The organism is Saccharospirillum salsuginis, from assembly GCF_014651855.1.
Lineage (GTDB): Bacteria > Pseudomonadota > Gammaproteobacteria > Pseudomonadales > Natronospirillaceae > Saccharospirillum > Saccharospirillum salsuginis.
On record NZ_BMXR01000013.1, the window covers coordinates 55983 to 113653 of the forward strand.

Below are 57671 nucleotides of genomic sequence, written 5' to 3' on the forward strand. Positions count from 1 at the left end.
TCCCCGCTTACAGGCCGGGATCGCCGAACCCCACCCGGGGTCGCGTGGTTTTCCCCGCCCAAATAGTATAAACTCGCGACCCCATTTTTAGCCGAGTGTTAGCTTCTGTGAGCAGCGATCTCTCCCATATTCGCAACTTTTCCATCATCGCCCACATCGACCATGGTAAATCCACACTGGCGGACCGGTTCATCCAGGTTTGCGGCGGGTTGACGGACCGCGAGATGGCCGAACAGGTTCTCGACTCGATGGACCTGGAGCGGGAGCGTGGCATCACCATCAAGGCCCAAAGCGTGACGCTCGACTACAAGGCGCGGGATGGCAAGGTGTACCAGTTGAATTTCATCGACACCCCGGGCCATGTCGACTTTTCCTACGAGGTGTCCCGTTCGCTGTACGCGTGCGAAGGGGCCTTGCTGGTTGTGGACGCCGGTCAGGGCGTCGAAGCCCAGTCCGTCGCCAACTGTTATACGGCGATCGAACAGGGCCTCGAAGTCCTGCCGGTGCTGAACAAGATGGACCTGCCCCAGGCCGAACCGGACCGGGTGATTCAGGAAATCGAGGAAATCATCGGTCTGGAGGCGCACGACGCCGTGCGGGCTTCGGCCAAGAGCGGTCTGGGTATCGAGGACATCCTCGAGCAGTTGATAGAGCGCATCCCGCCGCCGGAAGGCGATCTCGAGGCCGACCTGCAGGCGCTGATCATCGATTCCTGGTTCGACAACTACCTGGGTGTGGTCTCGCTGGTCCGCGTCCGTCAGGGCACGTTGAACAAGGGCGACAAGATTCTGATCAAGAGCACCGGTCGTCAGCACGTGGTCGACCGGCTGGGGATTTTCAACCCCAAGATGACCGACAAGACCGTGCTGAAGGCGGGCGAGGTCGGCTTCATCTGCGCCTCGATCAAGGAAATCCGAGGAGCCCCGGTAGGCGATACCATTACCCTGGCCACGACGCCGGACGTGCCCATGGTTCCCGGCTTCCAGAAGGTCAAACCTCAGGTGTACGCCGGTTTGTTCCCGGTCTCGGCCGACGACTACGGCGATTTCCGCGACGCCCTGGACAAGCTCAGCCTGAACGATGCGTCCCTGTTCTACGAACCGGAGAGCTCGGATGCGCTGGGTTTCGGTTTCCGTTGCGGCTTTTTGGGCATGCTGCACATGGAAATCGTGCAGGAGCGCCTGGAGCGCGAGTACGACCTGGACCTGATCACCACAGCCCCGACCGTGGTCTACGAGATCATGAAGACGGACGGCGAAGTGGTCATGGTGGACAACCCGTCCAAGCTGCCGGCCATCAATAACATCGAGGAATTCCGCGAGCCGATTGTGCATGCCACCATCCTGGTGCCCCAGGAACACGTCGGCAATGTCATCACCCTGTGCGTCGAGAAGCGTGGCGTGCAGAAAGACATGCAGTTCACCGGCGGTCAGGTCTCGCTGGTCTACGAACTGCCGATGGCGGAGATCGTCATGGACTTTTTCGATCGGTTGAAATCCGCCTCGCGCGGCTTCGCCTCGCTGGATTTCGCCTTCGACCGCTTCGAGGCGTCCAACCTGACCCGCCTGGACATCCTGGTCAACGGCGACCGGGTCGACGCCTTGGCGGTGATCATGCACCGCGACCATGTCCAGCGCCGCGGACGCCTGCTGTGTGAAAAAATGAAAGAACTGATCCCCCGCCAACAGTTCGATGTGGCCGTTCAGGCGGCTATCGGCAATCAGGTGGTGGCCCGCACGACCGTTAAGGCCTTGCGCAAGAACGTGACCGCCAAGTGCTACGGCGGTGATGTCAGCCGTAAGAAAAAGCTGTTGCAGCGTCAGAAAGAGGGCAAGAAGCGCATGAAACAGGTGGGATCGGTATCGATTCCCCAGGATGCCTTCCTCGCCATCTTGAAAGTGGATAGTTAAAAGGAATTCCGACGGATGAATGTGATTGTAATCTTCTGGGCCTGCCTGGCACTGACCGCTGCCTTGGCGATGCTGATTTTCGCCCGCGAGCACAAGCGCCTGTCAACGGCGGCCGACCAGGCCGAGTGGGACGAGTCCCAGTTGCAGGCTCTGTTCTCGCCCAGCATTCAGGAACGCGGCCTGGGGTACGTTCTGCTGGCGATGCTGGCGTTGTTGATCTGGCAGACCATCCGTCAGAGTTTCGATTTCGCGCTTCTGCTGGTGGTCGCCACCGGGGTCACCGGCCTGATCTATCTGGCCGATGTCCTGGTGCTGCGGCCCTATCGCCAGCGAGTGCTCAAGGCGGCCCAGGGCAGCATCGACAACTTCGAGGAAACCGCCGCCCAACTGAACACCGAGCCGGGTCTGATCGAAAACAGCCGGTCTTTCTTCCCGGTGTTGTTGCTGGTGTTCGTGCTGCGCAGCTTTCTGTTCGAGCCGTTCCAGATCCCCTCCGGGTCGATGAAGCCGACGCTCGAAATCGGCGATTTCATTCTGGTCAACCGGTTCACCTACGGCATCCGTATGCCGGTAACCAATGATGTCGTCATTCCGGTCAATCAGCCGGAGCGGGGCGATATCATCGTTTTTCGGCCACCGCATGAACCCGACAAGAACTTCATCAAGCGTGTAATCGGCCTGCCCGGCGATCGCATCCAGTACGACTATGGTCGGCGCATCCTGCGCATCAACGGCGAAGTGGTCGAGCATGAGTTCGAAGGCCGGGTGTCGGACGAAGAGGGCAATTACCTGCGCTACACCGAGCACCTGAACAGCCTCGACCATTCGATCTACCTGAACCAGACCGGCCCCAATCGGCATCCGCATGAATGGCTGCCGCCGGCGGGCGTGGTCGTGCCGCAGGGGCATTATTTCGTCATGGGCGACAACCGTGATTCGAGCCACGACTCCCGTTACTGGGAGGGCCAGCGCCGCATCCAGCAGGGCGACTACGGCAACAACGGCGAGAACGCCTGGGGGTTCGTCGATGAAAACGCCATTCTGGGCGAAGCTGTCGGCATCTGGATGCACTGGGAGGGCTGGTATCCCAGCTTCTCGCGCCTGGGTGGGATTGAGTAACGCCGCCGCAGTGGGCAAAATGGCCTGATGTTTTGTCTGTAAACCCGGTGATAGCCCGACAGCGTCGGGTATCACCTTGCCGAATAGGATGAAAATCGATGCGCACACCCGGTCGCGAACGCGGCATGTCGCTGTGGAGTCTGGCTTTTTTACTCTTTCTGGTCGTTTTCTTCGGCTTGCTGGTGGTTAAACTGGCCGGCCCCTACTACGACCAGTTCACACTCGATCAGATGATCGATCGTGCCGTTACCGATATGGCGGGTTCCGAATTTTCCGAGTCCGAGTTTCGGGATCGGCTCAACAAGAACCTGAACATCAACAATATCGAGTTGGACTTGCGCAAGGATTTGTCCTTCGAGACACGTTCGAACGACCCCAAGGTGGTGCTGGACTATGAAAAACGCATTCACATCTTCGGCAATGTGGATGTCGTGCTGAGCTTTCACGAAGAGTACGGATTGTAATCAGTGTCATTAGCCATCGATCGCCTCTACGGGCGTCTGGGTTACCGGTTCTCCAATGAAGAACTGCTGATCCAGGCGCTGACGCATCGCAGTCATTCGCGACGCAACAACGAACGCCTGGAATTCCTGGGCGATGCCATCTTGAACTGCACCATCGCCCAGCAGCTGTTCTCCCGTTTCCCCAAGGCACGGGAAGGGCAGTTGTCCCGGTTGCGGGCCCATCTGGTCAAGGGCGAGACCCTGGCCGAGCTGGCGCGCGAGTTCGAGCTGGGCGAATGCCTGCGACTGGGCAGCGGCGAGTTGAAAAGCGGCGGTTTCCGGCGCGACAGCATTCTCGCCGATGCCGTCGAGGCGGTTATTGGCGCCATCAGCCTGGACAGCTCCATGGCGGACGCGCAGAACGTCATCATCCGTTGGTACGAACCGCGCCTGTCCGACATCAACCTGAGCGACAACATCAAGGATTCCAAGACCCGGCTGCAGGAATTTCTGCAGTCGCGCAAAGCGCCCTTGCCGGTGTACAACGTACGCGAAGTCAACGGCGAGGCACACGACCAGAACTTCATCGTGGATTGCGAGGTCGCCGGCCTCGATCAAGCCACCGTCGGCGAAGGCAACAGCCGACGCATTGCCGAGCAGGAAGCGGCCCGCGCCGCCCTCAAAGCTCTCGGAGAGAAACTCAAGTGAATCAGCACTACGACATCAACACCCATTGTGGCTTCGTCGCCATCGTCGGGCGCCCCAATGTGGGCAAATCGACCCTGATGAACCACATCCTGGGGCAAAAGATATCCATCACCTCGCGCAAACCGCAAACCACGCGGCATCAGGTGATGGGCATTCATACCGAAGGGGACAACCAGATCGTCTTCGTCGACACGCCCGGCATGCATCGTCAGGAAGAGCGGGCCATCAACCGCCACATGAACCGTGCCGCCGATTCGGCCCTGTCCGACGTCGACGCCGTCATTCTGGTGGTCGACCGCACCGTCTGGACCGATGAGGACCAGTGGGTGCTGGACAAGATCAAGAAAGTGAAAGCGCCGGTCATCCTGGCGATCAACAAGGTCGACCAGTTGGACGACAAGAACGCCCTGCTGCCGCACATCGACACCCTCGCCAAGCAATTCGCCTTCGCCGAGGTCGTGCCCATGTCCGCGTTGCGCGGTAAAAACCTGGACGCTCTCACCCAGAGCATCGTCAGTCGCCTGCCGGTCAGCCCCTTCCACTTCCCGGAAGAGCAGATCACCGACCGCACCGAACGCTTCATGGCGGCCGAGTTGATCCGCGAGAAACTGATGCGCCAGTTGGGCGCGGAATTGCCGTATTCAATGGCCGTCGAGATCGAACAATTCCAGTTCGAAGACGGTGTTCTGCACATTCACGGTCTGATACTGGTCGAACGCCAGGGGCAGAAGAAAATTGTCATCGGCGACAAGGGCACCCGCATCAAGAAAGTCGGCCACGACGCCCGGGTCGACATGGAAAGCCTGTTCGACGCCCGCGTCATGCTCAATCTCTGGGTCAAGGTCAAAGGCGGCTGGGCCGACGACGAACGCGCACTGAAAAGCCTGGGCTACCTCGACGAATCATGAAGCCCCATCGCGCGCCGGTCTTGCCCGCCTTCGTGCTGCACGCCCGGCCGTTTCGCGAACATCACTGGTTGCTCGAACTGCTCACCCCGACCGAAGGACGTTTCACCGCCATCGGTCGGGACCCCAAGCCTGAAACCTTTCGCTTGCTTAAAATCCGCCATTCCGGTCGCTCCGAGCTCAAACGGCTCGACGACTGGCGCTACACCGAGCCCGCCCAGCTGAAAGAGGGACAGGCCCTGCTGCTTGGCCTCCACCTCAACGAACTCATTGTCCGCCTGCTGCCGCGCCACCAGAGTGACGAACCCTTTTTCGGCGCCTACGCCAGCACTCTGCTGTCCCTGACCGACCCCGCGCGCCGCACCGCCGCCCTGCGCTTCTTCGAACGGCGCTTGCTCGAGAGTTGTGGCTTCGGTATCGATTACCGCCAGGCCATGGACAGTGGCGACTGGATCCAGCCCGGTCAAAGCTACCGCTTCGACCCCGCACTCGGCTTCTGCAGCCTGGGTCGGGACCGCGATATAGAGGGAGCGTCTATTCTTGCTATGGCGGAGAATGATTGGCAGGCAACGGATGCATTAAAATGGGGAGAGCGGGTGCATAGGGCGCGAATTGAACATTTGTTGGAAGGGCGGCGCTTGGTGAGTCGGGATTGGGTGTTTTAGGAACTTCGTGAGACACCGGACAAACAACGAAACTCAACCGTTAGAGGAGTAGGGCGAATGGCCCAGGGGATTGGAACGGACATTGTCGAGATCGAACGGATTGCCCGGGTACTCGAGCGTCAGGGTGACCGCTTTTTGAACCGGATATTGACCCCGGCCGAACGCGATGAATATCAACGCCGCAACCGCCCCGTCAAATTTCTTGCCAATCGGTTCGCCGGCAAGGAGGCTGTGGCCAAGGCGCTGGGATGCGGCATCGCCGACGGCGTCACCTTCCATTGCATCGAAATTCTGCCCAATGCCCAGGGCGCACCCGAGGTCGTATTGACCGACCGGGCCGAGGAGCGGCTGGGCATGGCCGGCGCTCAGAAAGTATTGTTGAGTCTGGCCGACGAACACCACTACGTCGTCGCCTTCGCATTGATCTCATAGAATGCGTATGTAGGCTGTGAAAGTATGGTTGTTCCTCCCGAAGCGTCGGACCGCCCAGAGGGAGAAGGAGCTGGTTCTTGGTGCGATATCAAGCCCCTGGGGCGGGGGTAGCCCTCCCAGGGGATGTGGGCCGCCAGGATGGCGGCCGTCAAGCCCCCATGGACGGGTTGAGTGGGCGGCATCCCGCGCGACCCCAGGGAGGGTTACCCCCGCCTCAGGGGCGAACCCAGCCACGGTGTCCACCCTGCATCACCCCGTCGTCACCTTCTTCCCGGACTTCTGCTGCACCTGATAGGCATACACCTTCACCGCCTGATCAAACGCCTGGTCCCGGTCGTTCTCTTCGTGCCAGCGAACCACCTCGGTGATCTCCTCATTCAACAGGAAGAGGGCGTCCTCGAGTACCGCATAGTGCCCCTGTTTCAATAGGGATTCCGTATGACGGGCGGTCTGCTGGATGCGCGGTACGCCGCAGTAATGGGTAGCGCCGTGGAGTCGATGCACCTGCTCCAGCAATGCCTTGTAGTCGCCTTGCTGATAGAGCGCGTTGATCTGACTCTGGTCGTTTTCCAGGGTGTCCATCAACATGGCGAACATGTCGCGTGCCAGTCCGAGCTTGCCGCTGGCCTTTTCCAGGCCTGAGACCAGATCCACCACCGGCAAGCGTTGCAGGTCCTCGATGTCCAGCGTATCCGGAGTTTCCTCGTGCGCGAACGCCGCTTCCGGCGATTGCCCGTCTTGCTGCAGGGTGGCGCCGGTCCACTTGAACAGGGTGCGCTGCAACTGGTCTTCATCCACCGGCTTGGTCAAGTAGTCGTCCATGCCGCTGTCGAGCATCGACTGGCGTTCCTCGGCCAGGGCGTGTGCGGTCAGCGCGATGATCGGCATGCGTTGATGCGCCGGTTCCAGGCGGCGCATGCGCTGGGTCGCTTCGATGCCGTCCATACCCGGCATCTGGATGTCCATGAATACCAGGTCGTAGCGGGTCTGCTGAATGGCGGTGATCGCATCCTCGCCACTGGGTACACCATCGACCAGAACGCCCATGGACTCCAACAAGGTCACAATCAGTTTCAGGTTGGCGGCATTGTCGTCCACCGCCAGTACCCGTATGGCATTACGGACCGAACCGAGCATCAGGGGGGCGTCTTCGGGACTGGTGCCACCGCTGTACGGATTCAGCATCGATACCAGAGTCTGGTACAACTGCTGGGTACGCACCGGTTTGGACAGGTAGTGTTGGGCCCCCTGTTCTAGCAGCTTGTAACTGATGTCGTCCTCGTGCGTCGAGGCCAATACCAGGGTGGGGCAATTCAATTCGCGCTCGATCTTGAGAATCTTGCGATACAACTGCTCGTCGTCGGCGAATCCGGCCACATCGATCAGCGCGAGATCGACGCGCTCGGCTTCCGGGTCCTGCAAATGGGACAGCAGTTCGTCCAGATCCTGTTGTTCCAGGCAGTGAATGCCCCAGTTTTCGGCCTGGTGGCGCAGCGCCAGGCGGGACATCTCCCGCGGCTCGACCACGGCCATTGTATGACCCTGCAGATCGGTCCGCTTGGGCGGTTGTTGGATCGCCGGCGCGATCTCGGCCTTGACGTTGAACCAGAAGGTCGAGCCCTCGTTTTTAACGCTCTCCAGCCCGATGTCGCCGCCCATCTGCTCGACCAAGCGCTTGGATATTACCAGACCCAGGCCGGTGCCGCCGAATTCGCGCGCCGTGGAGGAATCCGCCTGCGAGAAGGCGTGGAACAGGGCTTTCTGCTCGGCTTTGGACAGGCCGATGCCGGTGTCGGTGACGCTGATGCGAACCATCACCTTGTTGCCCTGGGCCTGCTCGATCATGGTTCGCACCACGATGCTGCCCTCGGGGGTGAACTTGATGGCGTTGTTGACCAGATTGGTCAGCACCTGCTTCAGCCGAAGCGGATCCGTGATCAACTGCTCCGGTACATCGGAGTAGTACAGCGACACCACCTCCAGGTTCTTCGCCTGGGACGCCGGCGCCAGCATGACCAGGACATCCTCGATGGTCTCGCGCAGGTTGGTGCTGCGGTTGTCGAGCATCAGTTTGCCGGCTTCGATCTTACAGAAATCGAGCACGTCGTTGATGATGGTCAGCAGACCCTGGGAGGACGACAGAATGGTGGCGACATAGTCTTCCTGCTTGCGCGTTAGGTTCGATTTATCAAGCAGCCGCGCGAAACCGATGATGCCGTTCAGGGGGGTGCGAATCTCGTGGCTCATGTTGGCCAGGAACTCGGTCTTCACCTGGTTGGCCTGCTGCGCTTCGCGCCGGGCCATATCCAGTTCGATGTTCTGGATCTCGATCGTCTCCAATGTTTCGCGCAAATCCTGGGTGGCCTGCTCGACGCTGTTCTGCATGTCCTCGTAGGCTTCCTTCAGCGTCTCCGCCATGGAATTGATGCCCACCTCCAAGTCGTGCAACTCACCGCTGGCCTTGAGATCGACCCGGGCATCCAGATTGCCCTCGCGAATGGCGTCGACGGTCTCGATCATGTTGCGTACCGGCTGGCTGATCTCCCGGCTTAGCCAGACCGCAAGCCCGGCCACGGCGAGCATCCCCAGCACCAGCATCAGGCTGTTGATCAGGATGGTGCGATAATGCGCGACCTGGGTGTTGGCGTAATCGAATTCGACCTCGAGCCACCCCGAAGGCGGCGACGTGCTCATGCGCAATTGCAGGTCGGAAGGCGGATAGATCGGAATGAGGTAGCGGTACGTCTCGCCCGACTCGTACAGCGTCAGGCGCGTCGTGTCCTGAATGGCGTGCGGATAGGCCGGCCCGACCATGGTCGGCCCCGAATGCAGCCACTCGCTGCCGAACGGATCGAACAACCGGACCGACCGCGCATCCCGCTCACCCAGGGCACGACGCAGCAGGGCCTGAACCAGTTCGGTGTCGCCCTCCTGCAGCGGCATCGCCAGACCATCGGCCAACCGTTGCACAGCGGTCTGGGTGCGCCCGGAGAACGCCTGATTCTGCTGCGACAGATCCTGGTAGGTGTACCAGGCCGTAAACACGAGACCGAACACCAGTACCGGTGCCAAAGCGATGAAAATGATGCGATTTTGCAGGCCTGAGGAATTCATAGATCTTGCCGGAAATGTCGTAAAGGAACTGTAATCGCGCCGCTCGGCACGGTCAATTGGAAACCGGGCTTCGTACTCTTCAGCTTTCTCGAATTCATCGAACGAAGTTTACGGATGGCTAGCGACGGATGCCGGGTATGCCTATTCGGGGATGTCGGCCGCCTGGATGGCGGCCGTCAAGCCCCCATGGATGGGTTCACGGCGACCCCGAATAGGCATACCCGGCAGCCGGCGCGGGTTTTGGCACCCAGCAACTCGACTTCTATAGTCAAAAACCGGGGCATTAATCGAACTGGTTATTACGTTTCGAGCTACTAAACCACTATCATAGGGGGTTCATCAATTCGGAGATCCAGCATGCCGTCTTTCCCCACGATCGAAGACTGCGTCGGCAACACGCCCCTGGTGCGCCTGCAGCGTATGGGCGCGGGCAGCAGCAACACCATTTTGCTCAAGCTGGAAGGCAACAACCCCGCCGGTTCGGTCAAGGACCGGCCGGCGCTGAGCATGATTCAGCATGCCGAACAGCGTGGCGAGATCAAGCCCGGTGATACACTGATCGAAGCCACCAGTGGCAACACCGGCATCGCACTCGCCATGGCCGCCGCCATCAAGGGCTACAAGATGATCCTGATCATGCCCGCCAACCTCAGTGAAGAGCGCCGCGCCAGTATGCGCGCCTATGGCGCAGAGATCATCAGCGTTACCCAGGAACAGGGCATGGAGTACGCACGCGACCTGGCACTTCGCATGCAAAGCGAAGGCAAGGGCCGGGTGCTCGATCAGTTCGCCAACCCCGACAATCCACTGGCGCACTACGAGACCACGGGCCCGGAGATCTGGCGGGATACCGAAGGCACGGTGACCCATTTTGTTTCATCCATGGGCACCACCGGCACCATTATGGGCGTTTCCCGGTACCTGAAGGAGCAAAACCCGGCCGTCCAGATCGTTGGACTGCAACCGACCGAAGGCTCGCAGATCCCCGGCATCCGCCGCTGGCCGGAAGCCTACCTGCCCGAGATCTTCGATGTCAGCCGGGTCGATCGCGTGATCGATATGGAGCAGGACGAAGCCGAGCGCACGATGCGACAACTGGCGAAAGAGGAAGGCATCTTCGCCGGTGTCTCTTCGGGTGGTGCCGTCGCCGGGGCTCTGCGTTTGAGCCAGGAGGTTGAAAACGCCGTGATTGTCGCAATTGTCTGTGACCGCGGCGACCGCTACCTGTCGACCGGTGTTTTCCCCGGCTGAACCAGGCAAGCTGAACTATCCTTTTCGGACTTGCGAATCCGGAGCCGGCTGGCTATGTTGCCGCATTGTTTCAGAGTCACCCTGTTCAGCGGCCAATTAACCGCGACATAACAGTGTCGGGTGGCGGGGGTGGTCTGGAGGGATGTCCGAGCCAGGACGTCGAGACCAAGCCTACATGGATGTATACACGGCGACCCTCCGGACCACCCCCGCCATCCGACACGGGTTCCTGGCACCTTGAGTATCCCTGGCAGGATCTTTGGCGCCAGAATAAAAAGAGAAGTGCATGGTAAAGGTACGGGAAGATCAACCGGTATTCAGCGACGGCACCGTCGACCTTGAATCCTGGTTGGGTCGAATCGAATACAAGGTTCCCCTCATCGACCGCGAAGAGCTGGTGCATGCCTGTCGCATCGCCCGCGTCGCCGAGGCTGAGGCCGAGCACCCCAAGAACCACTGGGGCGAAGGTGAGTCCGCCTATCGCACCGGCCTTGAGATGGCCGAAATCCTCGCCGATCTGAAACTCGACCAGGAAGCCATCATTGCCGCCATCCTCTATCGCACCGTGCGCGAGGAAGAACTGCCGCTGGATACCGTTCGCGACCAGTTCGGCCCCCAGGTGGCCAACCTGATCGAAGGCGTGCTGCGCATGGCCGCCATTCACACCAAACACAAGTCCACCCGGACCTCCGTACTGGGCCAGAACGAAACCCAGGGCGAAGCCGTGCGTAAAATGCTGGTGAGCATGATCGACGACGTGCGTGTCGCCCTGATCAAACTGGCCGAACGGACCATCGCCATCCGGGCGGTCAAGAACGCCCCGGCCGCGCGCAAATACAAGGTCGCGCGCGAAGTGTCGGACATTTACGCCCCGCTCGCCCACCGGTTGGGTGTCGGCCAGTTGAAATGGGAACTGGAAGACCTGTCCTTCCGCTACCTGGAACCGCAGGACTACAAAAAAATCGCCAAACTGCTGGATGAGCGACGTCTCGACCGGCAGCACTACATCGAAAATGTCCAGAACATCCTCCAGGAAGAGGTCAACAAGGCCGGCATCAAGGCCGAGATTCAGGGGCGGGCCAAACACATCTACTCGATCTGGCGGAAGATGAAGCGCAAGAGCATCAGCTTCAGCCAGGTCTATGACATCCGCGCCTTTCGGGTGCTGGTGCCTGACGTGCGCGACTGCTACACCGTGCTCGGTATCGTGCATTCGCTGTGGCGCCACATACCGCGTGAATTCGACGACTACATCGCCTCACCCAAGCCGAACGGTTATCGCTCCCTGCACACCGCCGTGATCGGTCCGGAAGGCAAGGTGGTTGAGGTGCAGATCCGCACTCACACCATGCACGAAGACGCCGAGCTCGGCGTCTGCGCCCACTGGGTGTACAAAGGCACCGACGCCAAGGGCAATACCCACTCGCGCGGCTACGAAGAAAAGGTCAACTGGTTGCGCCAGGTGCTCGAATGGCACGACGAACTCGGTGGCATCGACGAAATGGTCGAGGAACTGGGGGCGGATGTCGCCAGCGACCGCATCTATGTACTGACACCCGAAGGCCATGTCGTCGACCTGGCCAAGGGTGCCACGCCGATCGATTTCGCCTACAAGATCCACACCGACATCGGTCATCGCTGCCGGGGCGCCAAGGTCAACGGACGCATTGTGCCGTTGAACCACCAGTTGAAGATCGGCGACCAGGTGTCGGTTCTGACTGGCCGTGAACCCAGCCCGAGTCGGGACTGGTTGAATCCCGATCTCGGCTATGTCCACAGTTCCCGGGCCCGGGCAAAGATCCGCCACTGGTTCAAATCGCTGGACCGGACCGAAAACGTCGCCGAGGGAAAATCCCTGTTGATGCGGGAACTGCAGCGCTTCAATCTGCCCAAACTGGACATGAACGAACTGGCCCAGCGGGTCAATTTCACCCAGGCCGACGACATGTACGCGGCCATCGGCGCCGGCGATCTGCGCCTGATGCAGGTGGTGCACTCGGCCGAGGCCATGATCAACCCCCAGCAACCGGACGAGATTCAGGTTTCCGAAGCGACCGAACACAAGCCGAGCAGCACCGAGCTGGTGATTCATGGCGTGGGCAACATGATGACAACCATCGCCAACTGCTGTAAGCCGGTGCCGGGCGATCCGGTGGTCGGTTTCATCACCATTGGCCGGGGCGTGTCCATTCACCGCCAGGATTGCGTCAACCTGCTGCAATTGAAGAGCAAGGAGCCGGAACGCATCATCGAAGTCAGTTGGGGCGGCCAGACCCGCCGCACCTACCCGGTCGATCTCAACATCCTGGCCTACGACCGGACCGGATTGTTGCGCGACATTATGATGATCATGGCCAACAGCAACATCAACGTGACCTCGGTGAACACCTTGTCGAACAAGGACGAGAGTCAGGCCGATATGCGCCTGACCATCGAGATTGAAGACATCGACTCCCTGGGCAAGGTGATGGCCCAGCTGTCGAAAATTTCCAACGTGGCCGACGTGCGTCGGGTGCATCATCGCGCCCAATGAACGGACACCGGCCCCGTCCTGCCCGGAAGACAGACTGTGAGCGAACGACGTTACGGCTTTGACGACCTGAAGACGCTGATGCAACGCCTGCGCGACCCCGAAACCGGTTGCCCCTGGGACATCAAGCAAAGTTACGACAGCATTGTGCCGCACACCCTGGAAGAGGTGTACGAGGTCATCGACACCATCGAGCGCGGCGACTACGAGCATCTGCGTGAGGAACTGGGTGATCTGGTGTTTCAGGTGGTCTTCTACGCCCAGATCGCACATGAGGAAGCCCGATTCGATCTGGACGACGTGGTTCACGACCTGGTCGCCAAACTGCTCTACCGCCACCCCCATGTTTTCCCCGACGGTACCCTGGACAGCCGGGTCGACCCGGAGCGTCGCCCCGAGACCGATGCCGTCAATCGTCAGTGGGACCAGTTGAAAGACCGGGAAAAGGCCGACAAGGACAAAGCCAGCCACTTACTGGACGATGTGCCGAAGACGCTGCCCGGACTGTTGCGCGCGGGCAAACTGCAAAAACGCGCCGCGCGGGTCGGCTTCGACTGGCCGGACACCGACGGTATTTTCGAAAAAATCGAGGAAGAGCTCGGCGAACTGCGTGAAGCCGTCGAATCCGCCGATGCCGACCACATCGAAGAGGAACTGGGCGACCTGCTGTTCGTCATGGCCAACCTGTCCCGACGACTGAAAGTGGACCCGGAACAGGCCTTGCGCGGCGCCGCCCGAAAATTCGAGCGACGCTTCGGTCTGGTCGAGGGGCGGGTGAACGAGGCCGGTGGCGACTGGGAGCGGTTCTCCCTGGACGAACTCGATGCCTTCTGGAACGAGGCCAAGCAACGGGGTCACTGATTCAGGCTGCCGTTTGGCTGCGTTCCGGTAAACAATTCAAAGCCGCCAGTGACTGTTCCAGCGCCTGGTGCAGAGGGGTGTGCGGTTCCTCACCGAGAAAAGCCACCAATTCGGAGTTGTCCAGCTTCAGGCTGTTGTCCCACAGATATCGCATCTCCACCAATTCCCGAAACAACTCGTTGAACGGCCCCAGGGCACGGATCATCCACCATGGAAACGCTTTGAGCGAAGCCTGGGGTTCGCCGGCGACCCGACGGATAGCGTCGGCTATCTCGACCCCCGGTGCCAGATAGTGACCGCCGAAGTGAAAACGCGCGAATGCGGGCAGCTCATCGCGTCGATCGGCCAGGCGGGCGAAGGTCTCGGCCAGATCCGGCAGGTAGGCCCAGCAATGCCCGGCATCGTAACGACCGGGGTAGGTGACCGAACGCAGGCGTCGGCCCGGCTTGACCAGGGCATTGTCGAACCAGGAACTGCCGGCGCCGGGGCCGAAGAAGTCGCCTGCCCTTAGCAAGATACTGCGGCAGCCTTCCCGGGCGGCCTCTTCCAGTAGTGCTTCCATCTCCACCCGAACCTGGCCTTTGCGACTGATCGGATGCTGCGGGGCGTCTTCTTTCACAACGGGCCAAGCGTCCGGTCCGAAATTGTAGACATTGCCCGGCAACATGATAGTGGCGCTGCTGGCTTTGGCTGCGGCGATGCTGTTCCGCAGCATGGGTAGGGCCAGACCGCGCCAGTTGCGGTAACCCGGTGGGTTCACGGCATGCAGCAACAGGTCGCAACCATCGGCGGCGGCCGTGATGTCCGCGGCACTCATGGCGTCACCGCGCCGCCAATCGACGTCGCCAAGCCCGGACAGCGTTGGCTTGACGGAGTCGGGATCGCGGTGCAGGGCGCGCAAATGCCAGCCGTGTTGTTTCAGTGCCCAGGCTGTGGCCTGTCCCACGCTGCCGGTTATGCCGAGAATCAGAGCGGTACCTGTCATCTTCTTTACTCCTCTGTGCATTGAGTGCCTTCGATGTCGTACAGGATGTGCTATTATTTTTTTAATGGAAATTGCCTAAATCTGCATGGTTAGTATTCAAAAAAGTATGGATTCGTCTCACACCTGGGATTTGTACCGCTCATTGCTGGCTGTGGTACGCGAAGGCAGCCTGTCGGCCGCCGCCCGACGGATCGGTCTGACCCAGCCGACTGTCGGCCGACACATTGATGCGTTGGAGTCCGCTCTTGGGACCGCTCTGTTCAGCCGCCACCGCAACGGACTGACGCCAACCGAAGCCGCCCTGGCCCTGGTGCCGCACGCCGAGGCCATGGAGACGGCCGCCGCGGCTTTGGTCAGAGAAGCCTCGGGCACGAGCCAAATACCGGAAGGGACGGTGCGGATCACGGCCAGCGAAGTGGTGGGCAGCGAGATCGTCCCGGGGTTGTTGGTGCCGTTTCGACAATCCTATCCGGGCATCACGGTGGAACTGGCCACCTCGGACCAGGTGAACAATCTGCTGGTGCGCGAGGCCGACATCGCGATCCGGATGGTTCGACCGGTACAGGAAGCCCTGGTGGCCAAGCGCATCGGCCAGGTACCGGTCGGGCTGTTCGCGCACCGGCATTATCTGGCCCGGATGGGCGAGCCGTGCACCATGGAGGACTTACGCCGCCATACCCTGATCGGCTTCGATCGGGATGAAACCGCCTACCGCGCGATTCGTTCGCTCGGCATTCCGCTTGACCGCGACGTGTTTTCCTTTCGTTCGGACAGCAATGCGGCGCAGATGGCGGCTGTTCGGGCCGGACTGGGGATCGGTGGTATGCAGAGCCGGATCGCCCGACAGACTCCGGACCTGTGCCCGGTACTGTCGGAAGCGTTTCATTTCGATCTGGAAATGTGGTTGGTGATGCATGAAGACCTGAGATCCGTGCATCGTGTTCGGCTGTTGTACGATCACTTGGCCGAGAGCCTGAAACCCTGGGTCAGCTAGCCAGGCATGCCTCCAGCAGGTCCTCGACCGAGCGCGGCTCTATACCCAGCGATTCAAAGCCCCGGGCATCGTCGCCAACCCGATTGTCCTGTTCCATCAGGATAACCTGGTCCCGCGTCAGGGGCGCCCCGGGCAACAGCGACGCCAGGCTCGCCAGACCACGCCAGACCAGGAAGGGTACCGGTACCAGGAGCCGGCGCCGGCCATGATGGCGCAACACCATCCGCACCAGTTCCCGGTATCGGTACAGTGTTCCACCGCCCAGTTCGAATATCTGCCCTCGGGCATCATCCCGAGCCATGGCCTGGTGGACGGCCCGGGCCACATCCTCGACGTAGACAGGTTGGAGGCGTGTATTGCCGGCGCCGAACAGCGGAATGACAGGCATCAGGGTGATGCGGGACAATGCGGTGAGCAAGGCGTCCTCCGGTCCGAACAACACACTGGGTCGCAGAATTGTCGCCTGAGGAAAAACCGCCCAGACCCGGTTTTCCCCCCGCGCCCGGGCACGGACATAGGTCGAATCGGATTCGGTATCGACGCCGATGCCGGATATGTGTACCAGACGTTCAATGCCGCGCTCCCGTGCCGTCTCGGCCAGCCGTTCCGCGCCGTCCACATGTACCGCTTCGAAGGTGTTTCGGCCACCGGATTCAACGTAGAGGCTGACCGCGTTGACGACACCCCGGGCATCGTCCAGTGCCTTCCCGACTGAAGCCGCATCGTGCAGATCCGCCCGAACCCACTCGACCGAAACCGCGCGATCGTCGATACCTGGCGGTGGAGTCGGGTGCCGGGCGGCGATGCGTACAGGATAGCCGGCATCCAGCAGCGCGCGTACGATTCGACGTCCCAGAAAACCGGTGCCGCCGAAGACAGTGATCCATTGAGGTTTCATACGCGTTTAAAGCGGAGCAAATTCCGAGAACAACCCCGAGGCTTCCGGGACCTGCGCGATCGGGATGTAATCGCAGACTTCGGCGTAGTCCCGCCACATTTGCTGTATCACCGGGTTGTTGTGTGCGCGGTCGATGTCCTCCCGGGAACGCCACTCGAAGACTTCGACAACCGTGCCGTCTTCGGCTCGCATAAGAATGGAATCCCGGTCAGTGACCAACTGCTCGGCCTTGAGAATGCTCAGGTGGGTTTTGGCCAGAGCTTGCAACTCGGCCGACTTTCCGGGTTTCGGCCGGTAAGCTACGATGACGATTCTGCCCATGACGGTATCCTTTTGTTAACGTTTCGCCACTACACTTGGACTGCAACGTAGTTGATTGACGCCCAAAGTAAATCGGAATGCCCATGTTCACGAGATTAATCACCATCGCCCGGTGTGTGCTGGTCGCCGCAGGCGGATGGGTCGCGACCGCGAATGCGGATCCATATGTCAGTCTGTCTTACGGCAATGCCCTTAATGCCACCGAGACCATCACCATCGAGCCGGACGAGGATGCTCATTACGAGCCCATCACCTTCGAGGCCGATTTCGAAAGCCGCGGACTGAAGCTGCCTCCGTTCTATTCCTTCAAGCTGGGTTGGAGCTATGAGCCCCGTCAATGGCGATGGGAAGTCGAGTTGCTGCATCAGAAACTGCATGTTCCGGACGAAGATCTGCCGCCCCAACTGGAACACTTCGAGGTCACCCACGGATTCAATCTGTTTCTGTTCAATCTGAGCCATCCACTGCCGAACCACGACCTGCGGGCCCGGTTGGGGGTGGGCACCATCCTGGCTCACCCCGACATCTACATTTATGACGAAAACGGCGATCCCCAACTGGCCGACCCCGACAAGTTCGGCGAGATACCGGGTTTTCTGGACGACCGTTATTTTTTCGGCGGTTATGCCTTGCAAGGGGCGGTGCAAAAGCACTGGGCGCTGAGCCCGCGTAATGGCCTGGTCGCCGAGCTCAAGCTGATGCACGCCAAAACCCGGCTGCCGGTCTATCGCGGTGAGGTGGATGTGCCCAATACGGCCATAGCCTTTCTCCTGGGTTACGAGTTCGGGGGGTAGTGCCCTTTGGCAATCCGGTTTTGAACGTCTAGTCTGGCGCTACACCAATAGATCACGGGAGGGAATCGATATGACCGCGACCCTGATCGCCCAACAAGCTGATATCACCACCCTCGACGTCGATGCCATCGTCAACGCCGCCAACACCTCGCTGCTTGGGGGCGGTGGCGTCGACGGGGCCATTCACCGGGCCGCCGGCCCCGAACTGTTGAAGGAATGTCGCACCCTGAACGGCTGCGATACCGGCGATGCCAAGGTCACCCAAGGCTATCAACTGCCCGCCCGTTGGGTTATCCACACCGTTGGACCGGTCTGGCACGGTGGGGATCGGGGCGAAGCCGAGCAATTGGCGGCCTGCTATCGCCGATCGATGGAGGAAGTGGAACGGGTTGGCGCGGCCAGCATCGCCTTTCCCGGCATCAGCACCGGCGTCTACGGCTATCCGGCCGATCAGGCGGCCCGCATCGCGATCGACACCGTGCGCAAGATGCTCAGTGCGTGCCCCTCCATCGAGCGGGCGGTCTTTTGTTGCTTTTCCGAGCAGGACCTGGCGCTATACCAGGATATCCTGAACCAGGCGGAACACTGATAACCACTGGCCCGGCGGACGCGGACTCCCGGGTCGACTCAGCCGGGCCGGACCCGAGAATAACAATGAGAGGCTCTCTATGAGCGAAGAACGTTTTACCCGCTTTGCCGACTTCTATCCGTATTATCTGGCCGAGCACAGGCATCCGCTGTGTCGGGCGATGCATTACATCGGCAGCACCGGTGTGCTGGCCCTATTGGCGATCGCCTGGATAACGGGGCAGTGGCTCTGGCTGCTGGGGGTGCCCGTCATGGGGTATGGGTTCGCCTGGATCGGCCACTTCTTCATCGAGAAGAATCGCCCGGCCACCTTTACCTATCCATTTTACAGTCTGGCCGGGGACTGGGTGATGTACTTTGAATTCCTCACCGGTCGATTGAAAGCCCGCCTGAGGCAGCCTGGGTCAACCGACCGTTAACTGCGCTCCAGCAATGGCTTGAGGTAGTGCCCGGTGACCGAGGCCGGATTATCGGCGATTGTCCGGGGCGTGCCCTCGGCGATGATCTGACCGCCCCGGCTGCCGCCTTCCGGACCCAGATCGATGATCCAGTCCGCCGTTTTGATGACGTCGAGGTTGTGTTCGATCACCACCACGGAATTGCCGTGATCGCGCAAGCGATGCAGCACCGCCAGCAATTGCTTGATGTCTTGGAAGTGCAGACCGGTGGTCGGCTCGTCCAATATGTAAAGCGTGCTGCCTGTGTCGCGCTTGGACAGCTCTCGCGCCAGCTTGACCCGCTGCGCCTCACCGCCGGACAGGGTGGTGGCGCTCTGGCCGAGCTTGACGTAGGTCAGGCCGACATCGATCAGTGTCTGCAGCTTTCGCGCCAGTGCCGGAATCGCATCGAAGAATTCGCGCGCCTCTTCGATGGTCATTTCCAGCACTTCGTGAATGTTCTTGCCCTTGTAGCGGACTTCCAGCGTTTCCCGGTTGTAGCGTTTGCCCTGGCAGACATCACAGGACACATAAATATCCGCCAGGAAGTGCATCTCGACCTTGATCAAACCGTCGCCCTGGCAGGCCTCGCAGCGCCCGCCCTTGACGTTGAAGCTGAATCGACCGGGCTGGTAACCGCGTGAGCGGGCTTCCGGAGTCCCGGCGAACAGGTCACGCACCGCGGTAAAGATACCGGTGTAGGTGGCCGGATTGGAGCGCGGCGTACGGCCGATTGGGCTCTGGTCGATGTCGACCACCTTGTCCAGATGCTCCAGACCGTGAATCTCGTCGTGTGCCGCCGGCGACAGGGCCGTGGCTTTGTTCAGACGGGTGGCCGCGAGCGGGTAGAGTGTCTGGTTGATCAAGGTGGACTTGCCCGACCCGGAGACGCCGGTTACACAGGTCAGCAGGCCCAACGGCAGGTTCAGCGTCACCGATTGCAGATTGTTGCCAGTCGCGCCGGTCAGGACCAGTTGTTTCTCCGGGTTGCGTTCGGTGGGTTGCTTCGGCACCTCGATTCGCTGCTTGCCGCTCAGGTACTGGCCGGTCAGCGAATTCTTGTTGTTCATGATCTGGCGCGGGGTGCCCGAGGCCACGACTTCGCCGCCGTGGATGCCGGCGCCCGGGCCGATGTCGAGCACGAAATCGGCGGCGCGGATGGCGTCCTCGTCGTGTTCGACCACCAATACCGTGTTACCCATGTCGCGCAGGTTGGTCAGCGTCTGCAGCAATCGGTCGTTGTCGCGCTGGTGCAGGCCGATCGACGGTTCGTCCAGAATGTACATTACGCCGACCAGTCCGGCACCGATCTGGCTGGCCAGACGGATACGCTGGGTTTCTCCGCCGGACAGGGTGTCCGCGCTGCGATCGAGCGTCAGGTAGTCGAGGCCGACGTTGACCAGGAAACTGAGCCGCTGAATGATTTCGCGCAGGATCTTCTCGGCGATCTGGGCACGGGCACCGGTCAGGGTCAGGCCGTCGAAATAGCTCAACGCATCGCCGATCGACATATGGGTCACTTCGGGCAGGTTGATGCCCTTGACGAACACATGCCGGGCGCTTTCCTTCAGTCGGCTGCCGTGGCAATTCGGGCAGGGCTGTTCGGTCAGGTTTTTGGACAGTTCCTCGCGCACCATCTGGCTGTCGGTTTCGCGGTAGCGCCGCTCCATGTTGGGCAGCACGCCCTCGAAGACATGTTTGCGACTGTAGACAGAGCCCCGGCTGTTGACGTACGAGAACTCGATTTCGGTATCGCCGCTGCCTTCCAGCACAGTGCGCTGAAACCGTTTGGGTAGCTTGCCAAAGGGCCGGTCGATATCGACCCCGTAGTGCTCGCCCAGCGCCTGTAATTGGCTGAAATAGTAGACCGCGCGCCGGTCCCAGCCGGCGATGGCGCCTTCGGCCAGCGAGCGGGTCGGGTCGCGTACCACCTTGGCGTTGTCGAAATACTGTTTCACACCCAGGCCATCGCAGCCTTCACAGGCGCCGGCCGGATTGTTGAATGAGAACATGCGCGGCTCGAGTTCGGCGATGGAATAGCCGCAGACCGGGCAGGCGAAACGGTTCGAGAACAGCATGTCTTCGCCGTCTCCGTCCATCCAGACAATCCGGGTAATGCCACCGGAGAGCGTCAGACAGGTCTCGAACGACTCGGCCAGGCGCAATTTCAGGTCCTCGCGAACCTTAAAACGGTCAACGACCGCCTCGATGCTGTGCTTGCGCTTCTTGTCGAGTGCCGGCACCTCGTCCAGGTCCATCACCGTGCCGTCCACCCGCACGCGCACAAAACCCTGGGCGCGCAGTTCATTGAACACATGCAGGTGCTCCCCTTTACGGTCGCTGATCAGCGGCGCCAGCATCATCAGCTTGCTGCCTTCGGGCAGGGCGACGACCTGGTCGACCATCTGACTGATGGTCTGGGCTTCGAGCGGCTCATCGTGCTCGGGGCAACGCGGCTCGCCGACACGGGCGTAGAGCAGTCGCAGGTAATCGTAGATTTCGGTGGTGGTGCCGACGGTGGACCGGGGGTTGTGGCTGGTGGTCTTCTGTTCAATGGAGATGGCCGGAGACAAGCCTTCTATGTGGTCGACGTCGGGTTTCTCCATCATCGACAGGAATTGCCGGGCATAGGTGGAGAGGGATTCCACATAGCGACGCTGGCCTTCGGCATACAGCGTATCGAAAGCCAGCGACGATTTGCCGGAGCCGGACAGGCCGGTGATGACGACCAGTTTGTCGCGGGGGATGTCGACGTTGATGTTCTTCAGGTTGTGGGTGCGGGCACCCTGGACGGAGATCTTGTCCATGCAATCCTCATGTTCCGGCTGCGGCTGGGAAACCTCGTTCGACCCGTTTCACAGGTCATTGGCAGCCGCACAGTTTACTGTATAAATGTACAGAACCCAAGTGGGTGGGTTGAGTGCCGGGAACCCGCGATGGCTGCCCGGTACGCTCTTCCGGGGTCGCCGTGAATACATCCATGTAGGCTTGACCGCAGCATCCATGCTGCGCACATCCCCGGCTGAGCGCACCGGGCATCCACCGCTAGTCAGCGTTGCCTGCACCACACCTCATTCTAAGCTGCTATTGAAGCATGTGTTCTACTTTGGACTAGCGCTGGTTGGTCGGTGTACCTATTCGGGGATGTCGGCCGCCTGGATGGCGGCCGTCAAGCCCCCATGGATGGGTTCACGGCGACCCCGAATAGGTATACCGACCAACCAGTGCGGGTTTTGGCAACCAAGCCATAAATACCGCTTAGAGTGACGCCCACCACGATAGATTTCTGGTACCATGCGCAGCTTTCAGCGGGCGGACTCGCCTGCGGCTACTGGAATACGAACGACGTCGAGATATGGCTTTCAACGCATTGGAAAAAAAGGCCCTGACCGGGCTGTCCCTGCTGTATGCATCCCGGATGTTGGGTCTCTTTATGGTACTGCCGGTCCTGACGCTTTATGGGCAGGATCTGGACGGTGCTACGACTCAGTTGCTGGGTCTGGCGCTGGGTATCTATGGGATTACCCAGGCGGTGTTGCAGCTACCGCTGGGCATGCTGTCGGACCGGGTCGGGCGCAAACCGGTTATTCTGGCCGGTCTGGGTGTGTTTCTGGCCGGGTCGGTGCTGGCGGCGCTGGCGGATCATGTCCTGTGGCTGGTCGTCGGCCGTGCGCTTCAGGGCGCCGGGGCGATCGCGAGTGTGGTATTGGCATTGCTGGCGGATTACACCCGTGAGTCGGAACGGACCAAGGCGATGGCGATCGTTGGAGCCATCATCGGCGCGTCCTTTGTACTGGCGGTCATTGTCGGGCCGATCCTGGCGGATGCCTTCGATTTGAGCGGCGTGTTCTGGTCGACGGCGCTGCTGGCGCTGCTCGGGATGGCGGTATTGGCCTGGTTGCCGCACCCGCCCCAGGCCCGTGTGCATGAAGAGCGGCAATTGCATTTGCGGCAGCTGGGCGCAGTGCTCGGCGATCGGCGGCTGTCGCCGCTGAGCCTCGGGATCTTCAGCCTTCACCTGACCATGACGGCGTTGTTCGTGGGGCTGCCCGTAGTGTTGACCCGTCAGGGCATTGGCGGCGATCAGTTGGGTTGGGTCTACGCACCGGTCATGGTGCTGTCTTTCGTCGCCATGGTCCCCATGATTATGGTGGCCGAGCGGCGCAAGGCGCATGTGCCGGTGCTGCGCTGGGCGGCCGTATTATTGGCACTGGCCGTATTGGGGTTGGGTTTCAGTGAGAGCGCGGCCCTGAGCATCGGCCTGATCTGGCTGTTTTTCGTGGGCTTCAACTTCATGGAAGCGACCCTGCCTTCACTCATCAGCCGACGGGCGCCGGTCACGGCGCGCGGAACGGCGATGGGCGTGTTTTCCACCAGCCAGTTCCTGGGCGCCGCCTGCGGTGGCCTGGTGGGTGGTTGGGCTTTCAGCACCTTCGATATGACCGGCATTGCTGCGATCTCGCTCGCAGTCATATTGCTTTGGTTGGTGATAGTATGGTGGGCTGAACGACGCGATGAGAAGTGGGCGTATTGAGCTGGACAGCCGGCTCACAATGAGATCGAATCACGGGTGGATGTGGGTTGAACCGACTCGGGTAGGGCGACATTCATCACGGAAAGTACAGACTGATACAGGATAAAAGACTATGGCACGTGGAACGGTAAACAAGGTGATCATTCTGGGGCGTCTGGGTCAGGACCCGGACGTGCGGGCGACGGCTTCGGGAACCCAGGTGGTCAATCTGAATGTGGCGACCAACGAACTCGGGCCGCGCGATGAGCAGGGCAATCGTCAGGATTCCACCGAATGGCACCGGATTGTGCTCTTCGGCCGCATGGCGGAAAACGCCGCCAGCTACCTGCGTAAGGGCTCACAGGTCTATATCGAAGGCCGGTTGCAGACCCGTAAATGGCAGGATCAGAACGGCAACGATCGCTATTCCACCGAGATCGTCGGTAACGAAATGCAGTTCATTGGCGGACGTGGTGACAATCAGGGTCAGGGCCAGGGCGGCGGATTTGCCGGTCAGAACCAGGGCTTCGGTGGTCAACCTCAGCCCCAGAGTGGCTTTGGCGGCCAGCCTCAGGGCGGTCAGCCGCAACAAGGGGGCTACGGCGGTGGTCAGCCGAATCGTCCGGCGCCCAGTCAACCGGCACCGCAGCCGAGCAATCAGCCTTCCAATAACTTCGACGATTTCGACGACGACATCCCGTTCTAAGGCAGGTCTGGCGTGAAAATCCTGGTTCTCGGGGCCCATGGACAGGTGGGGACCGCACTGTGTCGATTGTTGACGGCGCGTGAATTCCCGCACCTGGGCTGCGGATCGGACACACTCGATATCACCGATTTCCGTTCGGTCGAGGAACAACTCGACCGTTTTAAGCCGGATTGCGTGATCAATTGCGAGCTCGTCGGCGACATCGACAGCGCCGAGCGTGACCGCGAGCGCAGCGATAAGGTGCATCGCGAGGGCGTGGAGAATCTCGCCCGACTTTGCCATGAACGGGACATCGTCCTGTTTCAACTGTCGACCGACCAGGTCTTCGACGGCACCAAGACCACCGCTTACAGCGAGTCCGATACGCCCAATCCGGTCAATGCCTTTGGCCGCAGCCTTTGGGAAGGGGAAGAGGCCATTCGCCGGCTCTGGCACAAGCACATCATCCTGCGCACGGCATGGGTGTTCGGTCCGGATGGCGACAACGTGCTCAAACGCATCCTGCGCCAGGCTTCGGAACTGGACGTGGTCCGGGTTCCCAGTGGCCAGAAAGGGTGTCCGACGCCGGCACTGGATGTCGCGCGGGTCATTATTGCCATATTGGAACAGGTCGGTTGCGACGTGGACCCTCCCTTGTGGGGGACCTATCACTACGTCGGCAGCGATGTGACCGACTGGCCCACCTTCGCCGAAACGGTGATCAAGGCGGCGAAGTCCTTTATCGATGTCGAAGCGGAACAGGTCGAAGCGGTGGATCCCGCTACTTTGGGCGAAACCACTTCCCGGCCCGCGAACACCGAGCTGAGTACGCGCAAGATTCTGTCGACCTTCGGCATCAAGCAACAAGCCTGGCGCCGGGGCGTTCAGGATACGTTGAAGGCGCTGTACGAACCGGCCACGGGAACGGGAGAACCGGTTCGGTGAAATGGCTGGTGCGGCTGTTACTGGTTCTGATGTGCCTGACGGGGTTGCTGGCCGGCGGGTTCTGGTGGGCCACGGTACCGGACAGTCAGGTCCCGCGAACCATCATTCCGTTTTCCGATCTGCGAAAATACCGCCAGTGGATGGAACAGTATCATCCGGCCCGACTCGAGAGCGGTGAGGTCTACGAACTGGCGCTCAGAGAAGACGATGTTCAGAAGCTGGCCATACTGTTGGCGTCCACGCAGCCGGCACTGGCGCACTCCCAGTTTCGCGCCGACATTCAACCCGACGCCTTGACGCTCGAGCTGTGGTGGCCCACCCGGGTCTTCGAGCGTTTCCTGCCGGTTTCCCTGGTCTGGCAGCCCGAGGAGCCGTTCCGGGCTCAGTCCTTGACTGTGGCCGGGTTCGGACTGCCCGCATCCTGGGTGGATGCGCTCAACGACCGCCTCAACGCCCAGCGACCGGTCGCCGATGCGCGGGCCGTCTGGCAGCAACTGTCGCCGCGAGTGGATTTGCGCGATGGCTCCATGACCGTGTCCGTCGAGTGGGGCGATCCGGAGCTGCAGGGCTGGCTCGGTGATTTCGCGCCTTTCTGGGCCGACGGTCGGCAGCGTGAGCGGTTGCAAGCCGAGGTGCTCTGGCTGGGTGATTGGTTGTCCGATCAGGAAGCCTTTCGCATCCCGCTGCGCCAGGTTCTCAGTGTCATGGTTACCCGGCCGGATTTCGACTGGGACCAGGACGCGCCGGTCATGCTCGGTGCTTTGACCTACGCCTCCCTGGGCGAGGTGTCCGGGTTGAAACCCGGTGAAGACCTGCCCGAACTTCCCTTCAAGCGTTTTACCCTCCACGGCCGTTACGATCTGGCGCGTCATTTTCTGCTCGCCATGTGGCTGGGCACCCAGATGAGTCCGGACTCGGTGCTGGAGCTGGCCGTCTACAAGGAATGGTCCGACGCCCTGACCCGCCGTTCCGGGTTCAGCGCCGAAGACATGGTCGCCAACGTGGCCGGACTGGAATTGCTGCTATGGTTACAGAACAACGGAACCGATTTTCGTAAAGATTTTCTACCGGCGACCGATGATACTCTTATGCCTCCGGCCGAATTCTGGGCCGACTGGCAGCAGGACGACCGCGGCGAACTGACCGAACGCCAAATCCGCGAATTGGTTCGCGACACCCGGTCCTGGCTCCGGAACAGCCCGTTGTATAGTCCCTGACGACGGCACCGGGAGCGAAGAAGCCACAATCATCATGCACGTGTCCGCCCGGTCCAGGTGCGGGCGCCAACGAAAAGGTGTCTGGCCATGGCCAGTGTTGAATTCAGCAAGTTGCGTCTTCCCGTCGGCTTCAACCTGAAGCTGGAAGTGGAAGGTGACGAAGGTAAACGCTACAACAGCCATCTCCTCGGCTACATTCCCGGCCGTTCCGTTATGGTCACCACGCCCATGTTGAGCGAAAACCGGCCTTTGCTGATTCGCAAGGAACAGGCGCTGGTCGTACGATTTTTCTCCAACAAGAGCGCCTGCGCCTTTCGCAGCCAGGTCACGCACCTGTGCACTTACCCGATCCATTACCTGCATCTGCAATGGCCGGGCCGGGTGGAAGCCGGCGAGGTCCGCAATGCCGAGCGGGTGCTGGCCAACCTGCAGGTGTCCATCGTCAATCAGTCCGATTCGGACATCGAACGCGGTTTCGGCGCCATTGTCGACCTCTCCACCACCGGTGCCCGACTGGAAACCCTTCAGCCGATGGGACAACCCGGGGATGTGCTGCTGCTGAACGGCAAGGTCACGGTCGGACACGTCACCCGGGTCATTTCCATCGAAGCCCAGATCCGAGCGGAATTGGATCGCTTCGAACTCAACAATTCCATCGCCGCCTACGGCATCGAATTCAAATTCGTCTCCGACATCGATTTTCTAGCGCTCCAGGCTTACGTCAACGCTCAAATTGCCCGGGGTGCTGAGAGGTAGATTCGGTGGTTGGTTTTACTCGACCCGGTTATATTTCGTGCCAGGAACCCGCGAGGCGAAGGTGGGGTATGCTCTTCCGGGGACCGCCGTGAATACATCCCTGTATCAGTCGGCGCGGGTTCCTGGCGAGGAAGATTAACGAACTACGGTACTAACTGTCCCGGGCCACTGCCAGCCCCGTCAGGGCACTTAAGGCGGCCTTGTAGTCGGAGTCGGGGAAGGTGTCCAGTTGGGCCAGGGCCAGGTTGGCGTGTTCGAGCGCCTTGTCCCGGACATAATCGATGGAGCCGCAGCGATGCACGATGTCGACGATGGCTTCGAGCTCGTCCAGGCCGCCCTTGCGAACCGCTTTGCGAATCAGCTTGGCGTCTTCGGCCGGAGCGGTGGCCATGGCGTGAATCAGCGGCAGGGTGGGCTTGCCTTCGGCCAGGTCGTCGCCGACGTTCTTGCCCAGTTTCGAAGAATCGCCGTCGTAATCCAGCACGTCGTCAATCAACTGGAACGCCAGACCCAGGTTCAAGCCGTATTCCGCCAGTTTCCCGGCCTGCGCCGGGTCGGCACCCGAGAGCAGGGCCGCCGTCTCGCTGGATGCCTGGAACAACACCGCGGTCTTGCCCTTGATCACATCCATGTACTGCGCCTCGGTCGCACCCGGGTTGCGCACGTTCATCAACTGCATCACCTCGCCCTCGGCGATGGTGCGGGTGGCGACGGCGAGACGGTTCATGACCGGCATCTGACCGATGTCGACCAACAGCTCGAAGGCGCGGGCGTATAGGAAGTCACCGACCAGGACGCTCGGAGCATTACCCCATTTGGCGTTGGCCGTGGGGCGGCCGCGACGCAAGTCCGACGTATCGACCACGTCGTCGTGGAGCAGGGTGGCGGTGTGGAGGAACTCGATGACCGTGGCCAGCTTGTGATGGCGCTCGTCGATCGAACCGCACAGACCGCCGCTGAGCAGCGCCAGCAGCGGGCGTAGGCGCTTGCCGCCGCTGCTGATGATGTAGTCGGCGATTTTTTCGACCAGGGGAACCCGGGATTCGAGTTGGTCGAGTATGGTGCGATTGACGGCCGCGAAATCATCGGCAACGGTGGCAAAAACGGCTTTCTGGTCCATTCGGGCTGGCTTTCTGGGAAACGTCAGCGGGGGATGCTAGGTAGCGCCCCACCCCGTGTCAAGGCAAGGTGACCAGGGGCTTGCGCGCAAAGCGGTAAATCCGTAGAATTGCGCGCCCTGACCGATCCGCTTCATTCCCTGTTATAGGGTGCTCCCAGCGTAGGCGTTGCCTTTAGAGGCAGGTTAAGTAATGAAACCGTGCGGGTCGACCAAGCCAACTTGATGGAATAGAGACATTATGTACGCTGTAATCGTAAGTGGCGGTAAGCAATACCGCGTCAGCGAAGGCGACAAGCTGAAGCTCGAAAAAATTGAAGCCGAAACCGGTGCCAGCATCGATTTCGACAAAGTCCTGCTGGTCGTTGACGGTGAGAAGGTCAACGTCGGTGCTCCGGAAGTGAAAGGCGCCAAGGTCACCGCCGAGGTGGTCACTCACGGTCGTCACAAGAAAGTGAAGATCCTGAAGTTCAAGCGTCGTAAGCACCACATGAAGCAGATGGGCCACCGTCAGTGGTTCACCGAAGTTAAGATCACTGGCATTTCTGCCTGATTACGAACATTTACAGGATTAACGGAGACTCACCATGGCTCACAAAAAAGCAGGCGGTAGTACTCGCAACGGTCGCGATTCGGAAAGTAAACGCTTAGGCGTCAAGGCCTTCGGTGGCCAAGCCGTTTCCGCCGGCAGCATCATCGTTCGCCAGCGTGGCACTCGCTTCCACCCGGGACTGAACGTCGGCATCGGCAAGGACCACACCTTGTTCGCCAAGTCCGACGGTAAAGTGGAATTTGTCACCAAGGGCGACAAGAACCGCAAGTTTGTGAACATCGTAGCCTGATCGGCTCTTTGACATAAACTTTCGAAAAGCCCTGCTCTGCAGGGCTTTTTTGTATAATCAGCATACCAAGATCGCTGAAGCGTGGTGCCAGAAGCCCGCACCGGCTGCCGGGTATGCTCCTCCAGGGTCGGCGTTAACCCATCCATGGGGCCTGGACCGCAGCATCCCTGCTGCGAACCACCCTGGATGAGCATACCCGGCAGCCGGCGCTAACCGCCGAGCAAAGCTCAACCTTGTTCATTGCCATCCAGAGGCCATCCCCATGAAGTTTGTAGACGAAGCCACCATTAGCATAGAAGCCGGTAAAGGCGGTAATGGCTGCGTCAGTTTCCATCGCGAGAAATTCGTTGAAAAGGGCGGTCCGGATGGCGGTGACGGCGGTCACGGCGGCAGTGTCTGGGTCAAGGCGGACGAGAACGTCAACACCCTGATCGACTACCGGTACACCCGCCGCTATAAAGCCGAAAACGGCGAACCCGGCAAAGGCCGTGACATGACCGGCAAAGGCGGCAAAGACATCACCCTCGTTGTCCCCGTCGGGACTACCGTGATCGACGAAGACACCGAGGAAGTCCTGGCCGACCTGCGCCAGCACGGCGACCAGGTCAAGATCGCCCAGGGCGGTCGTCGCGGTGTCGGCAACACCCGTTTCAAATCCAGCACCAACCGGGCACCTCGTCAGTTCACCAAAGGCACGCCCGGCGAAAGCCGCAACCTGCGCCTGGAACTCAAGGTCCTGGCCGACGTCGGCCTGCTCGGTTTGCCTAACGCCGGTAAATCGACCCTGATCCGCGCCGTCAGCGCCGCAAAACCCAAGGTGGCCGACTACCCCTTCACCACCATGGTACCCAACCTGGGCGTGGTACGTGTCGACAGCCTGCGTTCCTTCGTCATGGCCGACATACCGGGCCTGATCGAAGGCGCTTCCGATGGCGCCGGTCTCGGCATCCGCTTCCTAAAGCACCTGGTCCGCACCCGGGTTCTGTTGCACGTCGTCGATCTATACCCGTTCGATGAGACTAGCCCGGCCGACAACGCCCTGGCCATCGCCAACGAATTGGAACAATTCAGTCCGGCGCTGGCCCAGCGCGAGCGCTGGCTGGTGCTGAACAAGATCGACATGGTGCCTGAAGAAGAACGCCAGGAGCGCATCGACAGCGTGATCCAGGCCCTCGAATGGGAAGGCCCGGTCTATGTCGTCTCCGCCCTGGCGAATGAAGGCACATCGAAACTGGTCCAGGACCTGATGACCTGGCTGGAAGAATCGAAAGCGGCCCTGGCCGAGGACGAAGCCTTGCTGGAGGCCGATGCGGCCCATCGCGACCAGGTGGAGCAGGAAGCCCGCGAACGCATTCGTACGCTGTCGGAACGTCGCAAACACGCACGCAAAGTCGAGCGTGATGACGATAATGACGACGACGATGATCACGACGTAGAGATCGTTTACGCGCCTTAGAGGCTTCAGTTGGGTTTTGCTGGGCTGGCGGTGGTGCCGGGAATCCGCGAGAGGTGGTGGGGTTCCCCGCCGGGGTCGCCGTTTATACATCCATGTAGGCTAGGCCGCAGCATCCCTGCTGCGGACTTCCCCGGAGGGGAGCCCCACCACCCCTCGCTAGTCAACGGTGCCAATTCCGTCCGTCAGTAAGACAAGCATTGTGCACTTTGTGGTTGTGATTAGGGCGGTGGCGATGATAGCTAGCCACAGGTGTTCGGGTGCCCTCCGACGGACGTCGGCCCGCAGGGATGCGGGCCGTCGAGCTTACATGGAAGTACTTGCAGCGGTCCGTCTGAGGGCATCCGGGCGCCTGGGGCGGGTTAAAACCCCAAAGTAGTACCGTGACTCGACCAACCACCGAACCATGAGAGAATAGAAGGAAAGTAGAGTGTCCGAGGCCGTTAGACATACCGCCCTGACCGAGGGGAAACGTTGGGTTGTGAAGATAGGGTCGGCCCTGTTGACCAATGACGGCAAAGGGTTGGACCTGATGCGGATTCATCAGTGGGTCAGCCAGATCGCCGCGCTGAGAGAACAGGGCGTCGAAGTCGTCCTCGTCTCTTCCGGCGCCGTCGCCGCGGGTTTGAGCCGCCTCGGCTGGACCACACGTCCCGAATCCATGGAATTACTCCAGGCCGCCGCCGCCGTCGGACAGACCAAACTCGTCCAGACCTACGAAGACCTCTTCCAGCAATACGACTGCCACACCGCCCAGATCCTGCTGACCCACGAAGACCTGTCCGACCGGCGCCGCTACCTCAACGCCCGCAGCACCCTGCGAACCCTGCTGACGCTGCCCGTCATCCCCATCGTCAACGAAAACGACACCGTCGTCACCGACGAAATCCGCTTCGGCGACAACGACACCCTCGGCGCCCTCGTCGCCAACCTGGTCGAAGCCGATGCCCTCATCCTGCTCACCGACCAGGACGGCCTCTTCAACGCCGACCCGCGCAGCAATCCCGACGCCCAACTCATTCGCCAGGCCAAAGCCACCGACCCCGACATCAAAGCCGTCGCCGGTGGCGGTGGTGCTCTCGGACGTGGTGGCATGGCCACCAAAGTCCGCGCTGCCAGCCTCGCCTCGCGCAGCGGCGCCGTCACCGTCATCGCCGGAGGGCGCAACGACCACGTCCTCACCCGACTGCGCGCTGGCGAACAGCTCGGCACCGAACTCGTTCCCGACCTCGAACCGCTCGCCGCCCGCAAACAATGGCTCGCCGGCCACCTCCAGACCAAAGGCGAACTCACCCTCGACGCCGGGGCCCGTAAAGCCCTGACCGAACAGGGCAAGAGCCTCCTCGCCGTCGGTGTGTTGGCCGCCAAAGGCCGGTTCCAGCGTGGCGAGTGCGTGTCCCTGGTCGACGAAAACGGTGTTCTGCTCGGCCGCGGACTCTGCAACTACGACAGCGACGATGCCCAAAAAATCCTGCGCCAGCCTTCCCAGACCTTCGAATCGATTTTAGGCTTTATGGCCGAGCCGGAGTTGGTGCATCGAGATAATTTGGTGCTGCTGTAACCATAGTCGAAGTGGGAGTTGGCAAGGTACCAAGCGCCCAAGGTGGGGGATGGCTGTTTCGGGGATGTCGGCAGCCAGGATGGCTGCCGTCAAGCCCCCATGGATGGGTTTACGGCGACCCCTAAACAGCCATCCCCCACCTTGGGTGCGGACCATAGGCTTAATAAACAATTCAGCCACAGTAATGAGGAGCCAAGGAACATGAAACGGTGTGATTGGTGTGGGGATGACCCGCTGTATCAGGCGTATCACGATCAGGTCTGGGGTCGCCCGGTTACCGACCCGCTCGATCTCTTCGCCAAACTCTGCCTCGACGGACAGCAGGCTGGCCTCAGTTGGATCACCATCCTCAGAAAACAACCGGCCTACTACGACGCCTTCGCCCAGTTCGATCCCCATGCTCTGGTCCGCTACACAGACAAAGACATGGAACGCTGCCTGAGCAACCCCGGCATTGTCCGCAACCGCCTCAAGGTCCAGTCCATCGTCCGCAACGCCCGAGCCTACGTCGCCATGGTCGACGCCGGTGAAGACTTCAGTCCCTTTCTCTGGTCCTTTGTCGATGGTCGTCCCATCATCAACGAATGGCGTTCCATGAGCGAAATCCCTGTGACAACGCCTGAAAGCGAAGCCATGTCCAAAGCGCTGAAGAAACGCGGCTTCAACTTCGTCGGCCCGACCATCTGTTACGCCTTCATGCAGGCCACCGGCTTGGTGCTCGACCACGTCATCGACTGCCACTGCTACGACGAATGCCACACCCTGGCTGAAAATACTGTTCTTTGAAACTTGAAAAACGTAGTTCTGAGTTCGCCGATTGGACCAGCGACGGATACCCAGCAGCCGGCGCGGACCACCGCCCAGAGTTTTAAGGAAGTGACTTTCGACGGCTGTATCCGGTGTCGGGGTTCCTTACACTTCCCGCACAGTCAATACCCGGGCAATCGGAGTCACGATGCCACACAAACCCCCGTTTCTACCGCCCGCACTTGGCCTGTTGGTCATGCTGGTGATCTTCGCCCTGCATTTCATCAAACCGCTGGGCGTGATCTTTCCCTACCCCTGGAACTTCCTGGGCCTGTTGCCCATCGCGCTGGGGGCCCTGATCAACATCGCCGCCGAACGGGAGCTGCATCGGGCCGGTGCCTCCGCGCACCCCGGCGAACCTTCCGATGTCCTGGTCGAGCGGGGCGTATTCCGGCTCAGTCGCAACCCCATGTCCGTGGGCTTTGTCCTCATCGCCGGCGGCCTCGCCATCTGGGTCGGGTCGGTATCGCCCTGGCTGGTGGTGCTGGGCAGTCCGTTTCTGCTGTACGGCCTGTTTATTCGCCGCGAGGAGCACCAACTCGAACAGATTCACGGCGAGGCTTACCGGGCCTACTGTCGGCGTGTACCGCGCTGGTGGCGACGGCCCGGTAAATCCGGATGACAGCACCACGGCCCTTGTTTAGGATGTCCGGCTTGGGTTCCGGCCGCCCCTGACACAGGCCGGCCAATCAAATGGACAGGACTGCGACACCATGCGGCAACAATTACTCTCCCTCTACGAACAAGCGATTACCCGGCACGCCATCTGGGTGATCGTCGGATTGGCGCTGCTCGTCCTGCTGCTCGGCTACCAGGCCCGGAACTTCACTCTGGATGCGTCCGCAGAAAGCCTGCTGTTGGAGGGGGACGACGATCTGGAGTACTTCCGGACCATATCCGAGCGATATGGCTCCCAGGAATTCCTGGTGCTCACCTTCACCCCTGAAGAGCCTTTGTTTTCCGAACCGTCGCTGGATCATTTGAGCAACCTGCGCGACGACATCCGTGGAATTGAGGGTGTCGAGTCCGTCGTGTCGGTCATGGACGTGCCCCTGTTGTCGAACCCGCCGGTCCCCATGAGCGAACTGGTCAGTAATATCAAAACGCTGGAAGACCCGGCCGCCGATGTCGAGATGGCGCGGACCGAATTGGCCAACAGCCCTTTGTACGTCAACCTGCTGTTGAATCTGAGCGAGAACACCACGGCCCTGCAGATCAACCTGCCCCGGGATGAGGAAAAGGCCCGTCTGCTGGAGCTGCGTGAGGAACTGGAAACCCAGCGACAGAATCAGTCCCCCGAATTCGAACCGGAAGCCCTGGAGCGCATCGACGAGCAGATTCGGCTGCAAAACGCCTTGCGGGCCGACCGGGTTCACGAGGTGATCGAAGCCGTTCGCGACATTACCCGGGACTACCAAGCCTACGGTGAACTGCACCTGGGTGGTGTTCCCATGATCGCCGATGACATCATCAGTTTCGTGCGTAACGATCTCATTACCTTCGGCATCAGTGTCTTCCTGTTGCTGATCGCCACTCTGACGGTCATCTTTCGCAAACCACGCTGGGTGGCCGTACCGCTGCTGTGTTGTGGCGTCGTGGTGGTCAGCATGTTGGGCATACTGGGGTGGGGAGGCTGGCCGGTCACGGTGATCTCCAGCAACTTCATATCCCTGTTGCTGATCCTCACTCTGTCGATGTCCATCCACCTCATCGTTCGCTATCGCGAATTATTGCGCAAACACGATGACTGGGACCAACGACGACTGGTCACCATGGCGGTTCGTCGCATCGCCGTACCCTGCCTGTATATGGCGCTGACCACGGGCGTGGCCTTTATTTCGTTGATGTTCAGCGGCATCCGCCCCGTCATCAACTTCGGCTGGATGATGGCGCTGGGTATCGTGTGCGCCTTCATCATCACCTTTACGCTGTTTCCCTCCGTGTTGATGGTGTTGGGCAAGGACCGGCGCACCGCCGAAAGCAAGTCCGGCGGATTCACCACCCGTTGGTTCGCCCGGGTGACGCTGCGCTCCGGTAACTGGATTTTGGTGGCCAGTCTGGCGTTGGCCGGGTTCACCATCATCGGCATTACCCGCCTGGTGGTGGAAAACAGCTTCATCGACTATTTCGACGAAAGCACCGAAATCTACCAGGGCATGACGGTCATCGATCAGCGCCTGGGGGGAACCACGCCGCTCGAAGTACTGATCAATTTCCCCGGACCCTCGCCGGTCGACCGGTCCAGTGGCGAAACCGGTCAGCCGGAGGCGGACACCGAATCCTCCGATGCGTCCGGTGGCGATCCGTTTATGGAAGAAGGAGGAAGCGACGGCTTCGTCGAGGAAGATTTTCTCAGCATGGAGTCCGATAATGTCGGCCGATTCCAGGACGATTTCAACGTCGAGGACGACCCGAAAAAGTACTGGTTCACCGGCGATAAAATCGAACAAATCAAGAAACTGCACCAGTACCTGGATCGGCAGCCCGAAACCGGCAAGGTGCTGTCGCTGGCGACCATGGTCGAGATCGCCGAAGGGTTCAATGACGGCCAGCCGATGACCAATGTTCAGTTGGCGTTGCTCTACTCGGTGATTCCCAAGGAATTCCGCGACATCGTCATCGAACCTTATGTCTCGGTCGAACACAACCAGGCGCGGATCAATGTGCGCATGATCGACTCGCTCGATGATCTTGATCGGGATGCCTTCCTCGAACGTGTCCGTGAGGATGCCGTCGAGGAACTTGGCTTCGAACCCGGACAGATCAAATTGACCGGCATGATGGTCCTGTACAACAACATGCTGCAGAGCCTGTTCGGTTCGCAGATCATGACGCTGGGCGCTGTCTTCCTGGGGATTCTCGGCATGTTCATGCTGCTGTTTCGCAGCCTGAAACTCAGCCTGATCGCCATGGCGCCCAACCTTCTCGCCGCCACCTTCGTACTGGGGATCATGGGCTGGTTCGGCATTCCGCTCGACATGATGACCATCACCATCGCCAGTATCACGATCGGCATCGCCGTCGACAACACCATTCATTACATCGTCCGTTTCCGCCGAGAAATCCAGCGCGACGGGCACTACATCAAAGCCCTGAACCGCAGTCATAATTCCATCGGCAAGGCGATGTTCTATACCTCGATCACCATCATACTCGGGTTCGGAATTTTGATGCTGTCCAATTTCCGGCCGACGTTGTATTTCGGGTTGCTGACGGCCTTGGCCATGGCGGTAGCGCTGATCGGGGCTTTGACGTTACTACCGAGACTGATTGTGTTGTTCAAACCCTTCGGCCATGTGGTCGTGGACGGCCGCCGGGACGAATAGGGTGGGCATAGCCCACCGTGAAATCCCTCCTGGACTGGAAAAAGGAAAGCTCAGGGTCGCGCCAGCTTGGCCGGATCCAGCAGGTCCTTTAACTCGTCCCGGGACAAATCCGTCATTTCCTCGGCCACATCGAGCACCGGCCGCTGTTCCTTGTAGGCTTTCTTGGCAATGTCGGCCGCCTTCAAATAGCCCACCACCGGGTTCAGCGCCGTGACCAGAATGGGATTCCGGTGCAGGGGGTCGGCGATCGAGGATTCGTTAACCTTCAGCCCCGCAATGGCCTTTTCCGCCAGATGCTCGCAGGACGCTGTCATCAACCGACAGCCCTGCAACAGGTTCCGGCCGATCAACGGCAGAGTGACGTTCAGCTGAAAATTACCCGACTGGGCGCCGAGTGTAATGGCCGTATCAAAGCCAATCACCTGGTAAGCGGCCATGATCACCGCTTCCGGAATCACCGGATTCACCTTGCCGGGCATGATGCTGCTGCCCGGTTGCAACGCCGGCAACTCGATTTCCATCAGACCCGCCAGTGGGCCGCTGTTCATCCAGCGCAGGTCGTTGCTGATCTTGATCAGCGTGGTCGCCAGTCCCTTCAGTTGAGACGACAGCTCCAGCGACACATCCTGGGTGCTGATGCCGTAAAACGCATTGTTGTGCGGACAGAAATCGTCCTGTAAACGCTGATTGAGATGAAAACAAAACTGATCCGCGAACCCGTGGGGCGCGTTGATGCCGGTACCGATCGCGGTACCGCCCTGCGGCAACGCCTTCAACCGGGACAAACACTGTTGCAGCCGACGCTGACTGGCGCTCAGCGCCTCGCTCCAGGCCGAGAATTCCTGTTCCAGGGTCATCGGCATCGCATCCATCAAATGCGTACGACCCGTTTTCACCACATCCGCCAACTCCCGACCGCGCTCGTCGATGGTGTCGCGCAAGGCCGTGATGGCGGGCATGACCTGGCCTTCCACGGCCAGGGCGGCGCTCACCTGTATCGCGGTGGGAATGGTGTCGTTGCTGCTCTGACTGGCATTGATGTGGTCGTTCGGGCTGACGGTCTTGCCCAGCCGCTCGGAGGCCAGGTGCGCCAACACTTCGTTCACGTTCATGTTGGTGCTGGTGCCGGAGCCGGTCTGGTACACGTCCACCGGGAATTGTCGCTCCAGTTGCTCGGCGCTGATTTCGTTCACCGAGTCGACGATGGCTTTGGCGATGTCGGTGTCTAAAGTGCCCAGGCCGGCATTGGCCTCGGCCGCCGCGGCTTTGATGTTCAGACAGGCCTGGATAAAGGCCGTCGGCATAGGCTCGCCGGAGATTCGAAAGTTGTCGAGTGCCCGGGCTGTCTGAGCGCCATACAGCGCGTCATCCGGCACCTGCATCTCACCAAAACTGTCAGATTCCTTACGCATGGTGTGTTCTCCCATCGGTCGTTAATTCAGTGGTTACTTAACCTTCGGCTATCGTGGTTACTTATCACTGAGTGCCAGGAACCCGCACCGGCTGCTAGGGGTGCTCCTACGAGGTCGCCGTAGACCCATCCATGGGGGCTTAGCTTCGGCATCCATGCCTCAGATATCCTCGTATGAGCACCCCTAGCATCCGTCGCTAGCTCACCAGGAAGCCAAAACCCAGTAGTCGAGCATGAATGAATCTCTACCCACTGTAGTGGCGGTAAGTGGACTTTCCAATTGAATACTTAGTTCAAATGAAATGCGGGGGGAGGGTGGTAGGCGGTTGCATAGCTGACCAGTGCTTGGGGTTGGGGGTACTCTGGAGGGGACATCTGAGGCATGGATGCCGAAGTTAAGCGCCCATGGATGGGTCTACAGCGGTCCCCGGAAGAGTGCGCCCAGCCTCAAGCACGGGTTCTTGGCACAAAAGGCAACCCAGTAAAGGGAGCATATGGGCACAAAACCTTAATGGTTGCACATCAGGGGCAGAGTGGAAGGCAGCCCGGATTTCAGCAATCGGGTGAATTCGTCGGCCGGGATGGGTTTGCTGAAGAGGTAGCCCTGGACCTCGTTACAGCCGAGTGTCTCGACCAGGGCCAATTGGGTCGATGTCTCCACGCCTTCGGCCACGCTGATCAACCCCAGGCTCTGTGACAGCCGGATGATGCTGTTGATGATGTCCGCCGATCCGTCGTGTTCCTCCGCGTCCCGCAGGAAGCTCCGGTCGATCTTCAATCGGTTCACGGGAAAGCGTTGCAGGTAGGAGAGCGACGAATAACCCGTTCCGAAATCGTCCAGCGCCAGTCCCACGCCGATCTGTTTCATCCGATGCATTGTCCGGATCACCGGCTCCGTTTCCTCGAACAGGACCGCTTCGGTGAATTCCAGGGTCAGCCACTGCGGGTCCAGTTGATGCCGTTGCAGCGCGGATTGGACCGTTTTCAGAATATCGCTGCGGTAGAACTGGACCGCGGAGAGATTGACGGCCAATGAGATCGGGGGAACACCGTCGGCTTGCCAGATGGCGTTTTGACGGCAGGCGGCGTCGATGACCCATTCGCCGACGGTGACCATCAGGCCGGTTTCTTCCAGGATCGGGATGAACTGGTCCGGGGCAACCAGACCCCGCTCGGGATGTTGCCAGCGCAGCAAGGCTTCGGCGCCGACAATGCGGCCCTCGTGAATGTCGACCAACGGTTGGTAGTAGAGCACGAATTCCTGGCGTTCGATGGCCTGACGCAACTGGGTGATCAGCATCAGACGATCGTGTGCCTGGCGGTTCAGTTCCTGGGTGAAGAACTGGAAATTGCCGCGGCCCCGGTCTTTGGCGGCGTACATGGCGGCGTCGGCGGCACGCAAGAGGTCGTTCGGTGTGTCGCCGTCGGTCGGGTGAAAACCGATGCCGATGCTGGCACCGATGTGCAGTTCCAGATCGTCGACGGTGAAATATCGGGACAGCTCGGAGATGATTTTTTCCGCCAGCCGGGAGGGGCCCTCGGGGTCGTGCAGGGCGGGCATGCAGATGACGAATTCGTCACCACCCAGCCGGGCCATAGTGTCGCTGCGGCGAATGCAGGCCTGGAGGCGTTCGGCGACCAGTCGCAGCAACTGGTCGCCGATGTGGTGGCCGAGGGAGTCGTTGACGGTCTTGAACCGGTCCAGGTCAATCAGCATGACCGCGACCTGACAGTCTTCGCGCCGGGCCACGGCCAGGGCCTGTTCGATGCGGTCTTCAAGCAGGGTGCGGTTGGGCAGGCCGGTCAGGACATCGTGATGCGCCATATGGCGGATGCGGGCTTCGGTGCGGCTGCGCTGGATGGCGATGCCGGCGAGATGGACGGCGCTGGCGACCAGTTTCTGTTCTTCGGCGCTGGGTGTGTGAACATCCGGATGGTAGATGGCCAGCGAACCGAGCACTTCCCCTTCGGCACTGAAGATGGGGGTGGACCAGCAGGCCCGAAACCCGAAGGTCTCTCCCAGGTTCCGGTAGGGGGCCCACAGCGGACTTTCCTGAACATCGCTCACGACCACCGGTTTGGCAAAGTACATGGCCGTCCCGCAGGATCCGGCATTTGGGCCGGTTTTCAGGCCGCAGAGCGCGTTGCCGTATTGATCCGGGAAGGTGGGCGCCAGGGTGCGTTCGATGGTGCGACCGTCATCGGCCAGCAGGACAATGGTGGCGCGTCCGTCGGAGTGCTGATGGTCGATGAAGCGCAATAACGCTTCCAGAGTTTCCTCGGTGGGTGTGTCGGAAGCGATCAACTCAAGGATGTGGTATTGCCCTTCCCGCAAGGCTTCGGCGTGCTTGCGTTCGGTGATGTCCCGGGCGATGGCAGTAAAGTACCGCAAGCCGCCGGTTTCGAACTCCCCGAAAGACAGTTCGAGGGGGATGTCGTAGCCGTCGCGATGGCGACCGGTCAATTCCAGGTGTTCGCGGTTCAGCCGGCCAATCTGACTGGACAGGTAGTCGGCAAGCGAGCCGGAGGTCGAGGCCGGTGCCTGATTGGGAATGATCAGGGTGATGGGCTGGCCGAGCATGGACTGCCGGCTGTAGCCGAAGATTTTCTCCACCGTGGGGTTCACGAAGCTGATGCGATTGCCTTCATCGATGGTGATGATGGCGTCCAGGGCGGCCTCGGTCACCGAACGGTAACGGGACTCGGATTCGGTGAGCGCGACCTGGGCCCGTTGCCGTTCCTTGATTTCCGTCTGCATCTCAACCGTGGTGCGAAACAAGTCGCGGTTGATCCGTTCGTTGTCGCGCAGAGCCTCTTCCAGCGCCCGGGTCCGGTTGGTGACCTTCTCTTCGAGCATCAGGGCGGTCTGGAACAGGCTGAAGTCGGAGCCCTGGCTGCTCATACTGCGTTCGGCCCGATTCATCAGAGCGTCGATGATTTTGTTCAGGCGTCGGATTTCATCGTTGGGGTCGGGGTGGCTGAAGGGGGTCGGTTTCGGGTTCTTGTGATTACTCATGTGGCTCCCCCTTGACCGACCCGATGGCCAGACCGGTAAAGGTCTGGTTGACGTGCACACCGGCGTATTGTTCCCCATAGGTACTGAAGCCTACGGTGTGATTGTCCTGAAAGATGGTGCCGACGGCCTGTTTCAGACCGCCCTGGGAGATTTCCAGGTTGCGCAGGATGCAATCGCAGGCGATGACGGCCTGGGGTGGTCCGATGTCCTTGCGGATGTCGGCGAGGCTGTGTGTCAGGTTGTCGATCAGGTCCACACCTCGGGCCACGCGCAGGACAATGCCTTCGTCGATGGCGCAGTAAAAGGTCAGGCTGCCGTCGGGATTCACTTTTTGAATGGAGCGAACGTATTCATGGCCGTCGATCAGCACCACAACGGGCGAGGTGGCGAACCGCATCGGATTGAGGTCGTCGATGTCGGCGCCGACCAGGCGGGCGTATTCCTCTGCGGCGGGCAGGCCGTTGATCTCGAACACCAGCCGGCGGCTGGCGTCGGCGCTGGTCACGACCATACGCTGGTCGGTTGCGCTGAAATGCTGGGTCTTGAAGATGCGAAACGGATTGCGGGTGGTCGCCAGAACCAGGACGGCACTGTCATTGTGGAAACGGCCGTCGTGGTAGATCAGGGTCTGGTCGAAACGCAGGTCGTCGCCGGCGGAACCGCCGAACATGGGGATGCCGCCCAGCGCACTGTGCAGTGAACGGCTGACGGGTTCTTCCTGTTGCGACAGCCCGTCGATCATCAGAAAGGCAAAGCTGTTATAGGTCCCGGCCTGGGGCGCCAGGACCTCGAGGTGGCGCATCAGCCCCTGAACGAAATTCTTTCCCTGGGTGATCTCGAAGGTGTGGAGTGGGTGAATCAGGCCGGTGACAGCCTGGAAACTGTCCGCGGGGAAGCTGGCTCCACTGAGACTGTAATCGAGATAGCCGCCGGGGCCGATCTCACCGGCGGTGGTACAGCCGACGACGAGGGTATCGGTGAACAGGCGGTCCATTTCAGCGGCCAGGGCGTCCAGGTCGTATTGGCTGGAGCAGAAAAACAGCACCAGAGCGGTGTCTTCCTGGCTCACCTGAGTATGAAAGTCCCTCACGGCCTGAACCGGATCCCGTTCTGTGGTTTGGCCACTGCGTATCTGCGGAGGGCTGACCATCACTGCGTACTCCAATGGTGTCGGTCGGCGGCGTTTATCGGTGGGCTGGACATTGTTGTTTCCCGATCGTTACCGAACATTGTGCGGCACGTCACAAAAACGCCTTTTTGTCTAAGTGTAGTCGAGATTACTGGAATGGGGGGTGGGATGGCTTTCCGGGACACGATGAAAGGATCGGGTGGACCGGAGCGAGCCACCCGACATGATATTGATCGATCAGGCTTCCACCGGCGCTTCCAGCCGGTTCACCTCGAACGCACGGACACGACGATTGTCGGCATTGATAACGCGGATGATGAGGTCGCCCAGGGTAATGGACTCGTCGCGCTTGGGCACCTTGCCGAACTGATGCATGATGATGCCGCCGATGGTGTCGAATTCCTCGTCGCTGAATTCGGTGCCGAAGTGCTCGTTGAAGTCTTCGATCGGTGTCAGGGCCTGAACCACGAAGCCGCCGCTGCCGTTGGGGCGGATATTGGCGTCGGCGGCGTCGTCGTGTTCGTCTTCGATCTCGCCGACGATCTCCTCGAGCACATCCTCGATGGTGACCAGGCCGGCGGTCTGGCTGTATTCGTCGACGACAACCGCCATATGGTTGCGGTTGCTGCGAAAGTCCTTGAGCAGAACGTTGAGACGCTTGCTTTCGGGGACAAAGTTGACCGACCGAATGACGCTCTTGAGACGGCTTTGCATGTCGTCGAGGTTGAAGCTGGTTTGCAGGCCGAGGCCGAGCAGGTCCTTGGCGAGCAGGACACCGACGACCTCGTCGGAGTTTTCACCCAGTACCGGAAAGCGGGAGTGGCCGGAATCGACGATTTTCCCCAGCCATTGCTGAATGCTTTCATCGGTCTCCAGGCTGACCATTTGCGAGCGGGGGATCATGATGTCACGGACGTGCATGTCCGAGACGTTCATGGCCCCTTCGATTATCTTGAAGGCTTCGCCGTCCAGGATGTCGCGTTCCTGGGCGTCTTTGAGCACGTTGAGCACGTCCTCTCGATCTTTGGGCTCCCCGGTGAAGGCGTCTGAAAGGCGTTCCAGCCAGGTTCGCTTCCCGGGGCCGCTACTCGTAGGTCGATCGTCGCTCATGGCGTCAGTTTTCCTCTGTTGCTGTCGAGTCGGAGCCGTTATTCGGTCCGGTCTGTCCCTGATTCCTCGGGGAGCAGGTAAGGGTCGGGCAGGCCGAGATTGGCCAGAATGTCCCGTTCAAGCTGTTCCATGTGTTCGGCCTCATCCGCGTCGATGTGGTCATAGCCGAGCAAATGCAAGGTACCGTGAACCACCATATGCGCCCAGTGGTGCCGTTCCGGTTTGCCCTGTTCGTGCGCTTCACGCCGCACCACCGGAGCACAAATGACCAGGTCGCCCAGCAGCGCCTGGAGTTCCTCGTCGTCGATGCCCTCGGGCACCTCGAACGGAAACGACAGGACATTGGTGGGGTAGTCCTTGTCGCGATAGGTCCGGTTCAGTGTCCGGCTTTCGGTTTCGTCCACCAGGCGCACACTGACCTCGGCCCGTTCGCGCCGTCCACTCAGGGCGGCCTGGAGCCAGGAGGTCAGTTGGGCGGCGTCGGGGAGGTCGTCCTGCGTGCTCGCGGACTGCAGATCCAGGGTCAGGTTCATTGGCTGTCGAGTTCGTCGTAGGCGTCCACGATGCGCTGGACCAGGGGGTGGCGAACCACGTCCTTGGATCCGAATTGGGTGATGCTGATGCCGTCCACGTTTTGCAGGATGGACAGGGCATGCGCCAGACCGGAGCTCTGACCGCGCGGCAGGTCGACCTGGGTCGGGTCGCCATTGATGACGGCGGTGGAGCCGAAGCCGATGCGGGTGAGGAACATCTTCATCTGTTCACGGGTGGTGTTCTGGCTCTCGTCCAGAATGATGAAGGCGTTGCTCAGGGTACGGCCACGCATGTAGGCCAGCGGAGCGACTTCGATCACGTTCCGCTCGATCAGCCGGTCGACTTTTTCGAAACCCAGCATTTCATAGAGGGCGTCGTACAGCGGCCGCAGGTAGGGGTCGACTTTCTGGCTCAGGTCGCCGGGCAGGAAACCGAGTTTTTCACCGGCTTCGACGGCGGGGCGTACCAGGACGATGCGTTTGATCTGGTCCTTTTGCAGCGCCTCGACGGCGCAGGCAACCGCGAGAAATGTCTTGCCGGTGCCCGCCGGACCGACGCCGAAATTGACGTCGTTGGTGAGGACGTTGTGCACGTAGGCGCGCTGGTTGGGTCCGCGCGGCTTGACCACGGACTTGGGCGTGTGCAGGACGTAGAGTTTGGTGTCGTGCAGTGGGCCATCGTCGGTGGTTTTGAGGGTTTCGACCTCGGAAGTCTGCAGGAAGAGGTTGATGGTGTCCGGCAGCAGGTCCTTGCCCCCTTTGGTTTCCCGATACAGACGCTTGATGATGTCTTCGGCGGCTTGGAGACTCTCGTCTTCGCCTTGAAGTTCAAAGCGGTTGCCCCGGTTGAGAACGCGGACGTCCAGGCGTTCTTCGATCTGCTTCAGGTTGTCGTTGGCCAGGCCGCATAGGCTGGCCAGTCGTTGGGGGTTGTCGGGCTGCAGCTCGAATTGCCGCAAACCCGCCACCGGAGTATCCGCTCCGGCCGTTGACTGGTTACTCAAAGTGGGTCGAGTCCTCTTGGTCTGTCTCTATAGTTGCAAGGATACGCACGGTCCCCCGCTTGTCAAAATGCCATTGGTCTAAGAACGTGGCTGCTTATTCCCATTGGGTTGTGTTTCGTGCCAATGGTCCGCGACCGGCGCCTGGGTATGCTCTCTCCGGGTCGCTGTGAACCCCTCCATGGGCGCTAGACCGAAACATCCATGTTTCGGACTCCCCTGCGTGAGCATACCCAGGCACCGGTCGCTCACCTTGGTACCAAATTCAACCATGCCCCCCTGGGAAGGGGATGTATGTTCGGCACGGCAACAAGCCCCTGAGGCGGAGGTAGCCCTCCCAGGGGATGTGGGCAGCAGGGATCGCTGCCGTCAAGCCCCCATGGATGGGTTCACGGCGGCCCCAGGGAGGGCTACCCCCGCCTCAGGGGCGAACCCAGCCACGGAATCTTCAACTAATACGCCAAATCCTCATTAACGACCTCACCTCGCAAGCTGTTCGCGTACGCCTCGGTGATCTTCACCTGAACGAATTTCCCGATCAGGCTGTCGTCGTCGCACTCGAAGAAAGTGATCCGGTTGTTCTCGGTCCGACCGGACAGTTCCGCCGGATTTCGCTTGGACCGCTCGGTCACCAGGATGATCTGGGTGCTGCCGACCATGCGCCGACTGATGCGCTGCGCCTGCTGGGTGATGCGGTCCTGGAGGATGGCCAGGCGCTGTTTCTTTAGCGTTTCAGGCGTATCGTCGTCCAGCTGGGCGGCGGGTGTGCCGGGGCGCTGGCTGTAGACGAAGCTGAAGCTGTGGTCGAAACCGATGCGCTGGATCAGGTTCATGGTGGCTTCGAAGTCGGCTTCGGTTTCGCCGGGGAAGCCGATGATGAAGTCGGAGGAGAAGCTGATATCCGGGCGGTTGGCGCGGATGCGCTCCATCTTGTCGATGTACTCCTCACAGGTATGGCCGCGTTTCATGGCGGCGAGTATGGCGTCGGAGCCGCTCTGGACCGGCAGGTGCAGGTGGCTGACGAGTTCGGGGACGTCTTTGTAGACGTCGACCAGGGATTCGCTGAATTCGACCGGGTGGCTGGTGGTAAAGCGGATGCGGTCGATGCCGTCGATCTGGGCGGCGAGGGTGATCAGCTCGGCGAGGTCGGCTTCGCCGCCGTCGTGCTTGGTGCCGCGATAGGCGTTGACGTTCTGGCCGAGGAAGTTGATTTCGCGCACGCCCTGGCTGGCGAGGTGGGCGACTTCGGCGATGACGTCGTCGTAGGGACGGCTGACTTCCTCGCCCCGGGTGTAGGGGACGACACAGAAGGTGCAGTATTTGGAGCAGCCTTCCATGATGGAGACGAAGGCGGAGACGCCGTCGCTCTTGGGCGCGGGCAGGTGGTCGAACTTTTCGATCTCGGGGAAGGTGACGTCGACCATGGCGATGCGGTTGCCGGCGCCGTTGACCGGGGTGCCGCTGGAAGCATCCAGCATGGTGGGCAGGCGGTGCAGGGTTTGCGGACCGAAGATCATGTCGACGTAGGGCGCGCGATCGGAGATGGCTTCGCCTTCCTGGGAGGCGACGCAGCCGCCGACGCCGATCTTGAGGTCGGGGTTTTTGGCTTTGAGCTGTTTCCAGCGGCCGAGCTGGTGGAAGACCTTCTCCTGGGCTTTTTCGCGGATGGAGCAGGTGTTCAACAACAGGACGTCCGCGTCCTCGGCGTTGTCGGTCAACTCATAACCGTGGCTGTCACCGAGCAGGTCCGCCATGCGTGACGAGTCGTATTCGTTCATTTGGCAGCCGTGGGTCTTGATGAAGAGTTTCTTGGTCATGAGCCTTGTCGTCTTCGGTCAGTGAGGTTCAGGGCGCGCGATTATACGCCCTAGACCGCCTCGACCCAAATTCCGAACGTCATTCGAGCCGGGGAATCGTTAACCGGCGCCCCGGCCGTTGAATCAAGCCGTGTCCGGGTCCATATAGCGAATGAAATTCGGTGCCGATTGACTGGGCACGGTTCCAATCCATAGACAGGATGTATCAACTGTTATGACCGATAAAAAAGCCATCTATCGGGTAGCCTTTGTCAATCAGGACAAGGTGTACGAGGTGTATTGCGCCCGGGTCTTCCATAGCGACCTTTACGGGTTCATCGAGGTGGAGGAGATGATCTTCGGAGAACGCAGCAAGGTGCTGGTCGACCCCGGCGAGGAGAAGCTGCAGAAGGAATTCGCCGGTGTGAAGCGCAGCTACATACCGATGCACGCCATCATTCGCATTGACGAGGTGGAGCAGGAAGGCGTCGCCAAGATCAGCGACAGTAAAGCCAGTCCGGTGGTGGCCTTTCCGGGCGGAAGTCCGGGTCGCAAGGGTGATTGACGGCATCTTTGCGTGCCGAAGACTGGCCGAATGAACCCAACCGTCTATACTCAACGTATAAATGGCATCGACGAGCAACCGGTCGGTGCTCACTTTGTCCTTGGCAACAAGAGGTTTTGGCTATGTCCACTTTTCTGGCCATCGTCGCTCTGGGCGTAATGGCTCTGAGCCTGTACAAGCAGTCCCAACAGCCCAAACCCGTGCGCATCGAAGTCCGGGACGAACGCGCCGAATTGCGCGCACGCCGTCGTCGCTGAGCGTCCAACCCTGCCCGGACCCCGGGGCAGGGCCGGTCAGAGTGCCGGCCGCCGAGCCCAGATCGTCATCATCCCCAGCAGCAGGACCGCCGGTAAGGTGGCCCACAACAGGGGACTCCAGCCCAGTTGGAACAACAGCCAGCCGGCGCCCAACGAGGCGGCCGCCTGGGTCCCGAATACCATGAAATCGTTCAGTGCCTGAACCCGAAACCGCTCCGCGCCACGGTAGCACTGCGGCAGCAGGCTGGTGCCCGCCACAAACAGGAAATTCCACCCCACACCGAGCAGTATCAGGGTCGCGCCGTAATGGCCGACCGTGCGGCCGCTGAGTCCGGCGATGATCATGCCCGCGTATATGGCCATACCGGCGATCAGTAGACGGACGGGGCCGAAGCGACGGATCAACCAGCCGGTGGCCAGGGAAGGGACGAACATGGCCAGGATGTGGGCCTGTATGGCCGTCTTGGTTATGGCCAGGCTGTGGTGATCCATTTCGTGCATGCTGATCGGTGCGGCCGTCATTACCAGACTCATGACGCTGTAGGAGACGGCTCCGGCCAATAAGGCAAGCCACAGCAAGGGCTGCGACAACAGGGCGGACCAGGCCCGGCCGTCGCCCTCGTGGATCGCCGCTTCCACCACCTCGGTGTCCCGGTAACCGAACAGGATCAACAGGCTGACTACCCCCTGCAACAGCGTCAGCAGCAGGAAGGAGCCCGCATACGGCTGATCCAGCAGGTGCTCGCCACGGGCACCTGCTTCGGGCCCCACCAGGGCCGCGAATATCCCGCCCAGCAACAGCAGAGACACCGCCTGCCCCTGACGTGATTCCTCGACGCCCTCCATTGCCGCGAATCGGTATTGATTGACGAACGCCATGTTGAAACCCAGACAGGCCGTGGCCAGAAGCAGCAAAAAGAACTGACCCTGAACCAGCGCCAAGAAGCCGATCAGGGTACCGGTAACGGCGACCAGGTTGCCCAGCAGAAACCCGAGGCGGCGACCAAAGCGACGCATGATCATCGAGGCCGGGATGGTGCTCAGGGCTGTGGCCAGCACCAGCAGGGCCAGCGGCAGTGTCGCCAGACCGGGCGAGGGTGCCAGGCGGGCGCCGACCAGGCCGCCGATCAGAATGACCAGCGGCGGTGCCGTCATCGAGAACGCCTGCATGGCGATGAGTATCGACAGATTTCGGTTCAGAATGGGCATCGGGAGTCCTTATCGTTCCGGGCATTCAGGGGGGCGGAGTGTGAGCCTTTCAGCCACTGTAAGGTCAAGCGGCGAACAGTGTCCCACAGCCAGTCATCCAAGGCGAGACATGTGACGTAGGTCTCTTTGGTTGAAATTTAACCAGTGGACTCTATAATCGCGCGGTTCGCAAAATGTCGAGTTGAAGAGGATATTCATGCACATGCTCAGTCCAAGGACCTGGTTGACGGTCGTTTTTGCGTTTGGTTTCGAGCTGGCACTGGCCGAGCCGAGCGAAGCGGCACCGGCGGAATTGCCGGATATGGCCAGCATTACCGACGTCTCCAAGAAGAAAGAGACTTTTTTCGAATTTCTGAATCCCATCGTTCAGAGCGTCAATCAACGCATCGAGGCCGAACGCGCCTGGTTGTTGCAGATGCGCCGGAAAGCCCGCCAGGGCCATGATTTCCTGCCCTGGCAGATCGAGACGATGGCCGAACTCGGCCGCCACTACGAAGTCGAGGCCGAGCCGGGGTCGGATTCGTATTTCGATGTGATGATGCACCGGGTCGACATCATTCCGGCCTCCCTGGTCCTGGCCCAGGCCGCGAACGAGAGCGCCTGGGGCACCAGCCGGTTCGCCGTGGAGGGGAATAATCTGTTCGGGCAATGGTGTTTTGCCGAAGGGTGCGGTCTCGTACCGGCGGGCCGGCCGGAAGGCGAAAGCTACGAAGTGAAGCTGTTCGATTCGGTGGCGGACTCGGTCGAGGCTTATTTTCAGAACGTCAACACCCACCCGCCTTATCGCGAGCTGCGTAACATTCGAGCGGAACTCCGCTATCTCGGCATGCCGGCCAGCAGTCTGGACCTGGTGTGGGGGCTAGAGGGCTATTCGATCCGGGGCGAAGAGTATATCCGCGAGCTGACCGAGATGATTCGGTACAACGACCTCGGCCAATACGACGAACTGCCGTTCTACGCCCTTAACTGACCCGTTCCCGAAAGCGCCGGCCTCTTGCCGGCCTTTCCACCGGAGCCTCTTGCGCTCGCCCGCCAAAAGCCTTACAACATCGCCGGTATTTTCGACAGGAACCGCCATGTTTACCGGTATTGTCCAGAACACGGCTCCCATTCGCTGGGAGTCGCAGTCCGAACAGCTCAAGACCCTCTCCCTGCCCCTGACGGAGCAGCAGCGCTCCGGTCTGGCCATTGGTGCCAGCATCGCCCTGAACGGCACCTGCCTGACCGTCACGCGCATCGAGGATGACCGTGCCTGGTTCGACATCATGATGGAAAGCCTCCGGGTGACGAACCTGGGGGACTTGCGCGATGGCGACCCGGTCAACGTTGAACGGGCCGCCCGTTTCGGCGACGACATCGGCGGCCATGTGATGTCCGGCCATGTGCATGCCACGGTCCCGGTGGTCGAGGTGGAACGGCCCGAGAACAACTGCATCATCTGGTTTGGCCTGACCCCCGAATTGCGCGCCTACCTGTTCCCGAAGGGATATGTGGGTCTGAACGGCTGCAGCCTGACCATCGGTGAAGTGCGCGACGACCGCTTCAATGTATTTCTGATACCGGAAACCCTGCAGGTGACCACTTTCGGCCAGGTCGAGGTTGGCCAGCGGATCAATCTGGAGATCGATGCCCACACCCAGGCGATCGTCGATACCCTGAACCGCATGCGCGAGGCCGGCCAGCTATGATCTTCGCCGGCGCACCGACCCGGGAGGTCGTCTGGCAATGTCCGGATTTCGACCACCTCGATACCCGTACCCTCTATGACCTGCTGGCTCTGCGCACGGCGGTGTTTGTCGTCGAGCAGAACTGTCCGTATCAGGAACTGGATGGCAAGGACGCGATGGCCTGGCATCTGATGGGGCACCAGGGCGGCGAGCTGGTGGCCACCGCGCGGATCCTGCCGCCCGGTGCCAGTTACGACAACCCCAGTATCGGCCGGGTCGTCACCGACCCGTCGGCCCGGGGGCAGGGGCTTGGCGTTAAGTTGATGGAGGAGGCGGTCAACCGCTGCCTGAACCTCTTTCCGGATACGCCCATCGAAATCGGCGCCCAGGCGCATCTGGTCGACTTTTACAGTCGGTTCAGGTTCAAACCCAACAGCGACACCTACCTGGAAGACGGCATTCCGCATCTGGATATGATTCGCCAGGCTTAATCAGGTACCACGTACACCTGATAATACCGATCATTAGTACTATTGGGACTGTAGAGCTCGATAATGATAAGTGACTCTACGATAGGATCTCGTTCCGTCGTCGAACGGAACGGTTTCGTCTTTAAAAGTTAGGGTGAAAGGACGGCCGACTTCGGGGTCCGCAAGAGATTCGAAATTCTCACCTGTGACTCGATAGTAGTTGATCAATAAACTAATCACCTGTTCCTCGGAACAGGTTAGTGTGTTGTCCGATGATAAGGTGTAAGTGACCTTTCCTGTAAATGGTGATTCTGTGTATGCCTCTTCGCTCAGGCAATCAAGTAGATTTTCTGTAAAAAGCATGGATGCCGTGAATTGAATGGAAGGTTCTTTATCCATTCGCCTGGAGTAGATGTAGCGATGAGTTCTTTTCCCAGGTACTGGGTAATATCCATTCTCCAGGTGCATTAGTTCAATGTGTTGGTGAGGGATGTTGCCTTCACCTTCCGGGTAGTGCTCCGAATGTGAAGCCATAGGATTTCCTAGCAGTATTCTTCTGGCCGTAGTGTTCTTGACTTCATATACTACTTGCATATGAGTTTCTGGAAAGCATAAGTACTCATCGAGTCCTGGTGTACACTCTGGCTCTATTATTTCGTTTCCAGGCATGCAACCGTATAGTAATGCTACCGACAATGGAATAAGCGGTTTCATTATTCGCTTCCTTTAATAAGTTAAGTCGATATTCAGACAGTGAATGAAAACAAGGCCTGGTCGTTACTCAATTCCTGGTGTGTAGTTAGGTCTTGGATTGTTCGAGACTTGATACAAGTATCTAACACCGTAGATGTCCCAGGGTGATAGCCAAGTGCCATATAGTGTTTTGTTTCTTGTCCAAAACTGGCAGCCACGATTTTCGTGTGAAGAATTTTTAATGATGTTTTCACGCTTACAGTAGTCTAATTCAGCTGCGTAGTGCATCACTGAATTGTAGTCGTAAGGAGAACCATAGGTGTTTGGGTCAACTGTGCGGCAATTTTTTGCTCCATTGTTGCACACCAAATCTACTCTAACAAAATGATTCCTGTCTGGACGTTGGTGCTCGTGTTTCATGCCCAGCGTGTGTAGTACTTCATGAGAAAGGTGGCTCAATGAAGGGTTCGTTCGGCTGTAGCTGGATGATTGCAAGAATTTCAAATCTCTGTGCGTAACGTTATAGTGAATTCTCCCTTTGAAAGACCGCCCCACTGTGGCGCACGCAATAGGGCATTTCGACTCGTAACCACCAAATTCAACCTTCACATAGGATCTGGATGTGCGCCACCGAAAGCGACGCCACCATGTATTCTTGTAACGTTTGAAGTTGATGCCGGTTACTTGACTTAGATCGTTCAATTCCAGATAAAAACGGTCTTTTACCCGGTTCCTAAGCACACTCGATGCACTCCAGCCAGCATTTTTTGAGTCAACGAAGTACCGTACGGTACGATTCTTCCAGAGTCGCTTGCTGCTTCTCCAGAGCCCCAAGCTTCGTTCTCCCCCATTGGAAGGTGCGGCATTCACAATCTGTCGTTCATGCAGTACTTCCAGCGCTGAAATTGAGGTGTCGCCCAAGTGATAGTAACCATCTTCCGGGTAAATCAGTTCCACGCCGGTGGTTTCACCCAATTCGTTTGTGACTTCGATTTCCAATGGTAATTGGTCCAGGTTTTCGAAGGCTGCGTCGAATTCGGAAACAATTAGAGCCATTGCTTCTTCGACTTCAGGTTGTGATTCCAGGAATTCATCTATCAGGGCTTCTTCTTCATCGGAAAACTCGTATTCCTCATCATGACTGAAAGCACGAGTAGAAGAACGCTCCGAGCGTTGTTCTAAAAATCGAACCAAGGCATCTCGACCTGGGTGTGAATGTATTGGGGTTCTGCTTTGAAACTTGGAATCTTGGCCTGGTTCATCTTTTAGTAGTGACAGTATTCGTTCCTCTGCCACAGCTATTTCATGAGCAACCAGGGGAAGAGATGCTTCAACAGATGCTTCTGCATGGTCGGGTTTCAATTCAACCTGTTCGTTGTTGCAAGCTGCTAAGGTATGAAGCGCCAGCAGGATGATAAGCGGGAAGGCAGCCGACTTTAATGGGAGTATGCTCACTGTATAATCCTTTTCCTTGTAAGAGGCAAGTCAATACCATTGACTTGATCGATAGCGGGCGTGGAATTTATGCTAGGCTGAATAATCGCTCAACGACCGTTGGTAATTTATGTGATCGAGTTCCCTTAAATACTGAAAGTAGAAACTATTTGGTGGGGATGACCCAAACCATGGGTGGCTATTTCTTATCCAATAATTGCATGGAAGGTCATTAGGTTGGTTTATCCCGCTAGCGCCTCCTTTCTCGTTCCAGATCCCTGGTGAAATGCTCGACATACGTTAGGTGCTCTTCGGCAGCCCGCCGGGCCGCGGCCGGGTCTCTACGATATATCGCCTCGAACAATTGAGTGTGCTGGCGCATCAGCTTGGCGCGGGTCTCCGGCCGACGCGCCAGACCGCCGATGTTGGTGATGACATTGCTTTTCAACAGGTTGAACAGACCCTGAAGGGTTTGCTGAAACACCCGATTGTGACTGGCGGCGGCGATGGCCAGATGGAAGCGGGCGTCGGCCTGACCTTCAGCATCCAGGTCATGCCCCTGGTGCGTTTGACGCAGATATTGATAAGCACGCTCCAGTCGCTGCAGATCCGCCTCGGTGGCGCGTTCGGCGGCCAGTGCCGCGCATTGGCCTTCAAGCGTCAGTCGGTATTCCAGTAGTTCGGCGTGCAGTTCGGCCCGATCCGGAATGGAGGTGAGCAACCCGGCCAGGGGGCTGTCCCGGGGCTCGCCGTAGTGTTCGGAGACAAAGGTTCCACCACCGCGCCGACTCTCGATCAGACCCTGGCTCTTCAGGCTTTGCAGCGCTTCGCGCACCAGGGGGCGGCTGGTGTCGTGGGTGATCGCCAGCAGTCGCTCCGATGGCAACTTGTCGCCGGGGCGCAGGTCGCCGTTCAACAGTTGCTGCTCCAGGGCGGCGCGGACACGTTCGGCTCGATTCGTTACCATTGGTCAGACCACTTGTCAGAAAGTTCAGGCCTTGAGAAGCCGCCAACCACGCGTTCCAGGCCGGTTATCGCCATCCTGCCGTCAATTACGACAAAAGTAGGACTGCGGAACAGCTATGATCACCAAACACTGACGTCGAAAACGATCCTTCTTTGGTCGCACAACAACAGAGAGACGCCGACATGATCGATTCCCTGCTCAGCGCCCTGAGACAACGCCTGCCCGAGGACCGTCTCATCACCGACCCGATGCGACGCTTCGCCCTGGGCACGGACGCGAGTTTCTACCGCATGACACCTGCACTGGTGGTGCGGATCGACAGCGAAGAGGAACTATCCTACCTGCTGGGCCAGGCACAGCGCCACCGGGTTCCGGTCACGTTCCGGGCGGCCGGGACCAGCCTGTCCGGACAGGCGGTGACGGATTCGGTGTTGGTGACCCTGACCGACCGCTGGCGCGAATGCCGGGTCGATCCGCTGGGTGAGCGCATTCATCTGCAGCCGGGTGTGATCGGCGCCCGTGCCAACGACCGGCTCAAACCCTTCCGGCGGAAAATCGGCCCCGATCCGGCGTCCATTAACGCCTGCCAGATCGGCGGCATCATCGCCAACAACGCCAGCGGTATGTGCTGCGGCACCCGGCACAACAGCTACCACACCCTGGCCGGCATGCGCGTGGTGCTGGCCGACGGTACTGTGCTGGACAGCCGCGATCCGGACAGCGTGGCGGCGTTTCGTGAGTCCCATGGCGACCTGTTGCGCGGCCTGACCGATCTCGCCCAGATCCTGCACGCCAATCCGGCGCTGGCCGAGCGGGTCCGGCATAAATACCGCCTCAAGAACACCACCGGCTATGGCTTGAATGCCCTGCTGGATTTCGACGACCCCGTCGACATGCTCACCCATTTGATGGTCGGTTCCGAGGGCACACTCGGGTTTATTTCCGAAGTGAGTCTGACCACCGTCGACGACTGGCCCCACCGCGCCTCGGTGATGATCGGCTTCGACAGTCTGGCCGATTGCACCGAGACTGTGATCGCACTCAAACCCACACCGGTGGACGCCGTCGAACTACTCGACGCTCGGGCCATCCGTTCGGTGGCCCACATGAAAGGCCTGCCGGGGTTTGCCCGCCAGATGCCGGAGGAGGGGGCTCTGCTGCTGATCGACGTGCGCGCCGAGTCCCCCGAAGGCCTGGCCGAACGCTGTGCCGAAGTCGAAGCCGTGTTTGCCGATCGGGTCAGCCACTCCACCGGCTTTACCCGGGATGAGCAACGCATCGGTGAATTCTGGCACCTGCGCAAGGGCACGTTTCCCGCCGTGGGCGCCGTGCGCGAGACCGGTACCACCGTCATCATCGAAGATGTTGCCTTCCCGGTACCGCGCCTGGCCGAGGGCGTGGCCGAGCTGCAACGGCTGTTCGACAAGTATGGTTATGACGAGGCCATCATTTTCGGTCATGCCCTGGAAGGCAATCTGCATTTCGTATTCACCCAGGGGTTCGACAGCCCCTCCGAAGTCGACCGCTACGAAGCCTTTATGGCCGATATCGCCGAGGTGGTGGCCGACCGGTTGCAGGGGGCGCTGAAAGCCGAACACGGCACCGGCCGCAACATGGCGCCCTTTGTCGCCCGGGAGTGGGGGGAAGACGCCTACGGCCTGATGCAACGCATCAAAGCCTTGTTCGACCCGAACGGGTTGCTCAATCCCGGTGTCATTCTGAACGATGATCCCAAGGCGCATGTGCAGCATCTCAAACCCATGCCGGCGGCCGACCCCATCGTCGACAAGTGCATCGAGTGCGGTTTCTGCGAACCGGTCTGCCCGTCGCGCGACCTGTCGCTGACACCGCGCCAGCGCATCACCGTCTATCGCGAAATGCAGCGCCAGCAACGCGAGGGGCGTCTGGAGCGGGGCTGGCAGGTCGCCTTCGACGACCAGGGGATCGACACCTGCGCGGCCACCGGCCTGTGTGAACTGCGTTGCCCGGTGGAGATCAACACCGGTGAACTGGTACTGAAGCTGCGCCAGGATCGTAATCGGCGCTATGAGCGCCTGGCGAGAAGCCTGGGGCGTCACTACGCGACTTTGACCACCCTGACCCGGGGTGGCCTCTGGATGGCCCAGACCATGCAACGCCTGGCCGGTGCCGAGCGACTGGAGCGCTGGTCGGTGAAAATGCGTGATCTCAGTGGCGGTCGTACGCCGCTGTGGCTCGCCACCACGCCCGGCCCCGGCCGTCCGGTGCACGCTCCGACCCGCATGACCCGGCCTTCGGACGAAAACACCGTTGTGTACTGGGCCGCCTGTGTCACCCAGACCATGGGCCCGGCGCTGAACGATGGCCGCCAGCCCATTCCCAAGTCCGTGCTCAGTGTATTGCGCAAGGCCGATCTCGACGTCGTCATGCCGCAGCCGACGCGCGGTCTGTGTTGCGGTCAGCCGTTCCACTCCAAGGGACATCCCAAGGTCGGGGACGCGCAGCGCCGGGAACTGGTCGACGAGCTCTGGGAGGTGTCCAGCGGTGGCCGCTATCCGGTCATGGCCGACACCAGTCCGTGCAGTCTGCGTGTGCGCAAGGAGGCCGAAGCCCGGGGCATTCAGTTTTACGACAGTGCCGATTTCATCGACCGCTTTCTGCTCGATCGCCTGGACATCGATCCGGAACAGGAGAAGGTGGCGGTGCACACCACCTGCAGCGTGCAACGCCAGGGCATCGAGGGCAGCTTCCAGCGCGTGCTTGGCCGCATTACGCCCAACTGGCAGCAGCCGGAAGGTATGAATTGTTGCGGCTTCGCAGGGGACAAGGGGTTCACCAGGCCGGAACTGAATCAATCGTCGCTGAAACACCTGGCGAGGGAGGTGAAGGGCTGCAGCTATGGCATTTCGACCAGTCGTACCTGCGAAGTCGGTCTCAGTCGCAGCAGTGGCCTGACCTATGTGTCACTGTTCGAAGTCCTGGACAAGGTCTCCACCGCAAAAAAGACCGGATGAGCGACCGCCGAAGCCAGTATGGGCGGAAGGGCCCCGCCCAAAAAAAAAGCCGCCCGCGAGGGGCGGCCCATCGCTTACGGCCGGATCAGGGTTTGATGAAAGGGTTGACCAGCCAGCCCAGGGGGCCGGTGAGTTTGACCGGTGCGGTGACGACCGAGAGCATCAGGCAGTCCTCGTGGGCGTCGGCCTGGGGGGCGTGGGTGTCGTTGTCGGTGCGGAAAACGAAGTCTCCTTCGCCGTAGGAGCCCATCTGGTCCGAGAAACCGCCTTCGAGTACGACGTTGATTTCATCGCCCCGGTGCGTGTGATTGGGAACGCGGCCACCGGCCTTCATGTGGTGCAGGCCGATGATCATGCCCGTCTCGTCGGTCAGCAGGTGGCTGACACTCAGGTTTTTCATCGGGTGGCGCCAGTTCAGCTCGTCCAGAGACTCCGGCAACAACGACTGCAGGGCGCGCGGAAAACGCTGTTGGGGCGCGGGCTTGCGAACCGGCTCGACCGTCGGTTCCCGCTGAATGCGCTGCATCAACTGGTCGAAGGTGCCATCGGCCACGGGCGCCGGAGCCTGGGTTTCGAACAGGACGGCGGTTGCGCTTTCCAACTCGCTGACGCGTTCACGGCAGTGTTTGCAATAGTGCAAGTGCACGGAGATCGCCACACTCATTCCAGTGTTACAGCTGCCGGCGGCGTATTCCACGAGTTGCTCGGTTTGTGGATGCCACTGGGTCATAAATCGAGTGCCTCCAGTGATAATTTCAGCTTCTTCATCGCCAGGCGGACCCGGCTTTTTACGGTTCCCAGGGGCAGGCCCATCTCGGAGGCCACTTCCTGATGACTCTTATCTTCCAGGAAGACCTTCGCCATGACCTGACGCTGATCGACCGGCAGTTCCTTGAGCTGGTCCCGGACCTGGGTCTGGACCCGGCTTTGACGGATTTCGCCGAACAGTTCGGTATCGCCTTCCAGATCCCAGATCTCGTCCGCCGAGATGTCGTTCTGGTATTTACTGAGCCGGCGCAGCGTGTCGATGCGCTGGTTCCGAGCGATGGTGAATATCCAGGTCGAGGCCGCCGCCTTGCGCCGGTCATAGGAGGCGGCTTTGCGCCAAATGGCCAGCATGACATCCTGCACCAGTTCGTCGGGCAGGTGGTCACCCTGGCGTTGTAAACCGGACGACAGGGCAAAGGCCTTGATCAACGGGGCGAAGTGGTTGAACAACGCCTCGAACGCCTGGGTGTCCTGT

The 57671-nt window shown here is 60.1% G+C and carries 51 protein-coding genes (1 of these 51 only partly in view); 32 read left to right on the forward strand and 19 right to left on the reverse strand.

Annotated elements, in window-relative coordinates; genetic code table 11:
• Positions 1-107: 107 nt before the first annotated feature.
• The 7 genes from lepA to acpS all read left to right on the forward strand — a co-directional run bounded on the left by lepA (position 108) and on the right by acpS (position 6182).
• Positions 108-1910, forward strand: a complete 1803-nt coding sequence (gene lepA, locus IE111_RS20685; protein WP_189612400.1) for a translation elongation factor 4 — start codon at positions 108-110, stop codon at positions 1908-1910.
• A 15-nt stretch (positions 1911-1925) separates the two neighbouring features.
• The gene (gene lepB, locus IE111_RS20690) at positions 1926-3029 is read left to right on the forward strand and encodes a signal peptidase I (protein WP_308427567.1); all 1104 of its coding nucleotides are present in this window, start codon (positions 1926-1928) and stop codon (positions 3027-3029) included.
• Positions 3030-3127: 98 nt separating this feature from the next.
• Entirely contained in the window at positions 3128-3493 is a 366-nt protein-coding gene (locus IE111_RS20695; RefSeq protein ID WP_189612402.1) for a DUF4845 domain-containing protein, read from the forward strand.
• A 3-nt stretch (positions 3494-3496) separates the two neighbouring features.
• A complete protein-coding gene (gene rnc / locus IE111_RS20700; RefSeq protein WP_189612405.1) occupies positions 3497-4180 on the forward strand; it encodes a ribonuclease III in 684 nt (227 codons plus the stop codon).
• Positions 4177-5088 (forward strand): GTPase Era, encoded by a 912-nt coding sequence (gene era / locus IE111_RS20705; RefSeq protein ID WP_189612407.1) that lies wholly within the window; start codon positions 4177-4179, stop codon positions 5086-5088. The genes rnc and era overlap by 4 nt, the downstream gene beginning before the upstream one ends.
• The gene (gene recO / locus IE111_RS20710) at positions 5085-5750 is read left to right on the forward strand and encodes a DNA repair protein RecO (protein ID WP_189612409.1); all 666 of its coding nucleotides are present in this window, start codon (positions 5085-5087) and stop codon (positions 5748-5750) included. The genes era and recO overlap by 4 nt, the downstream gene beginning before the upstream one ends.
• Before the next feature lie 57 nt (positions 5751-5807).
• On the forward strand, positions 5808-6182 hold the full coding sequence (acpS, locus tag IE111_RS20715) for a holo-ACP synthase (RefSeq protein WP_189612411.1): 375 nt from the start codon (positions 5808-5810) through the stop codon (positions 6180-6182).
• A 249-nt stretch (positions 6183-6431) separates the two neighbouring features.
• On the opposite strand, the gene IE111_RS20720 is transcribed toward acpS, so the two are convergent.
• Complete coding sequence (locus IE111_RS20720; RefSeq protein WP_189612430.1) at positions 6432-9296, reverse strand: response regulator; 2865 nt, start codon at positions 9294-9296, stop codon at positions 6432-6434.
• A gap of 357 nt (positions 9297-9653) precedes the next feature.
• Here IE111_RS20720 and cysM point away from each other — a divergent pair, with 357 nt between their 5' ends.
• The 3 genes from cysM (at position 9654) to mazG (ending at position 13938) form a co-directional block, all read left to right on the forward strand.
• On the forward strand, positions 9654-10547 hold the full coding sequence (cysM, locus tag IE111_RS20725) for a cysteine synthase CysM (protein ID WP_189612432.1): 894 nt from the start codon (positions 9654-9656) through the stop codon (positions 10545-10547).
• Positions 10548-10833: 286 nt separating this feature from the next.
• Positions 10834-13080: a GTP diphosphokinase gene (gene relA, locus IE111_RS20730; protein ID WP_189612434.1), complete on the forward strand. Its 2247-nt coding sequence runs from the start codon at positions 10834-10836 to the stop codon at positions 13078-13080.
• A 36-nt stretch (positions 13081-13116) separates the two neighbouring features.
• Entirely contained in the window at positions 13117-13938 is an 822-nt protein-coding gene (gene mazG, locus IE111_RS20735) for a nucleoside triphosphate pyrophosphohydrolase (RefSeq protein ID WP_229805461.1), read from the forward strand.
• 1 nt (position 13939) lies between these two features.
• Here mazG and IE111_RS20740 read toward each other — a convergent pair whose 3' ends face one another.
• Positions 13940-14923: an NAD-dependent epimerase/dehydratase family protein gene (locus tag IE111_RS20740; RefSeq protein WP_189612436.1), complete on the reverse strand. Its 984-nt coding sequence runs from the start codon at positions 14921-14923 to the stop codon at positions 13940-13942.
• Between the two features lie 106 nt (positions 14924-15029).
• Here IE111_RS20740 and IE111_RS20745 point away from each other — a divergent pair, with 106 nt between their 5' ends.
• Positions 15030-15917 (forward strand): LysR family transcriptional regulator, encoded by an 888-nt coding sequence (locus tag IE111_RS20745; RefSeq protein WP_189612438.1) that lies wholly within the window; start codon positions 15030-15032, stop codon positions 15915-15917.
• Here IE111_RS20745 and IE111_RS20750 read toward each other — a convergent pair.
• Positions 15910-16815 carry a complex I NDUFA9 subunit family protein gene (locus IE111_RS20750; RefSeq protein WP_189612440.1) on the reverse strand — a complete coding sequence of 302 codons (906 nt, stop codon included), beginning with the start codon at positions 16813-16815 and terminating at the stop codon, positions 15910-15912. The two genes, IE111_RS20745 and IE111_RS20750, sit on opposite strands and share 8 nt — an antisense overlap.
• A gap of 6 nt (positions 16816-16821) precedes the next feature.
• Positions 16822-17136 (reverse strand): antibiotic biosynthesis monooxygenase family protein, encoded by a 315-nt coding sequence (locus IE111_RS20755; RefSeq protein WP_189612442.1) that lies wholly within the window; start codon positions 17134-17136, stop codon positions 16822-16824.
• An 83-nt stretch (positions 17137-17219) separates the two neighbouring features.
• Between IE111_RS20755 and IE111_RS20760 the strand changes: the two genes are divergently transcribed.
• From IE111_RS20760 to IE111_RS20770, 3 genes are all read left to right on the forward strand, one after another.
• Positions 17220-17930 (forward strand): hypothetical protein, encoded by a 711-nt coding sequence (locus IE111_RS20760; protein ID WP_189612444.1) that lies wholly within the window; start codon positions 17220-17222, stop codon positions 17928-17930.
• Positions 17931-18000: 70 nt separating this feature from the next.
• Positions 18001-18519 carry an O-acetyl-ADP-ribose deacetylase gene (locus IE111_RS20765; protein WP_189612446.1) on the forward strand — a complete coding sequence of 173 codons (519 nt, stop codon included), beginning with the start codon at positions 18001-18003 and terminating at the stop codon, positions 18517-18519.
• Between the two features lie 79 nt (positions 18520-18598).
• The gene (locus IE111_RS20770) at positions 18599-18937 is read left to right on the forward strand and encodes an Mpo1-like protein (RefSeq protein WP_189612447.1); all 339 of its coding nucleotides are present in this window, start codon (positions 18599-18601) and stop codon (positions 18935-18937) included.
• Here the strand turns inward: IE111_RS20770 and uvrA are convergent.
• Positions 18934-21762: an excinuclease ABC subunit UvrA gene (uvrA, locus tag IE111_RS20775; protein ID WP_189612449.1), complete on the reverse strand. Its 2829-nt coding sequence runs from the start codon at positions 21760-21762 to the stop codon at positions 18934-18936. The two genes, IE111_RS20770 and uvrA, sit on opposite strands and share 4 nt — an antisense overlap.
• A 548-nt stretch (positions 21763-22310) precedes the next feature.
• On the opposite strand from uvrA, the gene IE111_RS20780 reads away from it, so the two are divergent.
• From IE111_RS20780 to IE111_RS20800, 5 genes are all read left to right on the forward strand, one after another.
• On the forward strand, positions 22311-23489 hold the full coding sequence (locus IE111_RS20780; protein WP_189612452.1) for an MFS transporter: 1179 nt from the start codon (positions 22311-22313) through the stop codon (positions 23487-23489).
• Positions 23490-23601: 112 nt separating this feature from the next.
• Positions 23602-24174, forward strand: coding sequence for a single-stranded DNA-binding protein (locus tag IE111_RS20785; RefSeq protein ID WP_189612453.1), 573 nt, complete (start codon positions 23602-23604; stop codon positions 24172-24174).
• A 12-nt stretch (positions 24175-24186) separates the two neighbouring features.
• Positions 24187-25098 (forward strand): dTDP-4-dehydrorhamnose reductase, encoded by a 912-nt coding sequence (gene rfbD, locus IE111_RS20790; RefSeq protein WP_189612456.1) that lies wholly within the window; start codon positions 24187-24189, stop codon positions 25096-25098.
• Positions 25095-26315, forward strand: a complete 1221-nt coding sequence (locus IE111_RS20795; RefSeq protein WP_189612458.1) for a hypothetical protein — start codon at positions 25095-25097, stop codon at positions 26313-26315. Before rfbD ends, IE111_RS20795 begins: the two co-directional genes overlap by 4 nt.
• A gap of 87 nt (positions 26316-26402) precedes the next feature.
• A complete protein-coding gene (locus IE111_RS20800; RefSeq protein WP_189612460.1) occupies positions 26403-27071 on the forward strand; it encodes a flagellar brake protein in 669 nt (222 codons plus the stop codon).
• A 151-nt stretch (positions 27072-27222) separates the two neighbouring features.
• Here the strand turns inward: IE111_RS20800 and IE111_RS20805 are convergent, their stop codons facing one another.
• Entirely contained in the window at positions 27223-28191 is a 969-nt protein-coding gene (locus tag IE111_RS20805) for a polyprenyl synthetase family protein (RefSeq protein ID WP_189612462.1), read from the reverse strand.
• 238 nt (positions 28192-28429) lie between these two features.
• Between IE111_RS20805 and rplU the strand changes: the two genes are divergently transcribed.
• From rplU to IE111_RS20840, 7 genes are all read left to right on the forward strand, one after another.
• Complete coding sequence (gene rplU / locus IE111_RS20810; protein ID WP_189612464.1) at positions 28430-28741, forward strand: 50S ribosomal protein L21; 312 nt, start codon at positions 28430-28432, stop codon at positions 28739-28741.
• A 34-nt stretch (positions 28742-28775) separates the two neighbouring features.
• Positions 28776-29030: a 50S ribosomal protein L27 gene (rpmA, locus tag IE111_RS20815; RefSeq protein WP_189612465.1), complete on the forward strand. Its 255-nt coding sequence runs from the start codon at positions 28776-28778 to the stop codon at positions 29028-29030.
• A 262-nt stretch (positions 29031-29292) separates the two neighbouring features.
• Positions 29293-30486 carry an Obg family GTPase CgtA gene (cgtA, locus tag IE111_RS20820; RefSeq protein WP_189612467.1) on the forward strand — a complete coding sequence of 398 codons (1194 nt, stop codon included), beginning with the start codon at positions 29293-29295 and terminating at the stop codon, positions 30484-30486.
• Positions 30487-30964: 478 nt separating this feature from the next.
• Positions 30965-32044 (forward strand): glutamate 5-kinase, encoded by a 1080-nt coding sequence (gene proB, locus IE111_RS20825; protein ID WP_308427568.1) that lies wholly within the window; start codon positions 30965-30967, stop codon positions 32042-32044.
• A gap of 201 nt (positions 32045-32245) precedes the next feature.
• Positions 32246-32830, forward strand: coding sequence for a DNA-3-methyladenine glycosylase I (locus tag IE111_RS20830; protein ID WP_189612470.1), 585 nt, complete (start codon positions 32246-32248; stop codon positions 32828-32830).
• A gap of 169 nt (positions 32831-32999) precedes the next feature.
• The gene (locus IE111_RS20835; RefSeq protein ID WP_189612472.1) at positions 33000-33473 is read left to right on the forward strand and encodes a methyltransferase family protein; all 474 of its coding nucleotides are present in this window, start codon (positions 33000-33002) and stop codon (positions 33471-33473) included.
• Positions 33474-33564: 91 nt separating this feature from the next.
• Positions 33565-36177: an efflux RND transporter permease subunit gene (locus IE111_RS20840; protein ID WP_189612474.1), complete on the forward strand. Its 2613-nt coding sequence runs from the start codon at positions 33565-33567 to the stop codon at positions 36175-36177.
• A 50-nt stretch (positions 36178-36227) separates the two neighbouring features.
• Here the strand turns inward: IE111_RS20840 and IE111_RS20845 are convergent, their stop codons facing one another.
• The 7 genes from IE111_RS20845 to miaB all read right to left on the reverse strand — a co-directional run bounded on the left by IE111_RS20845 (position 36228) and on the right by miaB (position 46194).
• A complete protein-coding gene (locus IE111_RS20845) occupies positions 36228-37589 on the reverse strand; it encodes a class II fumarate hydratase (protein WP_229805462.1) in 1362 nt (453 codons plus the stop codon).
• Positions 37590-38096: 507 nt separating this feature from the next.
• Complete coding sequence (locus IE111_RS20850) at positions 38097-40604, reverse strand: sensor domain-containing protein (protein ID WP_189612478.1); 2508 nt, start codon at positions 40602-40604, stop codon at positions 38097-38099.
• Positions 40597-41754, reverse strand: coding sequence for a nitric oxide-sensing protein NosP (gene nosP / locus IE111_RS20855; protein ID WP_189612571.1), 1158 nt, complete (start codon positions 41752-41754; stop codon positions 40597-40599). The genes IE111_RS20850 and nosP overlap by 8 nt, the downstream gene beginning before the upstream one ends.
• A 216-nt stretch (positions 41755-41970) precedes the next feature.
• Entirely contained in the window at positions 41971-42843 is an 873-nt protein-coding gene (locus IE111_RS20860) for a CorC family transporter (protein WP_189612485.1), read from the reverse strand.
• Between the two features lie 38 nt (positions 42844-42881).
• Positions 42882-43376: an rRNA maturation RNase YbeY gene (gene ybeY, locus IE111_RS20865; RefSeq protein ID WP_189612487.1), complete on the reverse strand. Its 495-nt coding sequence runs from the start codon at positions 43374-43376 to the stop codon at positions 42882-42884.
• The gene (locus IE111_RS20870) at positions 43373-44380 is read right to left on the reverse strand and encodes a PhoH family protein (protein WP_229805463.1); all 1008 of its coding nucleotides are present in this window, start codon (positions 44378-44380) and stop codon (positions 43373-43375) included. Before IE111_RS20870 ends, ybeY begins: the two co-directional genes overlap by 4 nt.
• A 449-nt stretch (positions 44381-44829) precedes the next feature.
• Positions 44830-46194, reverse strand: coding sequence for a tRNA (N6-isopentenyl adenosine(37)-C2)-methylthiotransferase MiaB (gene miaB / locus IE111_RS20875; protein ID WP_189612489.1), 1365 nt, complete (start codon positions 46192-46194; stop codon positions 44830-44832).
• Positions 46195-46408: 214 nt separating this feature from the next.
• Here miaB and IE111_RS20880 point away from each other — a divergent pair, with 214 nt between their 5' ends.
• Positions 46409-46738: a DUF1820 family protein gene (locus IE111_RS20880; RefSeq protein WP_189612491.1), complete on the forward strand. Its 330-nt coding sequence runs from the start codon at positions 46409-46411 to the stop codon at positions 46736-46738.
• Between the two features lie 122 nt (positions 46739-46860).
• Positions 46861-46995, forward strand: a complete 135-nt coding sequence (locus IE111_RS24675) for a hypothetical protein (protein WP_268245051.1) — start codon at positions 46861-46863, stop codon at positions 46993-46995.
• A 36-nt stretch (positions 46996-47031) separates the two neighbouring features.
• Here IE111_RS24675 and IE111_RS20885 read toward each other — a convergent pair whose 3' ends face one another.
• Positions 47032-48204 (reverse strand): MFS transporter, encoded by a 1173-nt coding sequence (locus tag IE111_RS20885; protein ID WP_189612493.1) that lies wholly within the window; start codon positions 48202-48204, stop codon positions 47032-47034.
• A 202-nt stretch (positions 48205-48406) separates the two neighbouring features.
• On the opposite strand from IE111_RS20885, the gene IE111_RS20890 reads away from it, so the two are divergent.
• The 3 genes from IE111_RS20890 (at position 48407) to IE111_RS20900 (ending at position 50362) form a co-directional block, all read left to right on the forward strand.
• Positions 48407-49174 carry a glucosaminidase domain-containing protein gene (locus IE111_RS20890; RefSeq protein ID WP_189612495.1) on the forward strand — a complete coding sequence of 256 codons (768 nt, stop codon included), beginning with the start codon at positions 48407-48409 and terminating at the stop codon, positions 49172-49174.
• A gap of 106 nt (positions 49175-49280) precedes the next feature.
• Positions 49281-49892, forward strand: a complete 612-nt coding sequence (locus IE111_RS20895; protein WP_189612497.1) for a riboflavin synthase subunit alpha — start codon at positions 49281-49283, stop codon at positions 49890-49892.
• Positions 49889-50362: a GNAT family N-acetyltransferase gene (locus tag IE111_RS20900; RefSeq protein WP_189612498.1), complete on the forward strand. Its 474-nt coding sequence runs from the start codon at positions 49889-49891 to the stop codon at positions 50360-50362. Before IE111_RS20895 ends, IE111_RS20900 begins: the two co-directional genes overlap by 4 nt.
• 39 nt (positions 50363-50401) lie before the next feature.
• Here the strand turns inward: IE111_RS20900 and IE111_RS20905 are convergent, their stop codons facing one another.
• The 3 genes from IE111_RS20905 to IE111_RS20915 form a co-directional block, all read right to left on the reverse strand.
• Positions 50402-51055: a hypothetical protein gene (locus IE111_RS20905; protein ID WP_189612500.1), complete on the reverse strand. Its 654-nt coding sequence runs from the start codon at positions 51053-51055 to the stop codon at positions 50402-50404.
• A gap of 63 nt (positions 51056-51118) precedes the next feature.
• Complete coding sequence (locus IE111_RS20910) at positions 51119-52489, reverse strand: M12 family metallopeptidase (RefSeq protein ID WP_189612502.1); 1371 nt, start codon at positions 52487-52489, stop codon at positions 51119-51121.
• 229 nt (positions 52490-52718) lie between these two features.
• The gene (locus IE111_RS20915; protein WP_189612504.1) at positions 52719-53435 is read right to left on the reverse strand and encodes a FadR/GntR family transcriptional regulator; all 717 of its coding nucleotides are present in this window, start codon (positions 53433-53435) and stop codon (positions 52719-52721) included.
• A gap of 182 nt (positions 53436-53617) precedes the next feature.
• On the opposite strand from IE111_RS20915, the gene IE111_RS20920 reads away from it, so the two are divergent.
• Complete coding sequence (locus tag IE111_RS20920) at positions 53618-56428, forward strand: FAD-binding and (Fe-S)-binding domain-containing protein (protein ID WP_189612506.1); 2811 nt, start codon at positions 53618-53620, stop codon at positions 56426-56428.
• A gap of 85 nt (positions 56429-56513) precedes the next feature.
• Here the strand turns inward: IE111_RS20920 and IE111_RS20925 are convergent, their stop codons facing one another.
• The gene (locus IE111_RS20925) at positions 56514-57158 is read right to left on the reverse strand and encodes a ChrR family anti-sigma-E factor (protein ID WP_189612509.1); all 645 of its coding nucleotides are present in this window, start codon (positions 57156-57158) and stop codon (positions 56514-56516) included.
• Positions 57155-57671, reverse strand: partial view of a sigma-70 family RNA polymerase sigma factor gene (locus IE111_RS20930; RefSeq protein ID WP_189612511.1) — the 3' portion only. The gene runs 62 nt beyond the window's last position; only the last 517 of its 579 coding nucleotides appear in the window; its start codon lies off the right edge, out of view; the stop codon is at positions 57155-57157. The genes IE111_RS20925 and IE111_RS20930 overlap by 4 nt, the downstream gene beginning before the upstream one ends.

Bases quoted from the DNA above. Each gene is read 5' to 3' on its own strand.
- lepB (WP_308427567.1), top strand. From the start codon at position 1,926: ATGAATGTGATTGTAATCTTCTGGGCCTGCCTGGCACTGACCGCTGCC.
- IE111_RS20695 (WP_189612402.1), top strand. From the start codon at position 3,128: ATGCGCACACCCGGTCGCGAACGCGGCATGTCGCTGTGGAGTCTGGCT.
- recO (WP_189612409.1), top strand. From the start codon at position 5,085: ATGAAGCCCCATCGCGCGCCGGTCTTGCCCGCCTTCGTGCTGCACGCC.
- acpS (WP_189612411.1), top strand. From the start codon at position 5,808: ATGGCCCAGGGGATTGGAACGGACATTGTCGAGATCGAACGGATTGCC.
- IE111_RS20720 (WP_189612430.1), bottom strand. From the start codon at position 9,296: ATGAATTCCTCAGGCCTGCAAAATCGCATCATTTTCATCGCTTTGGCA.
- cysM (WP_189612432.1), top strand. From the start codon at position 9,654: ATGCCGTCTTTCCCCACGATCGAAGACTGCGTCGGCAACACGCCCCTG.
- relA (WP_189612434.1), top strand. From the start codon at position 10,834: ATGGTAAAGGTACGGGAAGATCAACCGGTATTCAGCGACGGCACCGTC.
- IE111_RS20740 (WP_189612436.1), bottom strand. From the start codon at position 14,923: ATGACAGGTACCGCTCTGATTCTCGGCATAACCGGCAGCGTGGGACAG.
- IE111_RS20745 (WP_189612438.1), top strand. From the start codon at position 15,030: ATGGATTCGTCTCACACCTGGGATTTGTACCGCTCATTGCTGGCTGTG.
- IE111_RS20750 (WP_189612440.1), bottom strand. From the start codon at position 16,815: ATGAAACCTCAATGGATCACTGTCTTCGGCGGCACCGGTTTTCTGGGA.
- IE111_RS20755 (WP_189612442.1), bottom strand. From the start codon at position 17,136: ATGGGCAGAATCGTCATCGTAGCTTACCGGCCGAAACCCGGAAAGTCG.
- IE111_RS20760 (WP_189612444.1), top strand. From the start codon at position 17,220: ATGTTCACGAGATTAATCACCATCGCCCGGTGTGTGCTGGTCGCCGCA.
- IE111_RS20765 (WP_189612446.1), top strand. From the start codon at position 18,001: ATGACCGCGACCCTGATCGCCCAACAAGCTGATATCACCACCCTCGAC.
- IE111_RS20770 (WP_189612447.1), top strand. From the start codon at position 18,599: ATGAGCGAAGAACGTTTTACCCGCTTTGCCGACTTCTATCCGTATTAT.
- uvrA (WP_189612449.1), bottom strand. From the start codon at position 21,762: ATGGACAAGATCTCCGTCCAGGGTGCCCGCACCCACAACCTGAAGAAC.
- IE111_RS20780 (WP_189612452.1), top strand. From the start codon at position 22,311: ATGGCTTTCAACGCATTGGAAAAAAAGGCCCTGACCGGGCTGTCCCTG.
- IE111_RS20785 (WP_189612453.1), top strand. From the start codon at position 23,602: ATGGCACGTGGAACGGTAAACAAGGTGATCATTCTGGGGCGTCTGGGT.
- IE111_RS20800 (WP_189612460.1), top strand. From the start codon at position 26,403: ATGGCCAGTGTTGAATTCAGCAAGTTGCGTCTTCCCGTCGGCTTCAAC.
- IE111_RS20805 (WP_189612462.1), bottom strand. From the start codon at position 28,191: ATGGACCAGAAAGCCGTTTTTGCCACCGTTGCCGATGATTTCGCGGCC.
- rplU (WP_189612464.1), top strand. From the start codon at position 28,430: ATGTACGCTGTAATCGTAAGTGGCGGTAAGCAATACCGCGTCAGCGAA.
- rpmA (WP_189612465.1), top strand. From the start codon at position 28,776: ATGGCTCACAAAAAAGCAGGCGGTAGTACTCGCAACGGTCGCGATTCG.
- cgtA (WP_189612467.1), top strand. From the start codon at position 29,293: ATGAAGTTTGTAGACGAAGCCACCATTAGCATAGAAGCCGGTAAAGGC.
- IE111_RS20830 (WP_189612470.1), top strand. From the start codon at position 32,246: ATGAAACGGTGTGATTGGTGTGGGGATGACCCGCTGTATCAGGCGTAT.
- IE111_RS20835 (WP_189612472.1), top strand. From the start codon at position 33,000: ATGCCACACAAACCCCCGTTTCTACCGCCCGCACTTGGCCTGTTGGTC.
- IE111_RS20840 (WP_189612474.1), top strand. From the start codon at position 33,565: ATGCGGCAACAATTACTCTCCCTCTACGAACAAGCGATTACCCGGCAC.
- IE111_RS20845 (WP_229805462.1), bottom strand. From the start codon at position 37,589: ATGCGTAAGGAATCTGACAGTTTTGGTGAGATGCAGGTGCCGGATGAC.
- IE111_RS20850 (WP_189612478.1), bottom strand. From the start codon at position 40,604: ATGAGTAATCACAAGAACCCGAAACCGACCCCCTTCAGCCACCCCGAC.
- nosP (WP_189612571.1), bottom strand. From the start codon at position 41,754: ATGGTCAGCCCTCCGCAGATACGCAGTGGCCAAACCACAGAACGGGAT.
- IE111_RS20860 (WP_189612485.1), bottom strand. From the start codon at position 42,843: ATGAGCGACGATCGACCTACGAGTAGCGGCCCCGGGAAGCGAACCTGG.
- ybeY (WP_189612487.1), bottom strand. From the start codon at position 43,376: ATGAACCTGACCCTGGATCTGCAGTCCGCGAGCACGCAGGACGACCTC.
- miaB (WP_189612489.1), bottom strand. From the start codon at position 46,194: ATGACCAAGAAACTCTTCATCAAGACCCACGGCTGCCAAATGAACGAA.
- IE111_RS20880 (WP_189612491.1), top strand. From the start codon at position 46,409: ATGACCGATAAAAAAGCCATCTATCGGGTAGCCTTTGTCAATCAGGAC.
- IE111_RS24675 (WP_268245051.1), top strand. From the start codon at position 46,861: ATGTCCACTTTTCTGGCCATCGTCGCTCTGGGCGTAATGGCTCTGAGC.
- IE111_RS20885 (WP_189612493.1), bottom strand. From the start codon at position 48,204: ATGCCCATTCTGAACCGAAATCTGTCGATACTCATCGCCATGCAGGCG.
- IE111_RS20890 (WP_189612495.1), top strand. From the start codon at position 48,407: ATGCTCAGTCCAAGGACCTGGTTGACGGTCGTTTTTGCGTTTGGTTTC.
- IE111_RS20895 (WP_189612497.1), top strand. From the start codon at position 49,281: ATGTTTACCGGTATTGTCCAGAACACGGCTCCCATTCGCTGGGAGTCG.
- IE111_RS20900 (WP_189612498.1), top strand. From the start codon at position 49,889: ATGATCTTCGCCGGCGCACCGACCCGGGAGGTCGTCTGGCAATGTCCG.
- IE111_RS20905 (WP_189612500.1), bottom strand. From the start codon at position 51,055: ATGAAACCGCTTATTCCATTGTCGGTAGCATTACTATACGGTTGCATG.
- IE111_RS20915 (WP_189612504.1), bottom strand. From the start codon at position 53,435: ATGGTAACGAATCGAGCCGAACGTGTCCGCGCCGCCCTGGAGCAGCAA.
- IE111_RS20920 (WP_189612506.1), top strand. From the start codon at position 53,618: ATGATCGATTCCCTGCTCAGCGCCCTGAGACAACGCCTGCCCGAGGAC.
- IE111_RS20925 (WP_189612509.1), bottom strand. From the start codon at position 57,158: ATGACCCAGTGGCATCCACAAACCGAGCAACTCGTGGAATACGCCGCC.